General features: G+C 67.6%; 55 protein-coding genes (2 of these 55 cut by a window edge). 36 read left to right on the top strand and 19 right to left on the bottom strand.

The genetic code is table 11. The features are described from left to right. Positions 1-326: the 5' portion of a nuclear transport factor 2 family protein gene (locus tag A5760_RS14500; protein WP_064881857.1), read on the bottom strand. The gene continues 244 nt to the left of window position 1, outside the view; the window shows 326 of its 570 coding nt (coding positions 1-326); the start codon lies at positions 324-326; the stop codon falls past the left edge of the window. Further along, entirely contained in the window at positions 316-1,302 is a 987-nt protein-coding gene (locus tag A5760_RS14495) for an SDR family NAD(P)-dependent oxidoreductase (RefSeq protein WP_064882000.1), read from the bottom strand. Before A5760_RS14495 ends, A5760_RS14500 begins: the two co-directional genes overlap by 11 nt. 124 nt (positions 1,303-1,426) lie before the next feature. Between A5760_RS14495 and A5760_RS14490 the strand changes: the two genes are divergently transcribed. The 7 genes from A5760_RS14490 to A5760_RS14460 all read left to right on the top strand — a co-directional run bounded on the left by A5760_RS14490 (position 1,427) and on the right by A5760_RS14460 (position 10,261). Continuing rightward, positions 1,427-3,118 (top strand): nitric oxide reductase activation protein NorD, encoded by a 1,692-nt coding sequence (locus A5760_RS14490; RefSeq protein WP_419538248.1) that lies wholly within the window; start codon positions 1,427-1,429, stop codon positions 3,116-3,118. Positions 3,119-3,216: 98 nt separating this feature from the next. Then, on the top strand, positions 3,217-4,083 hold the full coding sequence (locus tag A5760_RS14485) for a CbbQ/NirQ/NorQ/GpvN family protein (protein ID WP_064881855.1): 867 nt from the start codon (positions 3,217-3,219) through the stop codon (positions 4,081-4,083). An 85-nt stretch (positions 4,084-4,168) separates the two neighbouring features. Further along, entirely contained in the window at positions 4,169-5,287 is a 1,119-nt protein-coding gene (locus A5760_RS14480) for an ABC transporter substrate-binding protein (RefSeq protein ID WP_064881854.1), read from the top strand. Continuing rightward, entirely contained in the window at positions 5,287-6,429 is a 1,143-nt protein-coding gene (locus A5760_RS14475) for a spirocyclase AveC family protein (protein ID WP_064881853.1), read from the top strand. Before A5760_RS14480 ends, A5760_RS14475 begins: the two co-directional genes overlap by 1 nt. Then, positions 6,422-7,438 carry an SDR family oxidoreductase gene (locus A5760_RS14470; RefSeq protein WP_064881852.1) on the top strand — a complete coding sequence of 339 codons (1,017 nt, stop codon included), beginning with the start codon at positions 6,422-6,424 and terminating at the stop codon, positions 7,436-7,438. The genes A5760_RS14475 and A5760_RS14470 overlap by 8 nt, the downstream gene beginning before the upstream one ends. Before the next feature lie 10 nt (positions 7,439-7,448). Next, complete coding sequence (locus A5760_RS14465; protein ID WP_064881851.1) at positions 7,449-8,663, top strand: cytochrome P450; 1,215 nt, start codon at positions 7,449-7,451, stop codon at positions 8,661-8,663. Between the two features lie 113 nt (positions 8,664-8,776). Beyond that, positions 8,777-10,261, top strand: coding sequence for an aldehyde dehydrogenase family protein (locus tag A5760_RS14460; RefSeq protein WP_064881850.1), 1,485 nt, complete (start codon positions 8,777-8,779; stop codon positions 10,259-10,261). Between the two features lie 3 nt (positions 10,262-10,264). Here the strand turns inward: A5760_RS14460 and A5760_RS14455 are convergent, their stop codons facing one another. Then, positions 10,265-10,627 carry a hypothetical protein gene (locus A5760_RS14455; RefSeq protein ID WP_064881848.1) on the bottom strand — a complete coding sequence of 121 codons (363 nt, stop codon included), beginning with the start codon at positions 10,625-10,627 and terminating at the stop codon, positions 10,265-10,267. Positions 10,628-10,878: 251 nt separating this feature from the next. On the opposite strand from A5760_RS14455, the gene A5760_RS14450 reads away from it, so the two are divergent. Together A5760_RS14450 and A5760_RS14445 are read left to right on the top strand one after the other, a co-directional pair. After that, positions 10,879-12,147 carry a cytochrome P450 gene (locus A5760_RS14450; RefSeq protein WP_064881846.1) on the top strand — a complete coding sequence of 423 codons (1,269 nt, stop codon included), beginning with the start codon at positions 10,879-10,881 and terminating at the stop codon, positions 12,145-12,147. Next, positions 12,144-12,935: a lysophospholipid acyltransferase family protein gene (locus A5760_RS14445; protein ID WP_082279474.1), complete on the top strand. Its 792-nt coding sequence runs from the start codon at positions 12,144-12,146 to the stop codon at positions 12,933-12,935. Before A5760_RS14450 ends, A5760_RS14445 begins: the two co-directional genes overlap by 4 nt. 11 nt (positions 12,936-12,946) lie before the next feature. Here the strand turns inward: A5760_RS14445 and A5760_RS14440 are convergent, their stop codons facing one another. Then, complete coding sequence (locus tag A5760_RS14440) at positions 12,947-14,371, bottom strand: WS/DGAT/MGAT family O-acyltransferase (RefSeq protein WP_064881998.1); 1,425 nt, start codon at positions 14,369-14,371, stop codon at positions 12,947-12,949. Positions 14,372-14,640: 269 nt separating this feature from the next. Here A5760_RS14440 and A5760_RS14435 point away from each other — a divergent pair, with 269 nt between their 5' ends. Both A5760_RS14435 and A5760_RS14430 read left to right on the top strand, forming a co-directional pair. Beyond that, on the top strand, positions 14,641-15,798 hold the full coding sequence (locus A5760_RS14435) for a thiolase family protein (RefSeq protein WP_064881844.1): 1,158 nt from the start codon (positions 14,641-14,643) through the stop codon (positions 15,796-15,798). After that, positions 15,795-16,586, top strand: a complete 792-nt coding sequence (locus A5760_RS14430; protein WP_064881843.1) for a crotonase/enoyl-CoA hydratase family protein — start codon at positions 15,795-15,797, stop codon at positions 16,584-16,586. Before A5760_RS14435 ends, A5760_RS14430 begins: the two co-directional genes overlap by 4 nt. 15 nt (positions 16,587-16,601) lie before the next feature. Here the strand turns inward: A5760_RS14430 and A5760_RS14425 are convergent, their stop codons facing one another. From A5760_RS14425 to A5760_RS14415, 3 genes are read right to left on the bottom strand one after another with little or no spacing between them, the layout of a single operon-like run. Then, complete coding sequence (locus A5760_RS14425) at positions 16,602-17,618, bottom strand: NAD(P)/FAD-dependent oxidoreductase (RefSeq protein WP_064881840.1); 1,017 nt, start codon at positions 17,616-17,618, stop codon at positions 16,602-16,604. After that, positions 17,615-18,115, bottom strand: coding sequence for an isoprenylcysteine carboxyl methyltransferase family protein (locus tag A5760_RS14420; protein WP_064881838.1), 501 nt, complete (start codon positions 18,113-18,115; stop codon positions 17,615-17,617). Before A5760_RS14420 ends, A5760_RS14425 begins: the two co-directional genes overlap by 4 nt. A gap of 20 nt (positions 18,116-18,135) precedes the next feature. Further along, positions 18,136-19,230: a type III polyketide synthase gene (locus A5760_RS14415; protein WP_064881836.1), complete on the bottom strand. Its 1,095-nt coding sequence runs from the start codon at positions 19,228-19,230 to the stop codon at positions 18,136-18,138. 131 nt (positions 19,231-19,361) lie between these two features. On the opposite strand from A5760_RS14415, the gene A5760_RS14410 reads away from it, so the two are divergent. Both A5760_RS14410 and A5760_RS14405 read left to right on the top strand, forming a co-directional pair. Next, complete coding sequence (locus tag A5760_RS14410; RefSeq protein ID WP_064881826.1) at positions 19,362-20,510, top strand: NAD(P)H-binding protein; 1,149 nt, start codon at positions 19,362-19,364, stop codon at positions 20,508-20,510. Continuing rightward, positions 20,507-21,229 carry a CPBP family intramembrane glutamic endopeptidase gene (locus A5760_RS14405; RefSeq protein ID WP_064881825.1) on the top strand — a complete coding sequence of 241 codons (723 nt, stop codon included), beginning with the start codon at positions 20,507-20,509 and terminating at the stop codon, positions 21,227-21,229. The genes A5760_RS14410 and A5760_RS14405 overlap by 4 nt, the downstream gene beginning before the upstream one ends. Before the next feature lie 6 nt (positions 21,230-21,235). Here A5760_RS14405 and A5760_RS14400 read toward each other — a convergent pair whose 3' ends face one another. Both A5760_RS14400 and A5760_RS14395 read right to left on the bottom strand, forming a co-directional pair. Continuing rightward, a complete protein-coding gene (locus A5760_RS14400; RefSeq protein ID WP_064881824.1) occupies positions 21,236-22,576 on the bottom strand; it encodes a DUF2867 domain-containing protein in 1,341 nt (446 codons plus the stop codon). Between the two features lie 95 nt (positions 22,577-22,671). Continuing rightward, positions 22,672-23,484 carry an enoyl-CoA hydratase gene (locus tag A5760_RS14395; RefSeq protein WP_064881822.1) on the bottom strand — a complete coding sequence of 271 codons (813 nt, stop codon included), beginning with the start codon at positions 23,482-23,484 and terminating at the stop codon, positions 22,672-22,674. A gap of 120 nt (positions 23,485-23,604) precedes the next feature. Here A5760_RS14395 and A5760_RS14390 point away from each other — a divergent pair, with 120 nt between their 5' ends. After that, complete coding sequence (locus tag A5760_RS14390; protein ID WP_064881996.1) at positions 23,605-24,687, top strand: CaiB/BaiF CoA transferase family protein; 1,083 nt, start codon at positions 23,605-23,607, stop codon at positions 24,685-24,687. 48 nt (positions 24,688-24,735) lie between these two features. Further along, positions 24,736-25,488, top strand: a complete 753-nt coding sequence (locus A5760_RS14385; RefSeq protein WP_064881820.1) for a 3-hydroxyacyl-CoA dehydrogenase — start codon at positions 24,736-24,738, stop codon at positions 25,486-25,488. A 142-nt stretch (positions 25,489-25,630) separates the two neighbouring features. Here the strand turns inward: A5760_RS14385 and A5760_RS27590 are convergent, their stop codons facing one another. Continuing rightward, on the bottom strand, positions 25,631-25,753 hold the full coding sequence (locus A5760_RS27590) for a hypothetical protein (protein WP_003878506.1): 123 nt from the start codon (positions 25,751-25,753) through the stop codon (positions 25,631-25,633). Positions 25,754-26,064: 311 nt separating this feature from the next. Between A5760_RS27590 and A5760_RS14380 the strand changes: the two genes are divergently transcribed. Together A5760_RS14380 and A5760_RS14375 are read left to right on the top strand one after the other, a co-directional pair. Next, positions 26,065-28,401, top strand: coding sequence for an MMPL family transporter (locus A5760_RS14380; protein ID WP_064881993.1), 2,337 nt, complete (start codon positions 26,065-26,067; stop codon positions 28,399-28,401). A gap of 64 nt (positions 28,402-28,465) precedes the next feature. Beyond that, the gene (locus A5760_RS14375) at positions 28,466-29,095 is read left to right on the top strand and encodes a class I SAM-dependent methyltransferase (RefSeq protein WP_064881818.1); all 630 of its coding nucleotides are present in this window, start codon (positions 28,466-28,468) and stop codon (positions 29,093-29,095) included. Between the two features lie 12 nt (positions 29,096-29,107). Here A5760_RS14375 and A5760_RS14370 read toward each other — a convergent pair whose 3' ends face one another. Continuing rightward, positions 29,108-29,821, bottom strand: coding sequence for an NAD-dependent deacylase (locus A5760_RS14370; RefSeq protein WP_064881816.1), 714 nt, complete (start codon positions 29,819-29,821; stop codon positions 29,108-29,110). A 37-nt stretch (positions 29,822-29,858) separates the two neighbouring features. Here A5760_RS14370 and A5760_RS14365 point away from each other — a divergent pair, with 37 nt between their 5' ends. Beyond that, a complete protein-coding gene (locus A5760_RS14365; protein WP_007776412.1) occupies positions 29,859-30,224 on the top strand; it encodes a GntR family transcriptional regulator in 366 nt (121 codons plus the stop codon). 57 nt (positions 30,225-30,281) lie between these two features. Here A5760_RS14365 and A5760_RS14360 read toward each other — a convergent pair whose 3' ends face one another. Further along, on the bottom strand, positions 30,282-30,803 hold the full coding sequence (locus tag A5760_RS14360) for a DUF1697 domain-containing protein (RefSeq protein ID WP_064881814.1): 522 nt from the start codon (positions 30,801-30,803) through the stop codon (positions 30,282-30,284). Between the two features lie 75 nt (positions 30,804-30,878). Between A5760_RS14360 and A5760_RS14355 the strand changes: the two genes are divergently transcribed. Together A5760_RS14355 and A5760_RS14350 are read left to right on the top strand one after the other, a co-directional pair. Then, the gene (locus A5760_RS14355; RefSeq protein ID WP_064881812.1) at positions 30,879-31,322 is read left to right on the top strand and encodes a PPOX class F420-dependent oxidoreductase; all 444 of its coding nucleotides are present in this window, start codon (positions 30,879-30,881) and stop codon (positions 31,320-31,322) included. A gap of 50 nt (positions 31,323-31,372) precedes the next feature. After that, positions 31,373-31,597 (top strand): DUF5302 domain-containing protein, encoded by a 225-nt coding sequence (locus tag A5760_RS14350; RefSeq protein ID WP_064881810.1) that lies wholly within the window; start codon positions 31,373-31,375, stop codon positions 31,595-31,597. A 45-nt stretch (positions 31,598-31,642) separates the two neighbouring features. On the opposite strand, the gene A5760_RS14345 is transcribed toward A5760_RS14350, so the two are convergent. Beyond that, on the bottom strand, positions 31,643-32,176 hold the full coding sequence (locus A5760_RS14345; protein WP_064881809.1) for a nuclear transport factor 2 family protein: 534 nt from the start codon (positions 32,174-32,176) through the stop codon (positions 31,643-31,645). A 90-nt stretch (positions 32,177-32,266) separates the two neighbouring features. On the opposite strand from A5760_RS14345, the gene A5760_RS14340 reads away from it, so the two are divergent. Then, a complete protein-coding gene (locus A5760_RS14340) occupies positions 32,267-32,839 on the top strand; it encodes an HhH-GPD-type base excision DNA repair protein (protein WP_064881807.1) in 573 nt (190 codons plus the stop codon). 28 nt (positions 32,840-32,867) lie between these two features. Continuing rightward, entirely contained in the window at positions 32,868-33,014 is a 147-nt protein-coding gene (locus A5760_RS14335; protein ID WP_007169078.1) for a hypothetical protein, read from the top strand. An 80-nt stretch (positions 33,015-33,094) separates the two neighbouring features. Here the strand turns inward: A5760_RS14335 and A5760_RS14330 are convergent, their stop codons facing one another. Beyond that, positions 33,095-34,240, bottom strand: coding sequence for a hypothetical protein (locus A5760_RS14330; protein WP_064881805.1), 1,146 nt, complete (start codon positions 34,238-34,240; stop codon positions 33,095-33,097). A 50-nt stretch (positions 34,241-34,290) separates the two neighbouring features. Continuing rightward, entirely contained in the window at positions 34,291-35,049 is a 759-nt protein-coding gene (locus A5760_RS14325) for a hypothetical protein (protein ID WP_064881803.1), read from the bottom strand. Positions 35,050-35,162: 113 nt separating this feature from the next. Between A5760_RS14325 and A5760_RS14320 the strand changes: the two genes are divergently transcribed. Beyond that, complete coding sequence (locus tag A5760_RS14320) at positions 35,163-36,485, top strand: mannosyltransferase (RefSeq protein ID WP_231122636.1); 1,323 nt, start codon at positions 35,163-35,165, stop codon at positions 36,483-36,485. On the opposite strand, the gene A5760_RS14315 is transcribed toward A5760_RS14320, so the two are convergent. Beyond that, positions 36,482-36,766 carry a 4a-hydroxytetrahydrobiopterin dehydratase gene (locus A5760_RS14315; RefSeq protein WP_064881801.1) on the bottom strand — a complete coding sequence of 95 codons (285 nt, stop codon included), beginning with the start codon at positions 36,764-36,766 and terminating at the stop codon, positions 36,482-36,484. The two genes, A5760_RS14320 and A5760_RS14315, sit on opposite strands and share 4 nt — an antisense overlap. 71 nt (positions 36,767-36,837) lie before the next feature. Then, positions 36,838-37,611, bottom strand: a complete 774-nt coding sequence (locus A5760_RS14310) for a cell division protein DivIVA (RefSeq protein ID WP_064881799.1) — start codon at positions 37,609-37,611, stop codon at positions 36,838-36,840. Between the two features lie 215 nt (positions 37,612-37,826). On the opposite strand from A5760_RS14310, the gene A5760_RS14305 reads away from it, so the two are divergent. From A5760_RS14305 to A5760_RS14275, 7 genes are all read left to right on the top strand, one after another. Further along, on the top strand, positions 37,827-38,219 hold the full coding sequence (locus tag A5760_RS14305) for a (deoxy)nucleoside triphosphate pyrophosphohydrolase (protein ID WP_064881988.1): 393 nt from the start codon (positions 37,827-37,829) through the stop codon (positions 38,217-38,219). Positions 38,220-38,679: 460 nt separating this feature from the next. Continuing rightward, positions 38,680-42,387 carry a nitrate reductase subunit alpha gene (locus A5760_RS14300; RefSeq protein WP_064881986.1) on the top strand — a complete coding sequence of 1,236 codons (3,708 nt, stop codon included), beginning with the start codon at positions 38,680-38,682 and terminating at the stop codon, positions 42,385-42,387. 34 nt (positions 42,388-42,421) lie between these two features. Next, entirely contained in the window at positions 42,422-44,035 is a 1,614-nt protein-coding gene (narH, locus tag A5760_RS14295) for a nitrate reductase subunit beta (protein ID WP_064881797.1), read from the top strand. Continuing rightward, positions 44,032-44,700, top strand: coding sequence for a nitrate reductase molybdenum cofactor assembly chaperone (narJ, locus tag A5760_RS14290; protein WP_064881795.1), 669 nt, complete (start codon positions 44,032-44,034; stop codon positions 44,698-44,700). The genes narH and narJ overlap by 4 nt, the downstream gene beginning before the upstream one ends. Next, on the top strand, positions 44,693-45,424 hold the full coding sequence (gene narI / locus A5760_RS14285) for a respiratory nitrate reductase subunit gamma (RefSeq protein ID WP_064881793.1): 732 nt from the start codon (positions 44,693-44,695) through the stop codon (positions 45,422-45,424). The genes narJ and narI overlap by 8 nt, the downstream gene beginning before the upstream one ends. 70 nt (positions 45,425-45,494) lie before the next feature. Beyond that, on the top strand, positions 45,495-47,384 hold the full coding sequence (gene typA / locus A5760_RS14280; RefSeq protein WP_064881791.1) for a translational GTPase TypA: 1,890 nt from the start codon (positions 45,495-45,497) through the stop codon (positions 47,382-47,384). A 45-nt stretch (positions 47,385-47,429) separates the two neighbouring features. Continuing rightward, the gene (locus A5760_RS14275) at positions 47,430-49,325 is read left to right on the top strand and encodes an ABC transporter family substrate-binding protein (protein WP_196772095.1); all 1,896 of its coding nucleotides are present in this window, start codon (positions 47,430-47,432) and stop codon (positions 49,323-49,325) included. A gap of 9 nt (positions 49,326-49,334) precedes the next feature. Here the strand turns inward: A5760_RS14275 and A5760_RS14270 are convergent, their stop codons facing one another. After that, entirely contained in the window at positions 49,335-49,946 is a 612-nt protein-coding gene (locus tag A5760_RS14270) for a TetR/AcrR family transcriptional regulator (protein WP_064881787.1), read from the bottom strand. Between the two features lie 96 nt (positions 49,947-50,042). On the opposite strand from A5760_RS14270, the gene mshB reads away from it, so the two are divergent. The 4 genes from mshB to A5760_RS14250 all read left to right on the top strand — a co-directional run bounded on the left by mshB (position 50,043) and on the right by A5760_RS14250 (position 55,048). After that, the gene (mshB, locus tag A5760_RS14265) at positions 50,043-50,954 is read left to right on the top strand and encodes an N-acetyl-1-D-myo-inositol-2-amino-2-deoxy-alpha-D-glucopyranoside deacetylase (protein ID WP_064881785.1); all 912 of its coding nucleotides are present in this window, start codon (positions 50,043-50,045) and stop codon (positions 50,952-50,954) included. A 92-nt stretch (positions 50,955-51,046) separates the two neighbouring features. After that, entirely contained in the window at positions 51,047-51,508 is a 462-nt protein-coding gene (locus A5760_RS14260; RefSeq protein ID WP_064881783.1) for a hypothetical protein, read from the top strand. Between the two features lie 96 nt (positions 51,509-51,604). Beyond that, complete coding sequence (locus tag A5760_RS14255) at positions 51,605-54,244, top strand: bifunctional FO biosynthesis protein CofGH (protein WP_082279478.1); 2,640 nt, start codon at positions 51,605-51,607, stop codon at positions 54,242-54,244. A 39-nt stretch (positions 54,245-54,283) separates the two neighbouring features. Beyond that, on the top strand, positions 54,284-55,048 hold the full coding sequence (locus A5760_RS14250; RefSeq protein ID WP_064881779.1) for a maleylpyruvate isomerase N-terminal domain-containing protein: 765 nt from the start codon (positions 54,284-54,286) through the stop codon (positions 55,046-55,048). Positions 55,049-55,072: 24 nt separating this feature from the next. Here A5760_RS14250 and A5760_RS14245 read toward each other — a convergent pair whose 3' ends face one another. Then, positions 55,073-55,405, bottom strand: coding sequence for a hemophore-related protein (locus A5760_RS14245; protein ID WP_007773659.1), 333 nt, complete (start codon positions 55,403-55,405; stop codon positions 55,073-55,075). Positions 55,406-55,791: 386 nt separating this feature from the next. On the opposite strand from A5760_RS14245, the gene fdxA reads away from it, so the two are divergent. After that, a complete protein-coding gene (gene fdxA, locus A5760_RS14240; protein WP_007773662.1) occupies positions 55,792-56,118 on the top strand; it encodes a ferredoxin in 327 nt (108 codons plus the stop codon). Positions 56,119-56,126: 8 nt separating this feature from the next. Continuing rightward, positions 56,127-56,732, top strand: partial view of a succinyldiaminopimelate transaminase gene (dapC, locus tag A5760_RS14235; RefSeq protein WP_064881778.1) — the 5' portion only. It continues 513 nt past the right edge of the window; 606 of the gene's 1,119 nt are visible here — the first part of the coding sequence; it begins with the start codon at positions 56,127-56,129; the stop codon falls past the right edge of the window.

Genomic DNA, 56,732 nt, shown 5'->3' with positions numbered 1-56,732 from the left:
GTCATGTGGTTCGCCGGCTCACGGTCGGTGCCGACGAACAGGTAGTAGGTCTCCGCGTGGGCCTGGTCGCCGTCGATGTCGGCGGTGTGGTTCAGCAGATAGTGCTGGTATCGCGTCTGGCTGCCGTGATACGCGAGCGCCCAGTCGATGAAATCGTCCACCTCGCCGACGAATCCGACGTGGTCGTCGACGGCGCCGTCGTGGTAGGCAGACCGCAGCAATGCCCGATCCTGCCGGTCGATTCCGCGCGCGTAGCGCTGCATGCAGTCGTAGATCTCCGCACGGTCGGTGAGATGCCTGACCTGGTCGCGCAATTCACCGTCCACGTTCAGCTCCCTCGGGTTCGGGGAATGCGACCTCAACATTGCCCGGCATCGGGCTGACGCCGCGTCGCTCACACACTTCCAGCACCTCATCGACGATCGACGCCGGCACGATGAACTTCTCCGTCGAGGACATCTGCTCGAGATGCGCCTCGATGTCCTCCGCCGTGGGCCGGCTCTCGGCGTCGGCGAGCCAGCCTTCGGTGAGGCCGACGAAAACGCGCGCATAGCGGCCGGCGGACGCGGAATAGTTGCGGTGAGTGAACGTGCAGGCGGTGCTGGCCAGAAACGTCACCAGCGGCACGACGAGCTCGGGCCGGATGGCTTGCATGAAGCCCGATTCGGCGAGGAACTTCTCGTCGCCGACCGTCTCGGTGACCATCCGCGAGAACCCGGTGGGCATAACGGAATTGGCGAGTATCCCGTGCGCTTCGCCTTCGATGGCGATGACGTTCGTCAACCCGACCAGCCCGGCCTTGGCCGCCGCGTAGTGGGCCTCCATCGGCTGGCCGAAGATCCCGGCGGAGGACGAGATGAACACGAATCGTCCGCCGTCGTTGTTCTTCATCACGCGATACGCGGGCTGGGACAGGTGAAAGCCGCCGTCGAGATGCACGCGCAGCATCCGCGTCCAGTCGTCGTGCGAGAGGTCTTCGAAGGGCACGCTGCCTAAGATGCCGGCGTTGCTGACGACGGCGTCGAGGCGCCCGAACGCGTCCACGGCCGCATCGATGATTGCCTGGCCGCCGGCCGGGTTGTCCACGGAATCGTATGAGGCGATCGCCCGGCCGCCGGCCTGCTTGATCTCGTCGACCACCTCGTCGGCGACACCTTTGTCGGAACCGTCCCCGCGCATCGAGCCACCGAGATCGTTGACAACCACGGCGGCGCCGCGGTGGGCCAGATCCAGCGCGTACAGCCGACCGAGTCCCCGACCGGCACCGGTCACCACCGCCACCTGGCCGGTGAAGTCAATCATCGTGTGCTCCTGATTCATTGACTGCTGTGCAGCCGGACTTTACGGTGGAACAGATATTTGGTCAACAATCTGGAGGTTGAGCGTGGGGGACGGCGACGGTGCCGACCGACTGCAGACCCTGGGCATGCTCGCCTCCGCGCTCGCGGGCCGGGCCGTCGCGGTCGCCGGGCTGCCACCGGGTGAACCGGCATGGACCGACGGCCAGACGATTCACGTCGATGCCGCCGGGGCGCCCCGCGCGCAACTGAAAGCCGTAGCCGTGCAGGCGTCGATGATCGCCGCCGGCAGCCTGGAGCCCGATGTGGTGGGCGCATTGGTTCGCCGTCGCAAGTTGGCCAAGCGTTACCTCTCGGTCGAAGGCCACCGCGCGCTGGTCGCCAACGCCCCTTTGCTACCAAGTGTTTTGGCGTCGCTGGGTGACCGCGACATCGCGGGGCGTAGCGATTCACCCAACGCGTCGCTCGACATTGCCGCCGCAAGGGTGGCGCTGGAAGACCCTGCGCCGGAGTTCGGCGTGATCCGCGCGGCAAAAGTGATGTCCGCGTGCGCCCGGGCGGTCAAACAAGACGAAGAGGCGAAGGCCGGCCATGTGCCGCGGCGTAATGGCACAACGGAACTCGAGGAGCTCGACGACGGTGAGGTCGACGACTCCGATGACCCCGACCTGTTCACCAGCCCGGTAGGCGGGGGCGGATTCATCGGCAAGTGGTTGAAGAAGATGCTCTCGTCGGCGCGCAAGACCGGAAGTGGGGGCGGGCCGCCGGGCGCGGACAACCCGACCCATCGCACCAATTCGGGCAAGCGCGGCGCGTACGCCGTCACGTCGCTGGCCTCGACCTCTAACGGCGACGACGGGGACGCCGATCACGAGGGCCAAACCACCGCGGACGGCGTGCGATATCCGGAATGGGACGTCGCGCGCAAGAGCTACCGGCCGGCGTGGTGCACGGTGCGCGAGGTCGAGCCGCAGATCAAGGCCACCCCTTTGGGGGCGACCTGGCCACTCGACGACGCCATCGGCGTGCGGCGGGCGCTGTCGCGGCTCGGCATGGGCCTGCACCGTCGGCACCGGCAGTCGCAGGGCGACGACATCGACATCGACGCGGCCGTTGAGGCTCGGGTCGAGGTGCGGGCGGGATCGGTGCCCGACGAGGCCGTGTACCTCGACAGCCTGCGGCGCCGTCGCGAGCTGTCGGTGCTGCTGCTGCTCGACGTGTCGGGCTCGTCGGGCGAACCCGGAACGGTCGGGCGCACGGTGCACGAACAACAGCGTGCGGCGGTCGCCAACCTGACCGTGGCCCTGCACGATCTCGGTGACCGCGTCGCGCTGTACGCGTATTACTCGCAGGGCCGTCGCGCGGTGAGCATGGTGCCGGTGAAGCGGTTCGACGACCACCTGAACGCCCAGGTGATCCGGCGGCTCAACAGCCTGGAACCCGGCGCGTATTCACGCCTGGGCGCGGCGATCCGGCACGGTTCGGCGACCCTGGAGGCGCGCGGCGGTACGTCACGGCGGCTGTTGGTGGTGCTCTCCGATGGACTGGCCTACGACCATGGATACGAGCGGGCATACGGTGCCGCGGACGCGCGCCGTGCGCTGACCGAGGCCCGCCGCCGGGGGACCGGCTGCGTATGCCTGACGATCGGCGCGGGAACCGATGCGTCGTCGCTGCGCCGGGTGTTCGGCAGCACCGCGCACGCCGCCATCGCGCGCCCCGATCAGCTCGCCGGTGTGATCGGACCGCTGTTCCGGTCCGCCCTGCGTTCGGCGGAGGTTCGTCGCAGGATATCGGTGATGCCAAGTCCCAGAACATAGTTGGCGCCCGAGAAGGTCAACACCGCCCGTCCGGGCACTTGAAAACAAACATCTGTTCCGGTTAGGCTCCAATCGCCGGAAGTAGCAGAAGGGAAGCTATGGCCAACGAGTCCGGGCTTGCATACTTCAACGGCGGTCCGTCCGAGGCGGACGGAAAGGAAGAAGTGCGGCCCTACTACCAAGCGGTCGGCGGCGAAGAGGCCGTTTTCAAGGCGGCCTACCGCCAGGGCCTGGCGCTGGTCCTGAAGGGCCCGACCGGTTGCGGAAAAACCCGATTCGTCGAGGCGATGGCCCACGAGCTGGGCCGTCCCCTGATCACCGTCGCCTGCCATGACGACCTCACCACGGCGGACCTGGTCGGACGTTACCTGCTGCGCGGCGACGAGACGGTGTGGGTGGACGGCCCGCTGACCCGGGCGGTGCGCGAAGGCTCGATCTGCTACCTCGACGAGGTGGTGGAAGCCAGGCAGGACACCACCGTGGTGCTGCATCCGCTGGCCGACCACCGGCGACAGCTGCCCATCGAGCGACTCGGCGTCACGCTGGACGCGGCGCCGGGATTCGGCCTGGTGGTGTCCTACAACCCCGGCTATCAGAGCGTGCTGAAGGATCTCAAGGATTCGACACGGCAGCGCATGGTGGCCATCGAATTCGATTTCCCCACAGCCGATATCGAAGAGGGCATCGTCGCGCACGAGGCGGGTGTCGACGGCGCCACCGCGGCCGAGCTGGTCCGGTTCGGTCAGGCCATCCGCCGGCTCGAAACGGGCGGGCTGCGCGAGGTTGCGTCGACGCGGGTGCTGATCGCCGCGGGCAGGCTGGTCGCCGAGGGCCTGAGCATGCAGGAGGCGGCCCGGGCCGCCATCGCGGGCCCGCTGACCGACGACGTCGCGGTGGGCAAGGCGCTGGGCGAAATGATCCAGATCTACCTCGGTCCGGACGGGTCCGGCGGGCCCGATGATTGACGCTGCATACCGCCCCCGCTAGGGTCTGAACAAATATTAGGTTTTTTCGGATCGGCGCGCGCGATTCAGTCACCTGGGAGGTCGGATGTCCTACGAGAGCAGCGCAGAGCCGATCAAGGTCGGCTATTTGATGGACTTCACCCTCCCGCCGGGGTTCCCCGAAGACCTGTTCGCCGCATTCACCCAGACTTTCGACCTCATCTTCGAAGAGGCCGTCGCCCAGGGCCTGATGGACCGTCCCGTGCAGATGATCTATCGCGAGGTGGAGGGGCTGCCCAAGGGTTCGGTCAAGGCGGTGATCGATGCGTATGGCGAACTGGTCGACGAGGGCTGCCTGGTGGTCTTCGGTCCGAACATCACCGATAACTGCGTGCCGTTGCGAGAAGCGATCGAGGAACGGTTCAAGGTACCCGCGATCAGCGTGACCGGCACCGACGACTGGCTCGGCGAGTGGACATTCTCCTTCCCCCAGGGGTCGATGACCGATGAACCGATCTTCCTGGCCGACCTCATCGCCAAACGCGGGCTGGCCGAAATCGGTGTCCTGGTCGAACAGAGCCTCATCGGTGAGAGCTACCTGAAGAACCTGCGAAGCGCCTGCCGGCGCAAGGGCATTCGGATCGTCGCGGAAGTCGCCATCGCGCAGACGGCCCAGGACATCAACGCAGCGGTGCAGACGCTGCACGAGGCCAAGGCCGAGGCGATCGTGCACCTGGGCTTCGGCTTCGGAATCGTCTTCATCAACCCGGCGCTCGAGTCCCTCGGCTGGGACCCGCCCCGCTTCACCACGACGGCGTGGCAGAACGCCTGGGTCAACCCGATCATGTGGAACGCGTTCATGGGCTGGACCGGTGTCGACCAGTACGACGAGGCGAACCGGATCGGCCAGGACTTCCTCGACAGCTACGCGAAGAAGTACAACGGCAGTCGCCCCGAGTTCTGCGTGACCGTGGTCAACCGCGACGTCGCCGCCACGCTCGTGCGCGCGTTCACCGACGCACATCCGTTGAGCCCCCGGGGCGTCAAAGAGGCTTTGGAGCGAGTCAAGATGATGCCCGCCGCGTCTGGCGCGCCCGGTACCCGCGTGTCGTTCGGCAAATGGACACGCCGGGCCTGGATGGGTGCCGGATACCTGGTGGCGCGCACCCTCGACGCCGATGGCATCAACTCGCACCTGGTGGATCGCTTCGGAGAGGAAGACTGATGTCCACGGAACAAACCACGCCGCCTGCCGAGCGGGAGGAACCGGCAGCCCAAAAGCGAAAAGCCAAGCGCGGCTGGGGTGGTTGGATCGCCGGAGCGGCGCTGGCCGCCTTCGCGCTGTTCTTCATCGCGAATTGCCGTGTGGCGCTTGACCCTCGCGTCGCGAACCCGAACGTGCAGGGCCGGCCGCGCCCGGTGAAGTTCACGTTCGGTCTGGACTACATCGGGTTCCTGGACTGGGCCACCGTCGGGGCGCTGATCCTGCTGTTGATCGTCTTCATCAGGGGCTGGCGCCGCAATCCCGGTAGCCCGGTGATGTTGATGTTCCTGTGCACCACGCTGATCGTGTGGCAGGACCCGATCATGAACTGGTCACCGTTCGCGGTCTACAACCCCGATCTCGTTCACTGGCCGGAATCCTGGCCACTGGTGTCGTTGTCGCCGACGGTCGAACCGTTCGTGGTCTTCGGTTACGTGATGTTCTACTTCGGCCCCTACTTCCCGGCGGTCTGGCTGCTGCGCAGACTGCAGGCAAAGTACGGGCCCACCAGCTATGTGTCGCGGCATCCCCTGGTCAGCCTGGGTTTGATCACGCTGGTGATCGGGTTCATTTTCGATGCCTTCCTGGAGAACATCCTCATCCACTGGGGCATGTACATCTACTCGCAGGTGATCCCGTGGGGATCGGTGTTCACCGGCACCACCTTTCAGTTCCCGCTGATCTGGGAGTCGTTCTCGGTGTGCTTCGTGATGGTGCCCGCGGCTATCCTCTGCTACCGCGACGACACCGGTAAGTCCGTGGCGGAAAAGCTTGCCGCAAAAGCGAAGTTGTTCCCGACGCGCCCGGTGCTGGGCACGTTCCTGGTGATGTTCGTCATCATCAACGTGTCGTACTTCGCCTACGGCGGCTGGTTCTGGGTCATCAAGGTCAGCCACGCCGCCACCTCGGTGGCCTGCCCGTGGCCGTATCCGGAAGCCAAAGTGTATGACCCGCAAGGGTATTACGAGAAGGCGGGCGCCCAGGGCCCCTACTCGGTCGGCATCTGGTCGACATGGGCGAGCGGGGAGCCCAACGGGCGACCCCACGTCATTCCCCCGCCGCCCGGTGAGGGCGCGTGTGCGACGGCGGGCCAGCATGGCTGAGCCGCGCACGGTCGTCATCACCGGCGCGTCCCGCGGACTGGGCTTCGCCTCGGCGGTGCGGATGTACCGGGAGGGGTGGCGCGTGGTCGCGGCCATGCGCACTCCCGACCAGGCAATGCCGCGGCTGCGCGAGGCTATTCAGAGTCAGGGGCTGCCGCCCCCTGACGACGAACGGTTGATCGGCGTCCAGCTCGACCTGACCGACAGCGCGTCGATCGCCGCGGCGGCCAAGACAATCGAAGAAGCCGTGGGCGCCCCGTACGCACTGGTGCACAACGCGGGTATCTCCGCCGCAGGAATGGTGGAGGAGACCGACATGGCGTTGTGGCAGCGCATGCTCGCCACCAGCGTCCTGGGCCCCGTCACACTCACCCAGGCCCTGCTGCCGTCGATGCGGGCGGCGGGCCAGGGGCGAATCGTCCTGGTGTCCAGCGCGGCCGGGGTACGGGGCCAGCCCGCCACCGCGCCGTACTCCGCGGCCAAGGGAGCGCTGGAGCGGTGGGGGGAATCGATGGCGTGCGAGATCGCGCCGTTCGGTCTCGGTGTCACCGTTCTGGTGGCCGGCACGTATGACACCGACATCATCACCGACGCGGGCACCACCGATGACCGAAACTTCAGCGGCCCGTATGCCCGGCTGCACAACACCATGAACAGCCGCGGGCGCTTCGCGATGAAAATGGCGCGGCCACCGGAGCGGTTCACCGACGGCCTGCTCAAGGCGATCGACGATCGCGGAGCGTTCCGCCGCCGGGGCATCGGGCCGGACGCCTCGATGCTGTTGGTAGCCAACAGGATCCTGCCGGCATCGGGCATGCACCACGTGTCGCGGATCGTGCTGGGAATACCCAAACAGGGGTCGATGCGCGATGGGGCCTGGCCGCTGACGACCAGTCAAAAGGCGATGGTGTTCGTCGCACGTGTTCTTCCACAGCCGGTACTGCAGCGCTTGGCCGCAATGGCGGGGCGGTTCTCGTCGCAAAAAAATGCGGCACCGCAAGGGGATTGAAGGGGCAATCATGGAACAACTTTTCGACGATCTAGAAGACTTCGGCGCGTTCGACGATGCGGTCTCCGGGGACGTGCGCGACCCGTACACCGAATTGGCCCGGCTGCGTCGCGAGGAACCGATTCAGCGCCTGGACACCTCCGGCATGCCCCATGAGGAATCCAAGCCCGTCTTCATCGTCTACCGGTACGAAGAAGCGCAGCAGATGCTGCGCGACAACGAGACCTTCTCCTCGGCGGCCGTGATCGCGGCGTTCGGCCCCGTCCTGGGGGAGCGCGTCATGCTCGGCATGGACGAGCCGGTACACGGCCGGCTGCGGTCACTGGTGTCAAAGGCGTTCTCGCAGAAGGCCTTGGCGCGCTGGGAGGACGAGTTGGTCGGACGCGTGGCCAATGGCCTGATCGACAAGTTCGCCGCCAACGGCAAGGCCGACCTGGTCAAAGAATTCACCTTCGACTATCCCAGTCAGATCATCGCCGGCCTGCTGGGATTGCCCGAGAAGGACTACCCACAGTTTCAGCGCTGGTCCATCTCGCTGCTGAGCTGGATCCTGAATCCGGAACGCGGACTTGCCGCCTCGGCGGCGCTGTGCGACTACTTCGCGCCGATCCTGGCGGCCCGCCGCGCCGAGCCCAAGGACGATCTGATCAGCGCGCTGGCCCAGGCGGAGATCGACGGCGAGAAGCTCGAAGACGAGGAGATCTATTCGTTCCTGCGCCTGCTGCTGCCCGCCGGGGTGGAGACCACCTACCGCGCGCTGGGCAACCTGCTGCTCGCGCTGCTGTCCGATCCCAAGCAGCTGGACGCCATCCGCGCGGACCGCTCGCTGCTGCCGCAGGCCATCGAGGAGGGCGTGCGGTGGGAACCGCCGCTGTTGACCATCACCCGGGTCGCCACCCGCGACACCGAACTCGGCGGGGTGCCGATCCCGGCCGGGTCAAGCGTGATGCCGATGCTGGGCGCCGCCAACCGGCAGGAAGACCGTTACCCCGAACCGGACTCGTTCGACATCTTCCGCTCGCCCAAGGGCCACCTGGGCTGGGGGCACGGCGTGCACGTCTGCCTCGGCATGCACCTGGCGCGGCTCGAGATGCGCACCGCCATCAACCTTCTGCTCGACCGGTTGCCGAACCTGCGGCTGGACCCCGAGGGGGCCGACCCGCACATTCGCGGCCAGGTCTTCCGGTCACCGACGTCGGTCCCGGTGCTCTTCGACCCCCAATAACCGGCCCCGCCCGAGGCTCCACTTGCCAATCGGCTAGTTTCCAGTAAGGCTCCCCGTAGGGCAACCAGCGCTCTGCGGGACGCCCCTCTAACGAGTCAGAGAGAGTGACAGATATGACTGAGGCTGTAAAGGTCCGCTTCGAGCCGAAGATGATGATCGACGGCAAGCTCGTCGACGGGCAGGCCGGCACCTTCACGAACATCAACCCGGCGACCGAAGAGTCGCTCGGCGAGGTCGCCGATGCCTCGAAGGAGGACATGCACCGGGCCATCGATGCCGCCCGGCGCGCCTTCGACGAGACCGACTGGTCGACCAACAAGGAGCTGCGCAAGCGCTGCCTACTGCAGCTGCACGAGGCGATCGAATCCGAGATCGACGAGCTGCGCGAGGAACTGATCCTCGAGGTCGGCTCGCCGCGGGCCATCACGTTCGGACCCCAGCTGGACGCCCCGCTGGAAGACGGGCTGAAATACCCCGCACGCCTGATCGACGAGTACGCGTGGGAAACCGACCTGGGCGACAAGATGATCAGCCTGACCGGCACGCTGACCACCCGCAAGGTCTGGCGGGAACCGGTGGGCGTGGTCGGTGCGATCGTGCCGTGGAACTTCCCGTTCGAGGTCACCCTCAACAAGCTTGGCCAGGCGCTGGGCACCGGCAACACCGTGGTGCTCAAGCCGGCACCCAACACCCCGTTCAACGCGAACCGGCTCGGCCGCCTGATCGCCGAGAAGACCGACATCCCCGCCGGCGTCGTCAACGTCGTCACCGCGTCGGACCACTTCGTGGGCGAGGAGCTCACGCTGTCGCCCAAGGTCGACCTGATCTCGTTCACCGGCTCGACGGTGGTCGGCAAGCGGATCATGGAGAAGGGCGCCGCGACCATGAAGCGGCTGTTCCTCGAACTCGGTGGCAAGTCGGCCACCATCGTGCTGGAGGACGCCGACTTCGGGACGGCGTGCATGGTCGGCATCGCGCCGTGCATGCACGCCGGTCAGGGCTGCGCCAACCCGACCCGGCTGCTGCTGCCGCGGTCCCGCTATGACGAGGGCGTCGAGATCCTCAAGAACATCTACGAGAACGTCACGTGCGGCGACCCGCAGGACCCCGGAACGCTGTGTGGGCCGGTGATCTCGCAACGACAGTTCGACCGCGTGACGGACTACATCAAGAAGGGTGTCGAAGAGGGCGCCACGGCGCTGGTCGGCGGACCCGGCGCGGAAACCGGTTTCGACAAGGGATATTTCATCAGGCCAACGCTTTTCACGAACGTCGACAACAAGATGACCATCGCGCAGGAGGAGATCTTCGGCCCGGTGCTGTCGGTCATCCCGTTCGACGACGAGGAGGACGCGATCCGGATCGCCAACGACAGCGTGTACGGGTTGGCCGGCAATGTGTTTGCGGGTTCGCTCGAGCGTGCGTTGTCGGTGACCCGCCGGATCAAGGCCGGCTTCATGGGCGTCAACGGCGGCGCCCCGTACGGTGCCGACACACCGTTCGGCGGCTACAAGGAGAGCGGCGTGGGACGCCAGAACGGTATCGCCGGGTTCGACCAGTACACCGAGATCAAGTCGGTCGCCTACCCCGCCGGCTAGGAATCACCCTTCGACGAGATTGCCGTCAGGGTCGCGATTTTCGGGCTTGATCGCGAGCGTGGCGGCAATCTCGGTTCGGCCCGGCGGCAGCGGCCGTTTGAGTGTGCAGACGATGCTCCACTCGAAATAGTGGTCACCGCCCCTGTCGTATTCCTTGAATCGGTGGGCAACTTGGGTGCGTTGCACCGAGGATCCCACGATTTCCCAGCCCTGCTCGCCGTAGGTCGTCGTCATGCGGTTCGCCTCGTCCAAGACCGCTTCCAACAACTCATGGGTGTGCGAGATGAAGGTGCTCTCCCATCGCTGGGGATACCACTTGCCGTCTGACGCCAGCCACCAACCGGGCCCGGGTGCAGGAGTGCTCACATCCGGGGACCATATGCGCCGTCGGCCCAGGAGAAATGAACTGCAGGTGACCGTCGCTGTACACAACGCCGAAGAACTGACGTCAACAGCGCTGACGGTGGGGTAGGCCCCGCGCGCAGCGGGCGATCACGCGGCCGCAACCCGGGCTGCCAGCTTGACCTAATATTTGTTCAGCTCTAGATTGGCAAGAGAGGTTACGTCGCCCGGGTTGACGTTGGTGGGGGCGGTTACGTGGATGCCTAGGAGTTCTGTTGAGCGAATTCGAATCGGTTGATTTCTTCACTGACGTGTCCCTGATTCCGGACCCGTACCCATACTTCGATCATCTGCGGGCGCGCTGCCCGGTGCTGCCGCGACCCGATCAGGGCGTGCTGGCGGTGACAGGACACTCCGAGGCGCTCGCCGTCTACAAAGATCCGGCGTTCTCGTCGTGTGTCTCGGTCGCCGGGCCGTTTTCGGGGTTGCCATTCGAGCCCGAGGGCGACGACATCGGCAGCCTGATCGAACAACATCGCTCGCAGATCCCGATGAGCGAACACATCGTGACTCAAGATCCACCGGAGCATGCCCGCACGCGGGGTCTGCTCAGTCGCCTGCTGACGCCCAAGCGGCTCAAGGAAAATGAAGACTTCATGTGGCGGCTCGCCGATCAGCAGCTCGACGAGTTCCTGTCCCGCGGCAGTTGTGAATTCCTCGACGATTATGCGCGACCGTTCTCCGGGTTGGTGATCGCCGACCTCCTGGGTGTTCCCATCGAGGATCATGAGGAGTTTCGGAACGTGTTCTCGGGCAAGTTCTCCGGTGGTGTCGAGGACGACTCGATGACGCGCGCGCACAATCCGCTGGAATACCTCGACGAGAAGTTCACCACCCACATCACCGAACGCCGCCGACAGCCACGCGAAGACGTGCTGACCGAGCTGGCGCAGGCGAAGTACCCCGACGAGTCGACTCCCGAAGTCATCGACGTGGTCCGGCTGGCGACATTCCTGTTCGCGGCCGGTCAGGAGACCACCACCAAGCTGCTCAGCTTCGGGGTCCGCACGCTCGCCGAGAACCCGGAGTTGCAGAAACTGCTCCGCGAAGACCGCAGTCGGATACCGAATTTCGTCGAAGAGACACTGCGCATGGAGAGTCCGGTCAAGTGCCACTTCCGGATGGCCCGCACCACGACCTCGATCGGTGACACCGACATCCCGGCGGGCAGCACGGTGATGCTGCTGCCCGGCGCGAGCAACCGGGATGCACGAAAGTTCGAGCAGCCCGATGAGTTCCGCATCGACCGGCCGAACGTGCGCGAGCATGTGGCCTTCGGCCGCGGCAACCACTCCTGCCCTGGCGCACCGTTGGCCCGCGCGGAGGGACGAATCTCGCTGAACCGCATACTCGACCGGATGGCGGACATCACCATCACCGAGGCAAAGCACGGGCCGCCGGACGCCCGCAGCTACACCTACGACCCGACCTGGCAGATGCGGGGTCTGTCCGAGTTGCACCTCGAATTCACCCCGATTTCGTGAGCGACCGCGAAATCGGCGAGTGGGATCCCGGCTTCACCGAACGCTTCGTCGCCGCGGCAGAACCTTTGGCACGGGCATGGTTTCGCTTCGAAGTGCGTGGGCTGGAATCGTTGCCGCCCGATGGCGGTGCCCTGGTCATCGGCAACCACTCGGGCGGCATGCTCACGCCCGACGTGCTGATCTTCGCCGCGGCGTTCTACCGCAGGTTCGGCTACGAGCGTCCGCTGTACACGCTCGGCCACGACGGGATGTTCGTCGGGCCCATGTCTGGATGGTTGGGCCGCCTCGGGGTCATTCGCGCCACCGCGAAAAACACCGCGAAGGCGCTGCGATCCGGCGGTGTGGTGCTGGTGTTTCCGGGCGGGATCTACGACGCCTACCGACCGACGCTCGCGGAGAACGTCATTGACTTCAACGGCCGCACCGGATATATCAGGTCGGCGATCGACGCGCGCGTGCCGATCGTGCCGCTGGTCTCCATCGGCGGCCAGGAGAGCCAGCTCTTCCTGACCCGTGGCACGTGGCTGGCGAAGCGGTTGGGCCTGTCGCGGTGGCGGTCCGACATTCTCCCCATCACCTGGGGCTTTCCCTTCGGGCTCAGCATGATCTTGCCGCCCAATCTGCCGTTGCCGACCAAGATCGTCAGCGAAGTCCTGGAGCCGATCGACGTCGCCGCCCAATTCGGCGACGCACCAGAGGCCGGCGACGTTGACGCACACGTCCGTTCGGCCATGCAGGACGCCCTGGACGGCCTGGCTCGCGAGCGACGCTTTCCCGTCCTCGGATAGCGCGTTGGCGCTCAGGGTTTGAGCGTGACCGGGGGCATCGCCCTGTCGACCATCGCCGGCTCGCCGGAAAGCCCCGCCGCGGTGCTGATCTCGGAAAACGCATGGACCATGGCGGCGGTGACCTCGTGCGGATCCTCGACGGTGCGGTCGTCGGCAATGACCGAGATGTTGAGTTGGTCGACGTAGCTCCACACGGTGATGTTGACGCCGCATGCGGCGATCAACGGGCCGGCCGAGTAAATCTCGCTGACCGGAGCCCCCGACAGGTGGCCTGGCCGGCGGGGCCCCGCCACGTTGGAAACCGGGAGGTTGAACAACCTGTTGTTCGCGTCGCGCCGGGCCAGCCACTTGAACGCGGCGGGAGCGGCGGTCGACGGCAGGTAGCTGATCAGCTTGCCGTACAGCTCGGGACCGAACAGCTCGTTGTTTTCCTTGGCGATCGTGGTGGCCACCGACGTCAGTCGCACCCGCTCCAGCGGATCGCCGATATGCGTGGGCAGCGAGACCGCCATTCCGCCGAGTTCGTTGCCGCTGATCCGGTCTGACGAGCGGTCCGTGCTCGCCGGAACGGAAGCGACGATCGGCCGGTCCGCGCCACCGTCGTAGCGCAGCAACAACTCTCGTAATGCGCCGGCGGTCATCGCCATCACCACGTCATTGATGGTGATCCGCAAGCTCTTGCCAACCTGTTTCACCTGCGGCAGCGAGAGCGTCGCGGTCGCAAACGTTCTGCCCGGCGAGACGACGTGGTTCATGAATGTCGGCGGCGCGTGCAGCAGCCGGGCAAGGTCTGGATGCTTGCCCCGCTGGCGGGCGCGGCGACGCAGCCGGCGAGCGCCGGACAGCGCTTCGGTGATCACCCCGGGCAGCGCGACGGCCTGCTGGAGATGGTCACGCCCCGCGGCCCGCAGCAGCTCCGCTGTCGACGGCGGCACGCAGCCGATGTCGTTGTCGCGTTCGTCCTGCGCCGTGCCGTCGGCATCCATGAGGCGGGCCAGCAGGTTCGCCGATGCGACACCGTCGGCCAGCGCGTGGTGGATCTTGCCGATGATGGCCAGCCGGTGATCGGCCATCCCCTCGGCGATGTGGAACTCCCACAGTGGGCGGCTGCGATCCAGCGGCGTGCCGGCGATGTTTCCGATCACCAGATCGAGCTCGCGGCGGCCACCGGGGGAGGGCACCTCGACCCGGCGCAGATGGTAGTCGAGGTCGACGTCGCAGTTCTGCAACCACATCGGATGATGCAGTCGCCATGGAATGTCAACGAGCTTGTAGCGCAACGGGTCCAGCAGATGCAGCCGGCGCAGCAGGGTGCGGCGAAAGACTTCGAAGGTGAAGTCGGGATCGTCGACGATCGCGATCTTCAGGGTGTGCGTGTGCAGGTTCGGCGTCTCGCTGTACAGCAGCATCGCGTCCATGCCGTTGAGCCGCTTCATCGTCTGCCTCATCTGTCCGAGGAGCCGCGACGCTCCCGGCGCTGCCAACTGAGGTGACGTATGGATGACGCGGTCTCCGACACCATTATGGTGACATCCGCGCGAGATGAACGAACAAATTTCTGGTTCGGCCCGCGGTCCCTCGGCGTCCGTCGAGGGGGCCGCGCAGGCCCCACGACACCCCGCGCTTCGCCCGCCCAACCCCTTGGTTGACAATCAACGCAAGACTCCACTCTTTTCGAAGTCCACGTGTCAAAGGAGACAAGACCATGCCTGAAGCCGTAATCGTCGAGGCAGTGCGTTCACCGATCGGCAAGCGCAACGGCGGATTGTCCGGGGTGCACCCGGCGGATCTGTCCGCACAGGTGCTCAACGGCCTGGTCGACAAGGCCGGCGTCGACCCGGGCCTGGTCGACGACGTCATCTGGGGCTGCGTCATGCAGGCGGGGGAGCAGGCCCTCGACATCGGCCGCACCGCGCTGCTGACCGCCGGCTGGCCCGAGACCGTCCCGGGCGTGACCGTGGACCGCCAATGCGGATCCAGCCAGCAGTCCATCCACTTCGCCGCCGCCGGCGTCATCGCCGGGCACTACGACGTCGTGGTCGCCGGCGGTGTCGAGTCGATGTCGCGGACCCCGATGGGCGCATCGCTGGCCAACGGCGGACGGCCGTACCCGCAGGCCTTCCTGGACCGCTACGAAGGCCAGATCCCCAACCAGGGCATCGGCGCGGAGATGATCGCCGAGCAGTGGGGGTTCGACCGCACCGCGCTCGACCAGTTCTCCCTCGACTCGCACGAAAAGGCCGCTGCCGCACAGGATGCCGGCGCCTTCGATGACCAGATCGTGGGCATCAATGTGGCCGACGGCCACGAAAAAACAACAGTGCTCAAGGACGAAGGCATCCGCCGCGGCACGCCGATGGAGAAGATGGCCTCGCTGAAGCCGGCGTTCAAGGAAGACGGCGTGATTCACGCCGGCAACTCGTCGCAGATCTCCGACGGCTCGGCCGCGATCCTGTTCATGTCCGCCGAGAAGGCCAAGGAACTCGGGCTCAAGCCGATCGCCAAGGTGCACACCGCGACCCTGGCCGGCGCGGACCCGGTGATCATGCTGACCGCGCCCATCCCGGCGACCCAGAAGGTGCTGAAGCGCTCCGGGCTGTCCATCGGCGACATCGGCACCTACGAGGTCAACGAGGCGTTCGCGCCGGTTCCGCTGGCCTGGCTCAAGGACATCGGCGCCGACGAGAACAAGCTCAACCCCAACGGCGGCGCCATCGCGCTGGGCCACCCGCTGGGCGGATCCGGTGCCCGGATCATGACCACCCTGCTATACCACATGCGGGACAAGGGAATTCAGTACGGCCTGCAGACCATGTGCGAGGGCGGCGGCCAGGCCAACGCCACCATCGTGGAACTGTTGTGACCCAGGAGCCGGGGGCCCTGGCCGAACGCCGGGGCAACGTGATGGTGATAACCATCAACCGGCCCGAAGCCCGCAACGCGGTGAACGCCGCCGTCAGCATCGGCCTCGGGGATGCGCTCGAAGATGCGCAGCACGACCCCGAGGTGCGGGCGGTGGTGGTCACCGGCGCGGGCGACAAGTCGTTCTGCGCCGGCGCCGACCTCAAGGCAATTGCCCGGCGGGAGAATATCTATCACCCCGACCATCCCGAGTGGGGATTCGCCGGATACGTCCACCACTTCATCGACAAGCCCACGATCGCGGCGGTGAACGGGACCGCCCTGGGTGGTGGCACCGAGCTGGCGCTGGCCAGCGACCTGGTGGTGGCCGACGAACGGGCGCAGTTCGGCCTGCCCGAGGTCAAGCGCGGGCTGATCGCCGCCGCCGGTGGGGTGTTCCGCATCGCCGAGCAGCTGCCCCGCAAGGTGGGTATGCGGCTGCTGTTGACCGGCGAGCCGCTCACCGCGGCCGCCGCCTGCGAGTGGGGCCTGATCAACGACGTCGTCCCCCAGGGCTCGGTGCTGGACGCCGCGCTGTCGCTGGCCGCGCGGATCACCGTCAACGCGCCGCTCTCGGTGCAGGCCAGCAAGCGGATCGCCTATGGCGTCGACGACGGCGTCGTCGTCGGTGACGAACCGGGTTGGGAGCGCACCATGCGCGAGATGAAGGCGCTGCTCAGATCCGAGGACGCCAAGGAAGGACCGCTGGCGTTCGCCGAGAAGCGGGAGCCGGTCTGGAAGGCGCGCTAGCCGGGTGACGGGGCGCTAGCCGGCCAAGATGTTGACGCCGCGGGCGAACACCGGTGGTAGCAGCGTGCACGTCGGGACGACGGCGCGCCGCACCGCTCGCGGCGTGCTGGCCAGTACCAGCGCGCGGGTGAGCAGCCGGTAATCGCGGGTGATCCGGTGCCAGGCCTGCTCGTATGACGCCGGCGTCTCGTTGACGATGGCGTCGACGGCCGCGGAGGACTGTTTGAGCGCCAAGCTGATGCCCTCGCCGGTGAGCGCGTCCTCGTAGCCGGCCGCGTCGCCGACCAGCAGCACGCGCCCCGCGACCCGGCTCGAGACCACCTGCCGCAGCGGGCCGCAACCGCGGTGCTGCCCCTGGCCGGCCCCGTGCAGCTGGCGGGCCAGCCGCGGGAACCAGGCCAGGTCGGGCCGGCCACGCGACAGGATCGCCACACCGACCAGATCCGGCTCCACCGGCGTCACGTAAGCCTCGCCCCAGCGAGACCAGTACACCTCGACGAATTCCGACCATGCCGGCACCCGGTAGTGCCACCGCACGCCGTAGCGCCGCGGTGTCCCGGCCGTCGCCGTGATTCCGACCGCGCGCCGGACCTGGGAATGCAATCCGTCCGCCGCCACCAACCACCTCGCGCGCACACCGGCGGCCGAGACGCCGTGGGCATCTTGCGCGACGCTGGTCACCCGCGTGCGGATCCAGTCGGTGTCTTGCTCTTTGGCCCGCGCGGCCAGCGCTGCGTGCAACGTGGTGCGGCGCACGCCGCGTCCCGGCCCGCTGCGAAAGCGCGCCTGGGCCCGCCGTCGTTCACTCACGTAGGCGATCCCGTGGAAAGGCATGCCGACGGGATCCACGCCCAGCGACGTCAGTTCGGCCAGCCCGCTGGGCATCAACCCCTCGCCGCAGGCCTTGTCGATGGGGCCGTCGCGCGGCTCGGCCACGATCACCGAAAGTCCAAGGCGTCGAGCATGCAACGCCGTGGCCAGCCCGCCCGGTCCGCCACCGACGATCAACAGGTCCGCGTCGTAGTCGCTCACGTGTAACCCAACGCGGAGTTCTCCACCCGCAGGCGCACCCAGAGCAGCGCGGCGTTGGCCAGCGTGAAAACGGCGGCGGTCAGCCATGCAGTATGCACCAGCGGCAACGCCACTCCCTCAGCCACCACTGCAACATAATTCGGATGGTGCAGCCAGCGGTAGGGACCCTGACGCACCAACGGCGCCTGCGGCAGAACGATCACCCGGGTGTTCCATCGCCGCCCCAGCGTCGCGATGCACCACCAGCGCAATGCCTGGCTGGCCACCACCACCGCCAGCATCGGCCAGCCCAGCCATGCGATGAAGGGCCGGTGCAGCGTCCACGGTTCGACGAGGCAGCCGACCAGCAGCCCGGTGTGAATGATCACCATCACCGGATAGTGCGATCGGCCAAACTCCGTGGCGCCCTTGGTAAACGACCAACGTGCGTTGCGGGTGGACACCACCAGCTCCGCGACGCGCTCGAGTCCGACCGCCAGCACCAGCAGGTAATACATGGCTACAGTCTTTACCAGCTCTACCAGGCCAGCAGTACCAGCTCGGAACGGAACGCCGGACCCATCGCGATCATCAGGCCGATCGACCCCGGCGCCGGCGGATCGGCCATGTTCGCCGCGAGCACGTCGAGCACCGAGACCGACGACAGATTGCCGTTCTCCCGCAATGAGGTTCGGGTGTGGTCGAGAGCGTCCTCGGGGAGGTCCAGGACGCTCTCGACGGTCTCGATCACCCGCGGTCCGCCCGGATGGCACACCCAGGTCTGCACGTCGCGGGGGGTCAGCCCGTGGTCGGCGAGGAATTCGCGGACGTCGTCGCCGAGGTATTTATCGGCGATGGTGGCCACGTCGGCGGACAGCACGATCCGGAAGCCGTCACCGCCGATCTTCCAGCCCATCACCTCTTCGGTGTCGGGATAGATGCGGCTGCGCGTCGCCACCACGCGTGGGCCGGTGTGCTCCCGGCCCGCCCGGTGGGCGCCCTCGGTGATCACCGCGGCCGCGCCGTCGCCGAACAGGCTGGTGGCGACGAGATTGGCGACCGACTTGTCTTGGCGCTGAACGGTCAGCGAGCATAGTTCCACCGCGAGCAGCGCGGCCGTCTGGACCGGGAACGCGCGCAGGTAGTCGTGCATGCGCGCCACGCCGGCCGCGCCGGCCACACAGCCCAGCCCGAACAGCGGGACGCGTTTGACGTCCGGGCGCAGCCCGACCCGCGTCGCGAGCCGCGCCTCCAGCGTCGGCACCGCCAGCCCGGTGACCGTCGTCGAAAACACGATGTCGAGCTCCGACGGCTTGACCTTGGCCTGGTCCAGGGCGGCCAGCAGCGCCTGCTCGCCCAGGTCGAGCGCGACCTCGAGATAGGCGTCGTTGGCCCCGGTCAATCCGCTCAGCTCGCGGTAGCGGGGCAGCCGCAACGCGGTGTTGCGGAACGCGACCCCGCTGCTGCGCGCGAAACGCTGAAAGTCCGGACCGGCGAGGTCGGTCAGCGCCTGGATGGCTTCGCTTTGGGTATAGCGAGTGGGTGGAAACTTCACCGCCACCCCGGCGATGGTCGGATCTTTCAGCGCAATGCCCGTCGAGCCGGCGAAATCAGGGCTTCCCCGATGGTCCACGTAGGGATGACGGTGCCGCCGCGCCGCCGGTTCAAACGCCCACCGCGCGGTCGGGCCGCTCGGCGCAATTGTTGTCCGACTCCTCCGCACGCCGCGCGCGGCGTGCAGCGTCGTCCGGCTAGGGTCGGGGTATGCGGGCTCTGGTAACCGGTGCCACCGGTTATGTCGGATCACGGCTGGTAACCGCGCTGCTGGCTGATCGGCACCAGGTGGCGGCGGCGACGCGAAACCCGGCGCGCCTCAAGCGTTTCGGTTGGTTCGACGACGTCACACCGGTGAAATTGGATGCCGCCGAGCCCGCATCGTTGGCCTCCGCGTTCGCCAGCTGCGGGCCCCTTGACGTGGTGTATTACCTGGTGCACGCGATCGGCCAGCCCGGTTTTCGCGACGCCGATAAGACCGCGGCGGCAAACTTCGCGGCCGCGGCCCGCGACGCCGGGGTGCAACGCATCGTCTACCTGGGCGGCTTCGTGCCCGCCGATGAAGACTTATCCGAGCACTTGACCAGCCGGGCCGAGGTGGCCGAGGCGCTCAGCATCCCGGACGGCCCCGAGCTGGTGTGGCTGGGCGCGGCGATCATCATCGGCGCCGGCTCGACGTCGTTCGAGATGATGCGCTACGTCGGTGACCGCTTCCCGCTGATCCCGATCCCGAGCTGGATGGACAACCCGATCGACCCGATCTCCATCCGCGACGTACTGCACTATCTCGTCGCGGCGACCGACCGCGACCTGGTGCCCGCCGGGGCCTACGACATCGCCGGCCCGGACACCACCTCCTACCGGGGCCTGCTCAGGGCGTATGCGCGCGTCTCCGGCCGCTGGCACACCGGACTGCCGGTCGGCAGGGTCGACACCTCGCTGGCGTCGCTGATCACCGGCGTCGCGCTGCCGGTGCCCCAAGGGCTGGCAGGCGATCTGGTCGAATCGCTGGACCACCCGATGGTGGCCTCCACCAGCGGCCTGCGCGAGCGCGTTCCCGACCCGCCCGGCGGCTTGCTCGGCGTCGACGAGTCCATAGCCCTGGCCGTGGCCGGCCAGTCGACGCACCGGCCGCGACCCGTCAACGCCCTGACCGATCCGCACCACCTCGCTGATACCGATCCCACCTGGGCCGGCGGCGACGCGCTGCGCATCCGCCGACTCGCCCGGCGAGTCACCCCCTCCATCGTGCGGCCGACCCTGGGGCTGGTGAACCGGGTCCCCGGTCCGGTGGCCGGAGCGGTGCGCACGGGCCTCGACATCCTGATCGCCCTGACCCCGAAGGTGCGTACCACATGACCCAGTCGACGAGTCCGTACCGCACCGGTGTCTTCACGGAGTTGCGCCGTGCGGTCACCAATGTTGCTGTGCCCCATAATGAATCGCCGGCCATCGTGCGGCGCCGGCGCATCGTCGTCGCGATCACGCTGGTGATCGGTGCGGCCGTGCTGGGGTATTCGCTGCGGCGCCATCCGGGGGAGTCCAGCTTCTACTGGTTGATGCTGGTGCTGGCGGGAGTGTGGACCGCCGGAGCGCTGACCTCCGGGCCGCTGCACCTGGGCGGCATATGTTGGCGGGGTCGCAACCAGCGGCCGGTCATCACCGGCACCAGCGTCGGCCTGCTGGTCGGTGGGGCGTTCGTCGTCGGCGGACTGATCGCCCGCGAAATCCCGGCCGTCGCAACCTTGATCACCCGGGTGCTGATGTACGCGCATCAAGGATCTTTTCTGCTGGTCGTCTTGATCACCGTCATCAACGGCGTCGCCGAGGAGCTGTTTTTTCGCGGCGCGCTCTACACGGCGCTGGGCCGCCATCACCCGGTGCTGATCTCGACCGTCCTGTACACCGCGGCGACCATGGCCAGCGGCAACCCCATGCTGGGCTTCGCCGCGATCATCCTCGGAACGGTGTGCGCGCTGGAGCGTCGCGCCAGCGGCGGCGTGCTGGCCCCGGTGCTGACGCATTCCGTGTGGGGACTGATCATGGTGCTGGTGCTGCCGCCGATGTTCGGGGTCTAATGCCGGCTATCGGGCCGAACCAACGACCTCACGCGCGAGCGCACGCATCGCGGCGGTGCGGACTGGCCGAACGAAGAACCAGTACACCCGCCCCGGAATGCCCCTCGGCAGAAAGACCGACCGCTGCGTATACCGGCTCCCGCGATCGCCTTGCCGCGTGACGGCAATCTCGAGCCACTCCCGTCCCGGGGCCCGCTTGGTGGAGCGCAGCCGCAACAGGGTTCCCGCTGTGCGCTCCTCGACCTTCCAGTTGGCTGCCCGTGAGTTTACGACGTCCTCCGCCGCCTTCCAGACGTTCGCGGGTTCGGCGTTGGTCGTGGCGGTGCGCACATCGGTGTAGACGATCTCGCCCGCCCAGGCCGGGTCTGTGGGCAGCGCCGCGGCCGGTTCGGACCGCAACGACGACCAAGTGGGTTCGGGGACGCCACGCGCGGCGCGGGCAAGCGCGAGTTCCACGGCCCGCCGGTAGCCGATCAGGCCGCCCGACGGCGGCCCGATGATGCCGTCGATGTCCGAATTGCGCATCACCGCATCGCATTCCAGCGATTCGACCAGCGGCCGCGCCAACCCGGGCGGAATCGGGGTCACGGTGCCCACCCAGAGGCTGGCGATGGCCGGGGTGAGAAACGGCAGCACGAACAGGTAGCGATTGCCCAACCCCGCGACTTGGGCGTAGACGCGCATCATGTCGCCGTACTCCAGCACGTCGGGCCCGCCGATATCCCAGGTGCGCGACTTCGGGACCGGGGCCGTCGCCGCCGCGGCCAGGTAGTGCAGCACGTCGCGCACCGCGATCGGCTGGATCTTGTTGTGCACCCACTTCGGCGTGGTCATCACCGGTAACCGGTCGGTGAGGTGCCGGATCATTTCGAACGACGCCGACCCCGAGCCGATGACCACCCCGGCCTGCAAGACGACCGTGTCGACACCTGAGCCGATCAGCGCGTCCCCGACGGCCTTGCGCGACGCGAGATGCGGTGAGAGATCGCTGTTTTCGGGATGCAGCCCACTCAGATACACCAGCCGCCGCACCCCGGCGCGCCGCGCGGCCGTCACGACGTTGCGCGCGGCGCGGGTTTCCTCGGCGGCGAAATCCTTTGAGGTGCCCATCGAGTGGACGAGGTAGTACACCACGTCGATGCCGTCGAACGCGGCGATCAGTGAATCGACATCACCGAGGTCACCGCGTGCCACCTCCGCCTGTTGCCGCCAGGGCACCTGCGCCAGCTTGTCGGGGTTGCGCGCCAAGGCCCGAACGTGATGGCCCTCATCCAGGAGGCGGGGCACCAGGCGCCCGCCTATGTAGCCGGTCGCTCCGGTCACCAGGCACCGCACCTGTTCGGGCATCGATCCTCCGTCGTTTGTCAGCTATTGGGAGTCTGACGAGGAGGATTACCGCATCGAGAGGTGATTAAGCGTTGCGGCCGATGACCGCTATGCGCTCAGCGGTCGGTGAAGTTGGCGGTGCGCCGCTGCTGGAAGGCCGTTGCGCCTTCGACGAAGTCGGGGGATTTCAGCAGCACCGACTGTCCGTCGAACTCACGCCGCAGGGCCGGGTCCAACTCGGTGAGGGTGGCCGCGTTGATCGCCAGCTTGGTCTTGGCGAAGGCGACCGCCGGGCCGCCCAGCAACCGTGCGATCACCTTGTCCACCTCGGCCTGGAATTCGCCGGCCGGGTAGACCGCGGTGACCAGGCCCCACGACAGCGCCTCGGCGGCGGTCAGCCGTTCGGGAAGTAGTGCCATCTGCATGGCCCGGATCCGGCCGACCGCGGCCGCCACCAACGCCGACGCGCCGCCGTCCGGCATCAACCCGATCTTGGTGAAGGCGAGCATGAAAAATGCGCTCTCCGAAGCCAATACGACGTCACAGGCCAGGGCGATGGAGACACCGACGCCGGCGGCGGGGCCCTGAACCACGGCGACCACCGGGTGCGGCAGCGCGGCGATCGCGCGCACCAGCCGGTTGATCTCGAGGATGATCTCGTCGGGTGGGACGCCGCCGCCGTCGGATACGTCGTCGGCGCTGATGCCCGCACCGGAGCTGAAGCCGCGTCCGGCGCCGCCGAGCCGCACCACCTTGACCTCGGGGTCGGTCGCCGCGTACTCCATCGCGTCCGCGATGCCCGTGATCACCGGAATGGTCAGCGAATTCAGGCTGTCGGGCCGGTCGATGGTCACTGACAACACGCCGTCGGACAGCGTGACGTCCAGGCCTGCGACTGGGGCGAGGGTGGCGATCGCGGAGGTAGGCATGGGCTCACCATAAGTGACCGGGCTGCGCGGCCTTCCGGCACGGCTGCGAAGATGTCGAACGACCGGTTGTTCGGTTGCGAACGGTCAACGGCGTCAGAGCAGACGAAAGGTCGGTGGATCGTGGCTGGACCGTTGAAGGGACTGCGTGTTGTCGAGCTGGCCGGCATCGGCCCCGGCCCGCATGCGGCGATGATCCTGGGGGATCTGGGAGCCGACGTGGTGCGCATCGATCGTCCGTCGTCGGGTCCCGGCGGCGTCGCCAAGGACGCCATGATGCGCAACCGGCGGGTGGTGACCGCCGACCTGAAGTCCGACGAGGGCCGCGGCCTCGTCCTCAAACTGATCGCGAAGGCCGACGTGCTGATCGAGGGCTACCGTCCCGGCGTCACCGAGCGACTCGGCCTGGGTCCCGAGGACTGCGCCAAGGTCAACGACCGGCTGGTCTACGCCCGGATGACCGGCTGGGGCCAGACCGGTCCGCGCAGCCAGCAGGCGGGTCACGACATCAACTACATCTCGCTGAACGGCATCCTGCACTCCATCGGCCGGGCGAACGAGCGGCCGGTCCCGCCGCTGAACCTGGTCGGTGACTTCGGCGGCGGCTCGATGTTCCTGCTGCTCGGCATCCTGTCCGCGCTGTGGGAGCGGCAGACCTCCGGCAAGGGGCAGGTCGTCGACGCCGCGATGGTGGACGGCTCCAGCGTGCTGATCCAGATGATGTGGCAGATGCGTTCGTCGGGCATGTGGACCGACGCCCGCGGCACCAACCTGCTCGACGGTGGCGCCCCCTACTACGACACCTACGAATGCGCCGACGGCCGCTATGTCGCGGTCGGCGCGATCGAGCCACAGTTCTACGCCGCCATGCTGACCGGGCTCGGCCTGGACGGCGCCGACCTGCCCGGCCAGAACGACGTCAGCCGTTGGCCCGAACTGCGGGCGGTGCTGACCGAGAAGTTCGGCAGCCAGGACCGCGACCACTGGGCCAAGGTATTCGCCGACTCCGACGCGTGCGTGACGCCGATCCTGGCGTTCGGCGAGGTACAGACCGAGCCGCACATCACCGAGCGGAACACCTTCTACGAGGTCGACGGCGGACTGCAACCGCTGCCGGCGCCGCGGTTCTCCCGCACCGCGCCGGAGACACCGCGTCCCGCGGCGCCGGTGGCCGACGCCGAAGCGGTACTCAAGGACTGGGTATAGTCCCAACCAACCAGTTGGCTGGACTCGAGCGAATCAGGAAGGACTCGGATGGAGATCAAAGACGCCGTTGCCGTCGTCACCGGGGGAGCGTCGGGCCTGGGCCTGGCCACCACCAGGCGACTGCTCGACCGCGGTGCCCAGGTCGTGGTCATCGACCTGCGCGGCGAAGAAGCGGTCCGCGAGCTGGGCGATCGCGCCCGCTTCGTCGAGGCCGACGTCACCGATGAGGCCGCCGTCGGCAAGGCGCTGGACGCCGCGGAGTCGATGGGCACGCTGCGCATCAACGTCAACTGCGCCGGTATCGGCAACGCCATCAAGACGCTGTCCAAGGACGGCCCCTTCCCGCTGGACGGCTTCAAGAAGGTCATCGGGGTCAACCTGATCGGCACCTTCAACGTGCTGCGACTGGCCGCAGAGCGCATCGCCAAGACCGAGCCGGTCGGCGAGGAGCGCGGCGTCATCATCAACACCGCCTCGGTCGCCGCGTTCGAGGGCCAGATCGGCCAGGCGGCCTACTCGGCGTCGAAAGGCGGCGTCGTCGGCATGACCCTGCCGATCGCGCGCGACTTGTCGCGCGAGCTCATCCGCGTAGTGACCATTGCGCCGGGCCTGTTCAAGACGCCGCTGCTGGGTTCGCTGCCCGAGGAGGCGCAGGCCTCGCTGGGCAAGCAGGTGCCGCACCCGGCCCGGCTGGGTGACCCCGACGAGTACGGCGCCCTGGCCGTCCACATCGTCGAGAACCCGATGCTCAACGGCGAGGTCATCCGTCTCGATGGCGCCATCCGGATGGCTCCTCGCTGAGCCGAACCACGTCGGAGACACGAAAGCCCCCCGCATCCGCGGGGGGCTTTCGTGAAAACCGGGACCAATGGTTACTTGCGGAACCACCGGCTGACGTTGGGTTCGGCCATCAACAGCCGTGCGAGCATGCTCATGGTCTGCCTCAGCTCGCCGCTTGCAGTTCGTCGAACTGCTCCGAGGTCTCGCCTTCCACCAGCACGTCGCCGTGGTAGAGGGCTTCGAAGTCAACTTTGATGACGTCGGCACTTGTGTCGTCGATCCACATGACACTGAGCGTATGGGCCACCATTAAGGAATCTTTGAGTCACGATTCGGAAAACCTTGGCAATTTACCGGCAAGTAGGTTGACCGGCGCCCGCGCGGCGAATTATGCCGTGAGCTGCTTAGTTACCGCACATTTTTCTGGCCGGACTCTTACAGTCGGCGCGGTTTAAAACGCGGCGTTGAACGTTCCGGGCACCCGATTGCGTGCTTAAAGAGAACACTGTTGGACGCGTGGAAATTAGCGTTTGTTAGGTTGTCGCGGATAAGCCAGCGGCCAGCGCAATGGGGCACCGGCAGGCGGAAGGGCACGACATGCTGCAAAGAATCGCCCGAGCCGCCATCAGGGCGCCGCGCCGCATCATCGCGACCGGAGTGCTGGTTTTCATCGCCGCCGCCATCTTCGGTGTCCCCGTCGCCAAGAGCCTGTCGCCGGGCGGCTTCCAAGACCCGGACTCCGAGTCGGCGTACGCCATCAGCGTGCTGAGCGACAAGTTCGGGCAGAGCGGCCAGCAGGTGCTCATCCTGGTGACCGCCCCCGGGGGCACCAACAGCGAACAGGCGCGCAAGGTGGGCACCGACCTCGTCGACCAGCTGCAGAAGTCCCCGCTGGTCTACAACGTCTCCTCGCCTTGGAGCGCACCTCCCCAGGCCTCGGCTGACCTGGTGAGCCGCGACGGCAAGTCCGGGCTCGTCGTGGTCAACCTCAAGGGCGGCGAGAACTACGCCCAGAGCAACGCGCAGACATTGGCGGACCAATTCATCCACGACCGTGACGGCGTCACCGTCCGCGCGGGCGGCGCGGCGATGCAGTACGCGCAGATCAACACGCAGAACCAGGCCGACCTGCTGGTCATGGAGATGATCGCGCTGCCGCTGAGCTTCCTGGTGCTGATCTGGGTGTTCGGCGGGCTGCTGGCCGCGGCGCTGCCGATGGCGCTGGGCGCGCTGGCCGTCGTCGGGTCGATGACGGTGTTGCGCCTCATCACCTTCACCACCGAAGTCTCGATCTTCGCCCTCAACCTGAGCACCGCCCTGGGCCTGGCCCTGGCCATCGACTACACCCTGCTGATCGTCAGCCGCTACCGCGACGAGTTGGCCGAGGGCCACGACCGCGACGAAGCGCTCATCCGGACCATGGCCACCTCCGGGCGAACCGTACTGTTCTCCGCGATCACCGTGGCGTTGTCGATGTCGGCGACGGTGGCCTTCCCGATGTACTTCCTCAAGTCGTTCGCCTACGCCGGCGTCGCGACCGTCGCCTTCGTCGCGGTCGCTTCGATCGTGATAACCCCGGCCGCGATCGTGCTGTTGGGCCCAAGGCTGGACACACTGGACGTACGCCGGCTGGTGCGTCGGGCGCTGCACCGCCCCGAACCGGTGCACAAACCCGTCGAGCAGCTGTTCTGGTATCGGTCGACCAAGTTCGTGATGCGCCGCTGGGCGCCGATCGGCCTGACCGTCGTCGCACTGCTGTTGCTGCTCGGGTCCCCGTTCCTCGGCGTGACGTGGGGCTTCCCCGACGACCGGGTGCTGCCGCGCTCGGCGTCGGCGCATCAGGTGGGTGATCAGCTGCGCAGCAATTTCGCGCACGACTCGGCGACGTCGGTGCCCGTCGTCATCCCCGATGCCACGGGCCTGAACCCGGGGGACTTCAACAACTACGCCGCCGATTTGTCGCGGGTTGCCGACGTGTCCGCGGTGGCAGCACCCGGGGGCACCTTCGCGGCCGGCAACCGGGTGGGGCCACCGGCCGGGGCCACCGGGCTGGCCGACGGCAGCGCCTTTCTGACCGTCACCAGCACGGCCCCGCTGTTTTCGACAGCGAACGACACCCAGCTCAAGCGGTTGCATGCGGTGCCCGGACCCGCGGGCCGATCCGTCGAGATGGGCGGATTGGCCCAGGTCAACCGCGACAGCGTCGACGCCGTGACCGACCGGCTGCCGCTGGTCCTCGGGTTGATGGCGGCGATCACTTTCGTGTTGCTGTTTCTGCTCACCGGCAGCGTGCTGCTGCCGGCCAAGGCGCTCGCCTGCAACTTCCTGTCGTTGACCGCGGCGTTCGGCGCGCTGGTGTGGATCTTCCAGGACAGCCATCTGGGTGCGCTCGGAACGACGCCGAGCGGGACGCTGGTGGCCAACATGCCGGTGCTGCTGTTCTGCATCGCCTTCGGGTTGTCCATGGACTATGAGGTCTTCCTGCTCTCCCGGATCCGCGAGTACTGGCTGGCGTCCGGCGCCGCCCGGCCGGCGAGGCCGACCGCGAAGCAGGCCCACGTCGCCAACGACGAAAGCGTGGCGCTCGGCGTCGCCCGCACCGGTCGGGTGATCACCGCGGCCGCGTTGGTGATGTCGATGTCGTTCGCCGCGCTGATCGCCGCCCACGTCTCGTTCATGCGGATGTTCGGCCTCGGCCTGACGCTGGCCGTGATCGCCGACGCCACGCTGGTGCGGATGGTGGTCGTGCCGGCCTTCATGCATGTGATGGGCCGGTGGAATTGGTGGGCGCCAAGACCGCTGGCGTGGCTGCACGACCGGTTCGGCATCAGCGAGGGAGCGGCCGAAGAGACCGTCGGATGCCTCGAGCCGACTGTGGAACCCGTCGAGCTCCCCCGGCGGGTGGTCGCCGAGCCGGTGCCCAATATCGGTTAACGCCGACCGACCCGTCGCGGAGAACCTATTGTGAGGCTCATCCGATCGGAAGGTTCACATACATATGACAACGGTGGTCGACAACCCCTTCTTCGCGCGCGTCTGGCCGGTCGTCGCCACCCATGAAGCCGAGGCGATCCGGGCGCTGCGCCGGGAGAATCTGGCCGGCCTGTCCGGCCGGGTGCTGGAAGTCGGCGCGGGAATCGGCACGAACTTTCCCCACTACCCGGACTCGGTCGACGAAGTGGTTGCGGTGGAACCCGAACCGCGGCTGGCGGCCCAGGCCCGGGCCGCGGCGGAGGCGGTACCCACGTGCGTCGTGGTGACCGGCGAGACGGCCGAAGCGTTCAGCGGCGGCGAGCCGTTCGACGCGGTGGTGTGCTCGCTCGTGCTGTGCTCGGTGCGCGATCCCGGCGGCGTGCTGCGGCGCCTGTATTCGCTGCTGCGGCCGGGCGGGCAGCTGCGCTATCTCGAGCACATCGCCAGTGCCGGTGCGCGGGGCCACTTCCAGCGTTTCGCCGATGCGACGCTGTGGCCGCGGCTGTTCGGCAATTGCCACACGCACCGTGACACCGAGCGCTCGATCGTCGAGGCGGGGTTCGAGATCGACACGTCGCGGCGCGAATTCACGCTGCCGGCCTGGGCGCCGATGCCCGTCTCCGAGCTGCTGCTCGGCCGCGCGCGCCGGCCCTGACCGGCCGGCCCGTCAGTTCAGCAGCGCCGGTAGCCGCTGCAGCAGACCGGGCAGAGCCTGGCTGGCCGTCTCACGCATGCTGATCGTCACGCTGCCCGACAGCGGCGTGACCTCGGGATTGACCTCGATGACCGCGGCGCCGCGGGACAGCGCCAGCTCGGCCAGCCCGGCCGCCGGATAGACGATCGCCGAGGTTCCCACCACCACCATGACGTCGGCGGCCTCGGTCGCCTCGACGGCACGCTGCCACGGCTCGTCGGGCAGCTGCTCACCGAACCACACGATGTCGGGCCGGATCAGCCCGCCGCAGTGGCAGACCGGGGGCTCCACCTCCAGTGCCGGTTCGGGCATCGCGGGCAGCTCCCCGGAATAGGCCATACCGCAACGCGCACAACGGAATTCGAACAGGCTGCCGTGCAGGTGGTGAACCGAACGGCTGCCCGCGCGCTCGTGCAGGTCGTCGACGTTCTGGGTGATGACGCTGACCTGGGCGTCGTCTTGCCAGGCGGCGATGGCGCGGTGACCCGCATTCGGTTGGACATCGGCGACCAGATAGTGGCGCCACAGATACCAGCCCCAGACCCGCTGCGGGTTGTCGCGCCAGCCCTGGGTGCTGGACAGCTCGTAAGGGTCGAAGCGGGCCCACAATCCGTTCTTGTCGTCGCGGAATGTTGGCACACCGCTTTCGGCGGAGATGCCCGCGCCGCTGAGCACCGCTATTCGCATCTCACCAAGATAGTCGGGGGTGGGGGATACTGGACGGGTGGAGCTGGGTGACTGGTTGAAGGTCGACATGAAGGCGGGAAAGCCGTTGTTCGACCAGCTCAGGACGCAGGTCATCGACGGAGTCCGGGAGGGCGCGCTGCCGCCCGGCACCCGCCTGCCGACCGTGCGGGACCTGGCCGGCCAGCTCGGCGTCGCCGTCAACACCGTGGCGCGCGCGTACCGCGAGCTGGAAAGCTCCGCCATCATCGAAACCCGCGGGCGCTTCGGCACTTTCATCGCCCGCTACGACCCGACCGACGCCGCGATGGCGGCCGCGGCCCGCGAGTACGTCCGGGTCGCGCGCGGACTGGGGTTGGACAAGGCCGACGCGGTGCGCTACATCGAAGCGGTGCCCGACGAGTGACGGGTGTTCGGCGGGTGTCGAAACTCCCTGGCGCACAGCTGTTTTGCTAGCGCGGCCTCAGCGCAACACTTTGTCCAGCGTGCGCAGGTTTCGCGTCGTGGTCGACGACTTGTACCGCGGCTTACCCATCGTCTTGCCGATGCTGCTGTCCAGCGTGCCGCCCTTGGGGACCTGCCAATAGATCACGCCATCACCGCGGCGGATCTTCTCGTCGGGACCGGCCTTCTTGCCCAGCGCGGCGAGCTCGTCCAGCACGGCGGCGTCGGCGACGAACGTGACGTAGGACTGATAGCCGTCGACCTCGCGATCGAACGGGTAGGCATCGACCACGGCACGCACCGTGTCGATGTCGTAGGCCAGCACCCACGCGTCGTAGCCGAACCGATCGCGCAACGTGGCTTCGGCTTTCTTGCGCACCGACGCCACGCCGGCGGTCGACTCCAGCAGCACATTGCCGGTGGCCAGGATGGTCCGGACCTCGGTGAATCCTGCCTCGGTCAGCGCGGTCGCCACCTCGGCCATCTTGAGGTTGACACCCCCGACGTTGACGCCACGCAGAAACGCCGCGTACTTGGTCATGTCCCGATTCCACCAGGTCCGCCGCGCACAAAACACCCCGGGCCGTCCCGGCCGTCCGCCACGTAGGCTTTCGTCATGGGACGCCAAGTCTTCGACGACAAATTGCTGGCCTTGATCAGCGGACACTCCCTCGGGGTGCTGGCCACCATCAAGCGCGACGGGCGGCCGCAGCTCTCGAACGTGAGCTATCACTTCGACCCGCGCAGCGTGGCGATCCAGGTGTCGATCACCGAGCCGCGCGCCAAGACCCGCAACCTGCGACGGGACCCTCGGGCCTCGATCCTGGTCGACGCCGACGACGGTTGGTCGTACGCCGTCGCCGAGGGCACCGCCGAGCTGACGCCTCCGGCGGCCGCGGCGGACGACGACACCGTAGAGGCGCTGATTGCGTTGTACCGCAACATCGCCGGTGAACACCCCGACTGGGACGAATACCGGCAGGCCATGGTCACCGACCGGCGGGTGCTGCTGACGCTGCCGATCTCGCACCTGTACGGCATGCCGCCGGGCATGCGGTAGCCGCGGCGCCTACCGAACCGTTTCGGCAAACCCGGGCTAGGCTGCCCCCTATGGCTGAATCGAATGCCCGGCAGGGTTCCAATTCGTCGGAGTCTTCGGGGGCCGCTGGATCGCCCGGGTCGGACGACGACACCAAGCGCAAATTCCGCGAAGCCCTGGACCGCAAGATGGCGAAATCCTCCGGCGGGTCCGACCACAAGAACGGCGCCGGCAAGCAATCGCGGGCGCATGGCGCGGTGGGAAACCGCCGGGAGTTCCGCCGCAAGAGCGGCTGACCTTCGCTGGCGAAACATGCTGTACGCCAGAATGTTTCGCGGTCCTCAGCCTTCCGGCGCGGTGAACAGGCCGATCGAAGGGTCGGCTTGGCCGGGTTGGCCGCGCAGGCTGCCCCGGGTGCTGGGGTGTTCGAAGTCCACTCGGGACGGGTCGTTCTGGTATGCCCAGTCCGCCACGATGGTGCGTTGACTGAATTTCCAGCGGCCGTCGTGTTTGGTGTACGTGTCCAGGTATCGCCCGCCGATGACGACGTCGACGTCGTGCTCGGGGCCGGCGAAGGTGTGAAACACCAGGCAGTAGATCTCACCGCGTGCCGCGTCGCCGTCGACGACGAAGTTCGTCGTGGTGATGTTGTGTTGGGAGACACGCACATACGGTTCGGCCGCTCGTAGTTGCGCGATGAACTGTTCGACGCCGCCGGTCGAAAACGAGCCGTGCGAATCGGTCGCCTCGTGGTGGTACAGGCTGCGCAGCGTGTCGTAGTCGGCGCGGTCCACGGCCCGGCAGTAGGCGCTGACGAGCTGATGCAGCTCGTCGCGCGCCAGCATCAGCGCCAGCTTGTCCTCATCCACCACCACGCCACGATAACGCGGTCATTGCTGGTGAGTAGTCTTGCGACCTATGGGTCCCCGGTCCCAGGATGTTCAGCGGAAGGAAGATCGTTGACCGTGAAAATTTGCCTCGCGCAAGATCCTGAGGCCGACAGGCTGCTGGACGAGAGTCCCTTGGCGCTGCTCATCGGGATGGTTCTGGATCAGCAGGTTCCCTTCGAGACGGCGTTCGCCGGGCCGAAGAGGATCGCGGACCGGATGGGCAGCCTGGATGCCGCCGAAATCGCGGACTACGACCCCGACAAGTTCGCCGCGTTGTGCTCGCAAAGGCCTGCGATACACCGCTTTCCGGGGTCGATGGCCAAGCGCATCCAAACGCTGGCGCAGATCATCGTGGACCGCTACGACGGCGACGCGGCCGGATTGTGGACTGCCGGCGACCCTGACGGAGTCGAGCTGCTGCGGCGGATCAAGGGTCTGCCCGGATTCGGCGACGTCAAGGCGCAGATCTTCTTGGCACTGCTGGGCAAGCAGTACGGCGTCACGCCGAAAGGCTGGCGCGCGGCGGCGGGGGACTTCGGCAAGGCCGGTTCGCACATATCCGTCGCCGACATCGTCGACGCCCAGTCGATGGGGAAAGTGCGCGCCTACAAAAAGCAGATGAAAGCGGCAGCCAAAGCGGCGAAGTAGAAGGTCCACAGAAGGGAAGGGCGACAACGTGAAGACACACCTGACGTGTCCGTGCGGCGAAGCCATCGTCGGCAAGGACGAGGACGAACTGGTGGAGCTGACCCAGGCTCACCTCGCCAGCGTTCATCCTGGCCTCGAGTACGACCGCGACGCCATCTTGTTCATGGCGTACTAGCGTCCGCCTAACGCGAATGCGCGTGCCCCCGGTGGGGACACGCGCATTCAAGGTGACGAGACGGTGGCGGTGCCGATCCGTTACGGCACCACCGTCGAGCCGATGGTGGGCAAGAACTGGCACTGCTTTTCCTTGGTGGTGACCTGCCCGAAGATCGTCGACATGATGCTGCCCGAGCCGGTGTCGACGATCGCGCTCAAGGTCGTCGGACCCTCCGGGTTGATGTCCGGACGCGGCTGGAGGGCGACGGTTCCCGACTTGCCGGTGGTCAGGTTCACCCAGGTGACGTTCAGCGGCAGCTTCTGCACCTCGGCGGGTCCGGGTGTGCCGACCGCGGTGAACACGTACGCGGTCTGGCCGGGCCCCGGGCCGGGGGCCGGAATCTTGGCCGGCCCCGCCACCGACAACGCGGTGGCGATGGCGCTGGTGCCGTCCGCCAGGCAGTTGGAGCCGATCGACGGGTACATGAAGTCCTGCGTGGGCGGCGTGTCAGGACCGAACCCCGGAGCCGCCGCCGCGGGAGCGGCGTCGGGCGCGGGTGCGGGTGCCGGTGCGGGAGCCGCGGCGGCCTCCGGTGCGGGCGGGGCCGCCGGTGGTGCCGGGACCGGCGCCGCGACCGGCACGTTGGCCGGTTGGGCGGGACCCGGTGCTGCGGGCGCCGCGGCGGGCGCGGGCCCGGCCGCGTGCGCCGGGTCGATTCCGGCCGGCAGGTGCGCCTCGGGCGCGGGTGCGGGTGCCGCAGCGGGCGCGGCAGCAGGTGCCGGAGCGGGTGCGGGTGCGGCAGCAGGTGCCGGTGCGGGTGCCGCCTCGGGGGCCGGGCCGGCGGCGTGGGCCGGGTTGATGCCGGCCGGCAGGTGGGCCTGCAAACCGGGCTCCACCCCCTCCGCGGGCACGTGTTGCGCCGGGGCGACGGGCTCGGCGACGAATTGATTGACTGCGGCCGCAACGTTTTTCGACTCGTTGGGCGTGGTCGGGTTGTGCGCGAAGGCTTGCGCTGCGGCCATCAGCAGCTGTGTCGCTTGCTGCGGGTCGGTCGCCGCTTGCTGGATGAGCGGGCTCAGCTGCGACAGGGCAGGCAGACCCGGTAGTCCTTGCTCCGCATTCGGTTGCGGTGTCGGCTGCGGCGCCGCCGGATCGGCTGCCGCGCTCGGGCAGAGCCCGAACGCGACAGCCGATGCCGTGACGACAGCGGCCAAACCTTTGGACAGATTCCAAGTGGTTGCCACGGTGTGTGTCCTCCGGTTGTCGGTAGTGGTTTAGCCGTTTACGAAACTGATCAGGGCAAGGCGGCCAGCAGCGGCGATACCGGCCCGGCAGGGCTGGCCGCCGGCGCGGGTGCGGCCGGTGCCGCGGGTGCGGCCGGAGCCTGACCCGAAGCGAGGGCCGGCAGATCCTGCGGGAGCGTGACTTTCGGAGGCACACTGACCGGCAGGCCGGCCGGCATCGCCGGCATGTTGACCTGCGCCTGCGGGATCGGCGGAGCCGGCGGGGTAGCCGGTGCCGCCGGCGAAGACAGCCCCGGGATCGCGGGCAGGCCCGGGATCGACGGAGCGGACGGAGCGGCGGGACCCGCAGCCGCCGGCTGCGCACCCGTCAGGCCCTGGATCATCCCGGGAATACCGCCGGTCGCCGTCGATGGCGCGGCGGGGGTCGCCGACTGCGCCAGCCCCGGAAGGAAGGGGTTGGCCGCCGCAGAGGGCACCTGGGCGGCGGGGCTTGTCGGCGCGGTCAGTCCGGGAATCGACGGAAGACCCGCCGCCGGAGCCGCCGCGGTCGCCGGAGAGGTGGCCGCCGGAACACCGGGGAAGCTGATGCCCGGAGTGGCCGGAGCCGCCGGCGGCGTGGCGCCGAGTGCGGTCGCGAGGTTTTGCAGGATTTGCGGTGCATTGGCCGCCGAACTGATCAGCTGCTGCGGAATGTTCGGCATGGCCGGGGCCGGCACGGGGTCGGCGTGGGCGATTCCGCCCGTCAATAGCGCTGCGGACGAACCGACCACGACGGCGGCTGCACGCATGTAAGTCCAGATGGTTGGCATGACTCTCCCTGATTGATCGATTACAGGTCCGGCGCTGAAGTTACTTTGATGCAGATGGGACTCAAGTGACACGTGTGGCATTTATGAACTCGTTACTGATACGAGTGAGAAGGGTGACCGAATGGGCGAAAAGAGCCCTCCACGAAGCTGAGTGGGGCGGCGCCGCGGCGCGTACACCGCTCGCTAAAGTCGGGCGGATAGACACCACCTCGTCCGCTCCGGCGGCACCCAAGCCCCAGCGGTTGGCGAGTCTCCTTCGGGCGGCCGCGCCGATGCTGCTCATCACGAGCGTCGCCACGCGGCTGGCGTGGACGTATCTGGCTCCCAACGGCGCGAACTTCGTCGACCTGCACGTGTACCTCGGCGGGGCAGCCGCGATCGACCACCCCGGCAGCTTGTACAGCTACGTCTACGCCGACCAGACGCCGGACTTCCCGCTGCCGTTCACCTACCCGCCGTTCGCGGCGGTCGTCTTCTACCCGCTGCACCTGTTGCCGTTCGGCCTCGTCGCCTTTCTCTGGCAGATCGCCACCATGGCCGCGCTGTACGGCGCGGTCCGGCTCAGCCAGCGCCTGATGGGCGTGGCCGACGGCACCGCGGGCCGGCGTGTCGCGATGTCATGGACGGCGGTCGCCATCTGGATCGAGCCGCTGCGGAGCACATTCGACTACGGACAAGTCAACGTGTTGCTGATGACCGCGGTGCTGTGGGCGGTCTACACCACCCGGTGGTGGCTGTCGGGGCTGCTGGTGGGCGTGGCGGCCGGCGTCAAGTTGACCCCCGCGATCTCCGGTGTCTATCTGGTCGGCGCCCGCCGGTGGGGCGCCGCGGTGTTCTCGGCGGTCGTTTTCGTTGCCACCATTGGGATTTCGGTCTTGGTCGTCGGCGATCAGACGCGCTACTACTTCACCGACCTGCTGGGCGATGCCCATCGGGTGGGTCCCATCGCCACGTCGTTCAATCAGTCCTGGCGCGGCGGCATTTCGCGGATCCTGGGCCACGACGTGGGATTCGGCCCGCTGCTGCTGGCCGCCATCGCCGTCACCGCGGTGCTGACCGTGCTGGCCTGGCGTGCCGTGGACTCCGCCGATCGGTTGGGCAGGCTCCTGGTGGTGGAGCTGTTCGGGCTGCTGCTCTCACCGATTTCGTGGACGCACCACTGGGTGTGGCTGGTGCCGCTGATGATCTGGGCGATCCACGGCCCGGTGCGCGGGCTGCGCGGAGCGCGCATCGTGGGCTGGGGCTGGCTGGCACTCACCGTGATCGGCGTGCCGTGGTTGCTGAGCTTCGCCCAACCGACCATCTGGCAGATAAGCCGGCCGTGGTACCTGGCGTGGGCCGGGCTGGTCTACATCGTGGCGGCGGTGGCGACGTTGATCTGGATCGCCGCTAGCGGCCACCGGGAGACCGAGGAGATGGGCCCGGCCGCCGTCTAGTTGTCGACGATGCCGTTGATATCGCGGGCCATGTCGATGTCGTTTTTGGTGATGCCGCCCTCGGAGTGCGTGACGAGGGCGAAAGTCACTGTCCGCCAACGAATATCGATGTCCGGGTGATGGTCCTTGCTCTCCGCGTGCTCGCCCACCCGGCGTACGGCATCGATGCCGGCGAGAAAACTCGGAAATTTGATCGAGCGGCGCAGGGCGCCGTCGGCGCGCTCCCATCCGTTGAGATCGGGCAGTGCGGCGTCTACTTGCTCATCCGTTAACACAGCCATCCCCCGACGGTATACCGTCACCGGCCATGCCGCGGTAGAGGAATATGCGACCCTCCCGACGGGGTGGTCATTTACGAGGCAACAGCGGGACCCGGTGTCTGACTTTTCTGATCCAGCTGCACCACCACGCTTTCCTCCGGCGGGTTGTTTCGCTCTTGGTAGGCCGTCTCGAGGATCGCCGGAACCCTTTGAAGGTCGTGGGCCACGCCCATCAGTTCTTCCAGGATCATGATTCGTCGCTGATTCGCCTCACCCAGCGCCCTGCGGGCCTGCTCATCGGAACGGCGTGCTCTCTGTTTCGCGTCGGCGAGGAGTTGGTCGCGCTCACGCTGGGCTTCCTGCCACGCCTCATCGATCGACGATTGGGCTTCGACACGCATCCTGGCGAGTTCGGCGTCGAACTGTTTCCTGGTTGCCGCACACTCCGACTCCAGCGCTTTCCGTTGCTCGGCGATGTCCGCCAGCAACTCCTGGTGCTCTCGTTGGGCGGCCTCGGTCTCGGCCTCAGCCTGGGCGATCAGCGCTTCTACCTCGGCGCGCGATTCGCCCTGCATCTGGGAAATCTCATCGAGCGCACGCCGCAGCAACTTCGCCATCCGATGTTGCATCGCGTAGGGCGACGGCGAGGTGTCCGAGAGCACGGCCACCTCGTCCTTGAGGCAGGCGACTTCGATCCGCAGCGCGACCGCTTCATCGCCGGCTTCGTTTCGCTGGGCCCTGAGGTTGTGGACTTCGTCGATCAGGAGCTTCTGCTTGGCGAGCAACACCTGGATGTAGGCGTCGACCGCAGCCGTGTCATAGCCCCTGAACGTGCGGGAGAACGTCGTTGCGGCTTCGGTGGTCATTGCCAACCCCCATTCCTGGAAGTGCCTATTACAGATAGTGACCGGCTAGAGCCGAGTATCCCACGCTGGCGCCCAAAGCGGAACAGAATTGTTGTGGCACAAGGGGATTCGATCACGCATCGCGCGGGTTCGGCGTCATTCCGATGAATTTGATCTTTCGCCGGCCAAGGGCGTCGCGCCCGGACGAAAGCTCCGAGGGTATACCGTCACTGGCCATGTCGACCCAGATCGTCGTCGCGGGCGCGGTGATCTGCGACTCCAAGGTCTTGGTGGCCCAACGCGTCCGTCCGCCGGAGTTGGCCGGCCTGTGGGAGCTGCCCGGTGGCAAGGTCGCGCCCGGTGAAACCGAGCGCGACGCGCTGGCCCGCGAGTTGGCCGAGGAGCTGGGCCTGGCGGTCGGTGACGTCGTGGTGGGCGACCGGCTGGGTGCCGACGTCGCGGTGGACGGCCGGTTCACGTTGCGGGCCTACCGCGTGCGCCTGATCCGCGGCGAGCCCGACGCCCGCGATCACCGCGCGTTGCGCTGGATCACGGCGGCTGAGCTGCACGATCTCGACTGGGTGCCGGCCGATCGTGGCTGGTTAGGGGACCTGACCCGGGCCCTTTGACGGGTGCCTCATAAGAAGTCCACAGACTTCCGGCAGCTGATGTACAGCCGCGTTGCAGGTCTTCGCGGTGAACTGAAGAGAACAATATGACGTGTAATAACGACGCCACAAAAATCTGCCCTGGATGTGCGTGCCGATAGCGAGTCGAATGCTTGTTCAGACCTTGCCGTCGCGGCCTCGGTGCCGGGCCGGGACGTTGCCGGGCGCGCAAAAACCCATGCTCATGATGACTTTTTCCGTAGATTGCCCACCCGCCGTGGGCCTGATTTCGCCGTCGGCGCAGACCTATGCTGGTGCTGTATCGCCCCCCGGCCCGCGGGCCTGAAATGCCGAGCATCGAGCCGATCCGAGCTGGTGCGGGCGGGCGGATCACTGGGCTGATCGCCGAACACAACGCACACGGGGCCGAACGGACGGCCCGGCGACGAGGCGCGACGCTACCGAATTGGAGGAGTACTTCTTGACTGTCACACCTCACATTGGCGGAGTGCTCGAGGAGCTCTTGGAGCGCAGCGGGCGGTTTTTCACGCCGGGCGTGATCTCGGCCGACCTGCGCACGGTGACGCGGGAGGGCGGCCGCGAAGCCGACGTGTTCTACCGCGACCGCTGGAGCCACGACAAGGTGGTTCGCTCCACGCACGGGGTGAACTGCACCGGATCGTGCTCGTGGAAGATCTACGTCAAAGACGGGATCATCACCTGGGAGACCCAGCAGACCGACTACCCGTCGGTGGGACCGGACCGGCCCGAGTACGAGCCACGCGGCTGCCCCCGAGGTGCGTCGTTCTCGTGGTACAGCTACTCACCGACCCGCGTGCGCTACCCGTACGCCCGCGGCGTGCTGGTCGAGATGTACCGGGAGGCCAAGGCGCGCCTCGGCGACCCGGTGCTGGCCTGGGCGGATATCCAGTCCGATCCGGAGCGTCGCCGCCGCTACCAGCAGGCGCGTGGGAAGGGCGGACTGGTCCGGGTCACCTGGGCCGAGGCCACCGAGCTGATCGCCGCCGCCCACGTGCACACCATCAAGACCTACGGACCGGACCGCGTCGCCGGGTTCTCGCCGATCCCCGCGATGTCGATGGTGTCCTACACCGCGGGCTCGCGGTTCTTCGAGCTGATCGGCGCCCCGATGACGTCGTTTTACGACTGGTACGCCGACCTGCCGGTCGCCTCGCCGCAGGTCTTCGGCGACCAGACCGATGTGCCCGAATCCGGGGACTGGTGGGACGCAGCGTATTTGATGATGTGGGGCTCCAACGTCCCGATCACCCGCACGCCCGACGCGCACTGGATGGCCGAGGCGCGCTACCGCGGCACCAAGGTGGTGACCGTCAGCCCTGATTACGCCGACAACACCAAGTTCGCCGACGAGTGGATGCCCTGTGCGGCCGGCACCGACGGGGCGCTGGCCATGGCGATGGGCCACGTCATCCTCTCGGAATGCTATGTGCGCAAGCAGGTTCCGTTCTTCATCGACTATTCCCGCCGTTACACCGACCTGCCGTTCCTGATCAAGCTCGAAGAACGCGGCGACATGCTGGTGCCGGGAAAGAACCTCACGGCAGCGGATCTGGGGGAGGCCTTTAAAAGCTCAGAGAACGCGGCGCTCAAGCCCGCCGTGTTGGACGAGCTGACCGATTCGGTTGTGGTGCCGCACGGTTCGCTGGGATTCCGGTACGGCGAGTCGGGCGTCGGGAAATGGAATCTCGATCTCGGCGACCTGACGCCGGCACTCAGCGTGCGCGACGCCCACCGCCGCAACGGGGATGACACCAGCGCGCTGGTCCACCTGCCCAGCTTCGACACCGTCGACGGCGAGGGCACCACCGTGGCGCGCGGTGTCCCGGTACGCCGCATCGGTAAGCACCTGGTGTGCACCGTCTTCGACCTGATGCTCGCCCAATACGGTGTGGCGCGGCCCGGCCTGCCCGGCGAATGGCCCACCGGCTACGATGACGCCACTCAGCAGAACACCCCGGCGTGGCAGGAAGCGATCACCGGCGTGTCGGCCGCCCAGGCCATCAGGGTGGCAAAGGAATTCGCGCACAGCGCCGAGGAATCCGGCGGCCGCTCCATGATCATCATGGGTGGCGGCATCTGTCACTGGTTCCACAGCGACGCGATCTACCGTGCGGTGCTCGCGCTGCTGATGCTGACCGGATCGATGGGCCGCAACGGCGGTGGCTGGGCCCACTACGTCGGCCAGGAAAAGGTGCGCCCGCTCACGGGATTCCAGACGATGGCGATGGCAACCGACTGGGTGCGTCCGCCGCGGCAGGTGCCCGGCGCCTCGTACTGGTACGCGCACACCGACCAATGGCGCTACGACGGGTACGGCGCGGACAAACTGGCCAGCCCGGTGGGCCGGGGCAGGTTCGCGGGCAAGCACACCATGGACCTGCTGGCGTCCTCGGTGGCCATGGGGTGGAGCCCGTATTACCCCCAGTTCGACCGGTCCAGCCTGGACGTCGCCGACGAGGCGCGCGCCGCCGATCGCGACGTCGCCGACTACGTCGCCGAACAGCTCGGCCAGCGCAAGCTGAAGCTCGCCGTGACCGATCCCGACAATCCCGTGAATTGGCCACGCGTGCTTACCGTTTGGCGCGCCAACCTGATCGGGTCGTCGGGCAAGGGCGGCGAGTACTTCCTGCGCCATCTGCTGGGGACGGATTCCAACGCGTCGGCGGTGCCGCCGGAGGACGGGGTGCGGCCGGTCGACGTGACGTGCGAGGGGGACATTCCCGAGGGCAAGCTCGACCTGATGATGTCGATCGATTTCCGGATGACGTCGACGACGCTGGTGTCCGATGTCGTGCTGCCGGCGGCGACCTGGTATGAAAAGGCCGACATCTCCAGCACCGACATGCACCCGTACGTGCACGCGTTCAGCGCCGCGACCGACCCACCCTGGGAAACCCGTTCGGACTTCGACGCTTTCGGCGCCGTCGCCCGCGCCTTCAGCGCGATGGCCAAGGACCACCTGGGCACCCGCACCGATGTGGTGCTCACCGCGCTGCAGCACGACACCCCGGACGCGATGGCCTATCCCGATGGCACCGAACAAGATTGGTTGCACTCCGGCGCGACACCGGTACCGGGGCGGACGATGGGCAAGCTCACCGTGGTGGAGCGCGACTACACCGCCATCTACGACAAGTGGCTGACCCTGGGCCCGCTGGTCGACAAATTCGGCCTGACCACCAAGGGCGTCACGGTGCACCCCTTCCGGGAGGTCGAGGAGCTCGCCGCCAAGTTCGGTGTGCTCAAATCCGGTGTGGCCGCGGGCCGTCCGGCGATCACCACCGCCTCGCGGATGGCCGATGTGCTGCTGCTGCTGTCCGGAACCACCAACGGCCGGCTGGCGGTCGAGGGCTTCCACGAACTGGAGAAGCGCACCGGTCAGCGGCTGGTCCATCTGGCCGAAGGCAGCGAGGACAAGCGCATCAGCTACGCCGACACCCAGGCGCGGCCCGTCCCCGTGGTCACCAGCCCGGAGTGGTCGGGCAGCGAAACGGGTGGCCGTCGCTACGCGCCCTTCACCATCAACATCGAGAACCTCAAGCCGTTCCACACCCTCACCGGGCGAATGCATTTCTACCTCGCGCACGATTGGGTCGAGGAGCTCGGCGAGCACCTGCCGGTGTTTCGGCCGCCGCTGGACATGGCACGCCTGTTCGGCCAGCCCACGCTCGGCCCCACCGAGGACGGCATCGGGCTCACCGTCCGCTACCTGACGCCGCACTCGAAGTGGTCGTTCCACTCCACCTACCAGGACAACCTGTACATGCTCTCGTTGTCCCGCGGTGGCCCGACGATGTGGATGAGCCCGGGTGATGCGGCGAAAATCCAAGTGCGTGACAATGATTGGGTCGAGGCGGTGAACGTCAACGGCATCTACGTGTGCCGGGCGATCGTCTCGCACCGGATGCCCGACGGCGTGGTCTTCGTCTACCACGTCCAGGAGCGCACCGTGGACACGCCGCGCTCCGAAACCAACAACAAGCGCGGCGGCAACCACAACGCGCTGACCCGGGTGCGCATCAAGCCCAGCCACCTGGCCGGCGGCTACGGCCAACACGCGTTCGCGTTCAACTACCTGGGGCCGACCGGTAACCAGCGTGACGAGGTGACCGTCGTGCGTCGTCGCAGCCAGGAGGTGCAGTACTGATGCGCACCGGCACGGCGCGAAAGGGGGGACGGCGATGAAGGTCATGGCGCAGTTGGCGATGGTGATGAACCTCGACAAATGCATCGGTTGTCACACCTGTTCGGTCACCTGCAAGCAGGCGTGGACCAACCGGCCCGGTACCGAATACGTCTGGTTCAACAACGTCGAAACCCGTCCCGGACAAGGCTATCCGCGCACCTACGAGGACCAGGAGCGGTGGCGCGGCGGCTGGATCCGCGACAAGAAGGGCCGGCTGCGGCTGCGAGACGGCGGCCGCCTGCACAAACTGCTGCGGATATTCGCCAATCCGAAGTTGCCCCTCATCGGCGACTACTACGAGCCCTGGACCTACGACTACGAAAACCTGACCACGGCACCCGCGGGCGACACCTTCCCGACGGCCGCACCCAAGAGCCTGATAACCGGTGAGCCCATGAAGATTTCGTGGGGGCCGAACTGGGATGACAACCTGGCCGGGTCGCCGGAGATCCTGTCCGAGGACCCGATCCTGAAGAAGGTCAGCGAAGAGGTCAAACTCTCTCTCGAAGAAACCTTCATGTTCTACCTGCCCCGCATCTGCGAGCACTGCCTCAACCCGTCCTGCGTGGCATCGTGCCCGTCGGGCGCGATGTACAAGCGCAGCGAGGACGGCATCGTGCTGGTCGACCAGGACCGCTGCCGCGGCTGGCGGATGTGTGTGTCCGGATGTCCTTACAAGAAGGTCTATTTCAACCACAAGACGGGCAAGGCCGAGAAGTGCACGCTGTGCTATCCGCGGATGGAGGTCGGCCTGCCGACCATCTGCTCGGAGACCTGCGTGGGGCGGCTGCGCTACCTGGGCGTGGTGCTCTACGACGTCGACCGGGTGCTTCAGGCGGCGTCGGTGGAGAAGGAGACCGATCTCTATCCGGCGCAGTGCGAGATCCTGCTGGATCCCAACGATCCGGAGGTCATCGCCGGCGCGCGGGCGGAGGGAATCCCGGATGAGTGGATCGAGGCCGCACAGCGTTCCCCGGTGTATGCGCTGATCCACACCTACAAGGTGGCGCTGCCGTTGCACCCGGAATACCGGACCATGCCGATGGTTTGGTACATCCCGCCGCTCTCGCCGGTGGTCGACGCGGTCAGCCGCGACGGGCACGACGGAGAAGACCTCGGCAACCTGTTCGGCGCGCTGGACGCGTTGCGCATCCCGATGCAGTATCTGGCCGAACTGTTCACCGCCGGTGACACCGCGGTGGTCGAGGGCGTGCTGCGGCGGCTGGCGGCGATGCGCTCCTACATGCGCGACATCAACCTCGGCCGCGAGACCCAGCCGCACATCCCGCATTCGGTCGGCCTGACCGAAGAAGAGATCTACGAGATGTACCGGCTGCTCGCCATCGCGAAATACGAAGAGCGATATGTCATTCCGACCGCCTTCGCGCCGCAGGCCCGCGACCTCGAGGAGATGGGGTGCTCGCTGACGGGTGACGGCGGGCCCGGCATGTACGAGTCGGATCCGGTGGTGTCGGTGGAGACCTTTCATACCCTCCAGCAGCGCGGTGACGATCCCGGCAACCTGCGGCCGTCCGGCCGGGTGAACCTGCTCAACTGGGAGGGCGGCCAGGTGCCCGCCGGAATGTTTCCCGGAGAGCAGCAGCGATGAAACTGCTTTCGGCGCTGCGGGACCGCTCCACCAACCGGACGATGCAGGATCGCCTGGTGTGGCAGGCGGCGTCGCTGCTGCTGGCCTACCCCGACGACGGGTTGGCCGGGCGGCTGGACGTTGTCGACGAGTTGCTCGCCCACATCAGCGGCCCGCCGGCGGCGCTGCTCGGGCAGACGGTTGCGGCGTTGCGCGCCCGCGAGCCGATGGCCGCCGCGATGGATTATGTCGCCACCTTTGACATGCGCCGGCGCTGCACGATGTACCTGACCTACTGGACCGCGGGGGACACCCGCAATCGCGGCCGGGAGATGTTGGCGTTCGCTACCGCGTACCGGGAGGCGGGTGTGACGCCGCCCGGCGGCGAGGCGCCCGACCATCTGACGGTGGTGCTCGAATTCGCCGCCACCGTCGATCCCGAGGTCGGGCGGCGTCTGCTGGATCAGCACCGCGTGCCGATCGACGTGCTGCGCGGCGCCCTGGCCGACGCCGAGTCGCCGTACGAGCCGACGGTCGCGGCGGTCTGCGAGACCCTGTCCGCCGCAACCGATCAGGAAGTTCGCCGCGCCGAGCGGCTGGCGAAAGCCGGACCACCGGCGGAAGCCGTTGGGCTGCAACCGTTTACCCTGACCGTGCCACCCCGCAAAGGAACGCCAAGTGTTTAGCAACGTCCTGTTCTGGGACATCGCGCCCTACGTCACGCTGTCGGTGCTGATCGTGGGCACCTGGTGGCGCTACCGCTACGACAAATTCGGCTGGACCTCACGCTCGTCGCAGATCTACGAGTCGCGGCTGCTGAGCATCGCCAGCCCCATCTTCCATTTCGGCATCCTGGCGGTGTTCGCCGGACATGTGATGGGGCTGTTCGTCCCGCCGAAGGTCACCCAGATGCTGAAGATGAGCGACCACTTCTACCACCTGCAGGCGGTCATCGCCGGGTCGATGGCCGGCTTCGCGACGCTGATCGGCATCGGGTTGCTGATCTACCGCCGGTTCACCCGCCCGGCGGTGACCATGGCCACCAGCCGCAGCGACAAGGTGATGTACGTGGTGCTGCTGCTGGCGATCGTGGTGGGCCTGTACTGCGACCTGATCGGCACCGGCCCGCACGGCGGCGAGTTCCACTATCGCTACACGGTCGGCTTGTGGTTCCGCCGGATCTGGATATTTCAGCCGCACGGTGAGGTGATGATCAACGCGCCGCTGGACTACCAGCTGCACGCCCTGATCGGCATGGTGCTGTTCACGCTGTGGCCCTTCACCCGACTGGTGCACGTGTTCAGCGCCCCGGTCGTCTACCTGTTCCGGCCCTACATCGTCTACCGCAGCCGCGAGGCCGCGGACAAGGGCGAACTGGTCGGTACCGCACCGCGCCGGCGAGGCTGGTAGCGGACCTGCGAGTCGCGCCCGGTTACCAGCCGGTTCGCTATCCGGGGCCCCCGCTGCCACAATCACCGACGTGCTATTTCGCAACGTCGCCATCGTCGCCCACGTCGACCACGGAAAGACCACCCTGGTTGACGCGATGCTGCGGCAGTCGGGCGCGCTGCACCACCGGGGTGACGACGCGATCGAGCGCCTGATGGACTCCGGGGACCTGGAGAAAGAAAAAGGCATCACGATCCTGGCCAAGAACACGGCCGTGCATCGCAAGCATGCGGACGGAACGACGACCGTCATCAATGTCATCGACACCCCGGGCCACGCCGACTTCGGTGGTGAGGTGGAGCGCGGACTCTCCATGGTCGACGGGGTGCTGCTGCTGGTCGACGCGTCCGAGGGCCCGCTGCCCCAGACCCGTTTCGTGCTGCGCAAGGCCCTGGCCGCCCACCTTCCGGTGATCCTGGTCGTCAACAAGACCGACCGGCCGGACGCCCGGATCTCCGAGGTCGTCTCGGAGAGCCACGACCTGCTGCTCGACGTCGCATCGGACCTCGACGAGGAAGCCCAGAAGGCCGCCGAGCACGCCCTCGACCTGCCGACCCTGTACGCCTCGGGGCGGGCAGGCATCGCCAGCACGACGGAACCCGCCAATGGCGAGAATCCTCAGGGTGACAACCTCGACCCGCTGTTCGACGTTCTGCTCGAGCACATCCCGCCGCCGCAGGGCGACCCCGAGGCGCCGCTGCAGGCGCTGGTCACCAACCTCGACGCGTCCGCTTTCCTCGGACGCCTCGCGCTGATCCGCATCTACAAGGGCCGGATCCGCAAGGGCCAGCAGGTGGCCTGGATGCGCGAGGTGGACGGGCATCCCGTCATCACGAACGCGAAGATCACCGAACTGCTGGTGACCGAGGGCGTGGAACGAACGCCCACCGACGAAGCCATCGCCGGGGACATCGTCGCCGTCGCGGGCATTCCGGAGATCATGATCGGCGACACGCTGGCCGATCCGGACCACGCGCACGCTCTGCCGCGCATCACCGTCGACGAGCCCGCCATCTCGGTGACCATCGGCACCAACACCTCGCCGCTGGCGGGCAAGGTGAAGGGTCACAAGCTGACCGCTCGCATGGTGAAGTCGCGGCTGGACGCCGAACTCGTCGGCAACGTCTCCATCAAGGTCGTCGACATCGACCGCCCCGACGCCTGGGAGGTGCAGGGCCGCGGCGAGCTCGCGCTGGCGGTGCTCGTCGAGCAGATGCGCCGCGAGGGTTTCGAGCTCACGGTCGGCAAGCCGCAGGTCGTCACGCAGACGATCGACGGCAAGCTGCACGAGCCGTTCGAGGCGATGACCATCGACTGCCCCGACGAGTTCGTCGGCGCGATCACCCAGCTGATGGCCGCCCGAAAGGGCCGCATGGAAGAGATGACCAACCACGCGGCGGGCTGGGTCCGGATGGACTTCATCGTGCCCAGCCGCGGCCTGATCGGCTTCCGCACCGACTTCCTCACCCTGACCCGCGGCACCGGCATCGCCAATGCGGTGTTCGACGGCTACCGGCCGTGGGCGGGGGAGATCCGGGCCCGCCACACCGGGTCGCTGGTTTCCGACCGCGCCGGCACCATCACGCCGTTCGCCATGATCCAGCTCGCCGACCGGGGCCAGTTCTTCGTCGAGCCCGGCCAGGACACCTACGAGGGCATGGTCGTCGGAATCAACCCGCGCGCAGAGGATCTCGACATCAACGTCACCCGCGAGAAGAAGCTGACCAACATGCGGTCGTCGACCGCCGACGTCATCGAAACGTTGGCCCGGCCGCTCGAACTCGATCTCGAGCAGGCAATGGAGTTCTGCGCGCAAGACGAATGCGTCGAGGTGACCCCGGAGATCGTGCGGGTGCGCAAGGTCGAGCTGGACGCCACCTCCCGAGCCCGCAGCCGGTCGCGCGCCAAGGCCCGGGGTTAACACCGGGTGGTGGGACGGGCTGCTGTGCGGCTGCTCGATACCCTGATCAGCGTGCCGAGACGCGTCCGCCGCTTGTTCATGGTGCTCGGCGGCCTGGTCTCGTTGGTCGGACTCGTCCTGTCGGCCTGCACGGTCAACCCGCCGCCTGCGCCGCAGAGCACCGATACGCCGCACAATTCGGTCCCGCCGCCGCCCCGGGTCAGCGAGATCATCATGGGCATCGACTCGATCGGGGCCGGCTTCAATCCGCACCTGCTGTCCGACCTGTCCCCGGTGAACGCCGCGATCAGTGCGTTGGTGTTGCCCAGCGCCTTCCGGCCCGTCCCCGACCCCAACACGCCGACCGGCTCACGCTGGGAGATGGACCCCACCCTGCTGGTGTCGGCGGAGGTGACCAACCAGAACCCGTTCACGGTGACCTACAAGATCCGGCCCGAGGCGCAGTGGACCGACAATGCGCCGATCGCCGCCGACGACTTCTGGTACCTGTGGCACCAGATGGTCAGCCAGCCCGGTGTCGTCGACCCGGCCGGGTACGACCTCATCACCGGCGTGCAGTCCCTGGAGGGGGGCAAGCAGGCGGTGGTCACCTTCGCCGAGCCGTACCCGTCGTGGAAAGAGTTGTTCAGCAACATCCTTCCGGCGCACATCGTCAAGGACGTGCCCGGAGGCTTCGCGGCCGGCCTGGCCCGGGCGCTTCCGGTCACCGGCGGGCAGTTCCGCGTGGAGAGCATCGACCCGCAGCGTGACGAGATCCTGGTGGCACGCAACGACCGCTATTGGGGGCCGCCTGCCAAACCCGCGCTCATTCTCTTCCGACGCGCCGGTGCGCCGGCCGCGCTGGCCGATTCCGTACGCAACGGCGACACCCAGGTGGCGCAGGTGCATGGCGGCTCGGCGGCCTTCGCGCAGCTGTCCGCCATCCCCGACGTCCGGACCGCCCGGATCGTGACGCCGCGGGTCATGCAGCTCACGCTGCGGGCGACCGCGGCCAAACTGGCTGACACGCAAGTGCGTAAGGCGATCCTGGGGCTGCTCGACGTCGACCTGCTCGCCGCGGTGGGTGCGGGCAGCGACAACACCGTCACCCTGGCCCAGGCCCAGATCCGCGCGCCGAGCGACCCCGGATACGAGCCGACCGCGCCCCCGGCGATGACGACGCCGGCCGCGCTGGCGTTGCTGGAGGGCGCCGGATACAAGGTCGACCCCAACTCCTCGGCATCACCCGCGCCGACCCCGCCGAACACCGGGCCTCCCGAGGTCATCCGCGGCCGGATCAGCAAGGACGGCCAACAGCTTTCACTGGTCATCGGGGTCGCGGCGAACGACCCGACTGCGGTCGCGGTGGCCAATACCGCCGCCGACCGGTTGCGCAACGTCGGCATCGCCGCGACCGTGCTGGCGCTGGACCCGGTCACCCTGTATCACGACGCGCTGAACGACAACCGGGTGGACGCGATCGTCGGGTGGCATCAGGCGGGCGGAAACCTGGCGACCCGGCTCGCCTCCCGATACGGCTGTCGCGCACTGGAATCGACCCAGGTACCGATTTCTAACGGGCCGGCGCCCACGCCCGTGACCTCCATCGGTCCGACGCCGTCCACCGGCCCGGCCGCCCCGTCGACGACTCCGACGACGACGCCGCCACCCAGCCGCCCCGCCGATCCCAACGCACTGGTGCAGGCGCCATCGAACCTGACCGGGATCTGCGATCGCAGCATCCAGTCGAACATCGATGCCGCCCTCAATGGCACCAAGAACATCAACGACGTGATCACCGCGGTGGAACCGCGGTTGTGGAACATGTCCACCGTGCTGCCGATCCTGCAGGACACCACGATCGTCGCGGCCGGCCCCAGCGTGCAGAACGTCAGCTTGTCCGGTGCGGTTCCGGTCGGCATCGTCGGCGACGCCGGCCAGTGGATCAAGACCGGGCCGTAGCCCGCGTCGTCAGTCGGCGGCCTGCGTCGCCCGCGGCGGGATCACGGTGTCGACGATCAGCGCCAGCTCGCGCCGGTTCGGCGGCGACCCGTTCAGCAGGAAGTGCTGGTTGATCAGGGCCGACCCGATGCGGGCGGTGAGTGGCGTGACGATCTGCGGGTCCAGATCGCCGTCCGCGATGGCGGCCTGCAGGATCGATTCCACGATCTGCAGCCGCGGCCGCACCACCGCATCGGCGAAGATGGCCCGCATCTCGGGTTCGTGCAACAGCTGATGGATGACGTCCAGACTGGGGAAGCCGGTCTTTCCGGCCAGCAGGTCACGCTGGGCGGTGAACATGGCCAGCAGGTTCTCTCTGGCCGAACGGCCGGAACGCAGCTCGGGCAGCGGCGGCAGCGCGAAAACCAAAGCGGCGTGCACCAGCTCGCACTTGGTGTCCCAGCGCCGGTAGAGCGCGGCTTTGCCGGTGTGGGCCCGCGCCGCGATTCCCTCCATGGTCAGGCCGCCGTAACCGACTTCGGTCAGCTCGGCCAGTGTCGCCTCGTAGAGGGCGCGTTCGAGGACCTCACCTCGCCGACGGCTTCGGCTGCCGGTGTGGTCTGCGTCCGTTAGCTGAGGCACTCCTTGATAGTAGCCGTGCGCGTTCCTATCTGCCGCTTACCGGTGGGTAGCCGCCGGGCTGCCGGAATCGGTGCCGCTGACGGTAGGGTGCCGTCCATGCCTGAGACGCCGCGGCTGCTGTTCGTCCACGCGCATCCCGACGACGAAAGCCTCGGCACCGGCGCCACCATCGCCCACTACGCCGCCCGCGGGGCCGACGTCCGGGTCGTCACCTGCACGCTGGGCGAAGAGGGCGAGGTGATCGGCGACCGCTGGGCCGAACTCGCCGTCGATCGCGCGGACCAGCTCGGCGGCTACCGCATCGGCGAATTGACCGCCGCGCTGCGGGCGCTGGGCATCGGCGAACCCCACTATCTCGGCGGCGCCGGCCGGTGGCGCGATTCGGGCATGCGCGGCACTCCCCGGCGGCACCGGCAACGATTCATCGACGCCGACGAGCGCGAGACAGTCGGCGCGCTGGTGGCCGTCATTCGCGGGCAGCGGCCGCACGTCGTCGTGACGTACGACCCGGGCGGCGGCTACGGCCATCCCGATCACGTGCACGCGCACCGGGTGACGGTGGCCGCCGTGGCGGCGGCCGGACCGGGAGCCGACGCCGACTTCCCCGGCGAGCCCTGGGCGGTACCGAAGTTGTACTGGTCGGTCTTCGCGACGCGCACGTTCGAGGCGGCCATGGACGCCCTGACGCCCGAGGATCTGCGGCCCGAATGGTTGATCCCGCCCAAAGAAGAGTTCACCTTCGGCTACGCCGACGCCGACATCGACGCCGTCGTCGAGACCGCCCCGGCGGCCCGGGACGCCAAGCGGGCGGCGCTTGCCGCGCACGCCACTCAGGTGGTGGTCGGACCGACCGGCCGGGCCTGCGCGCTGTCCAACAACGCGGCGCTGCCGATAGTGGGCGACGAGCATTACGTCCTGGCCGCCGGGGACGCGGGGGAGCGCGACGGGCGCGGCTGGGAAACGGACCTGCTCGCAGGGCTTGGTTTCCCCGCGGTCCCGGCACGGTAGGCTGCCAATCAGGCAGCCACGGAAGGAATTCGCATGGACCCCGACCTGGACCCTAATCAGCAGCACTGGCAGGACCGGCTGGATAGCCTGCAGTGGGTTATCGGCTCCATCATGTCCAACATCGACAGCGTCCCGACCTGACCGAAACCAAGGCACGCGTCGCGTCCGTCGACGACAGCGGCGCAACCGACCCCGCGATCCGTTTCGTCGTGTTGGCCCTCTTGGCGGTCGACGGGGCGCTCTCCGCGCTTGCCGGAGCTCTGCTGCTGCCTCTCTATATCGGGACGGTCCCGTTTCCCATCAGTGGACTGATTTCTGGACTGGTCAACGCGGCACTGGTGTGGGCCGCCGGTCGCTGGACCCGCTCGCCGCGGCTCGCGGCGTTGCCGTTGTGGACCTGGCTGCTGACGGTGGCGGTGATCAGCATGGGCGGCCCGGCCGACGACGTCATCCTGGGGGGCCGCGGCCTGATGGCCTACGGGGCCTTATTGTTGCTGGTCCTGGGGGTCGTACCGCCCGTGTGGGTGCTGTGGCGGCGCAGTCGGGGCGTCTGACGTTCGGCCGGGATGTCGCCCGCTTGCCCGCGCGGGTGTGCCGCTACTGTTGACTGTTGCCCAGACGGGACCCGCCAACGGGTGCCACGATTTCACATGTTGGGACGCACGGATGAAATTCGATCGTCGGGGAGTTACACCAAAGTGCTGTTGACTCCGGGCGAGGAGCCTACCGCTTTGCCTAACCCTGTGGTTCCGGCCAAGGCCTCCACCGAGGTCAGTGCCTCCGCGCTGCGACGGGTATTGCGACGGGCTCGAGATGGTGTGGCGCTGAACATCGACGAGGCCGCGGTCGCGATGACCGCGCGCGGCGCGGATCTCGCGGATCTGTGCGCCAGCGCGGCGCGGGTGCGCGACGCCGGTCTGGAGTCGGCCGGACGCCGCGGCCCGGGCGGCGGGCTGCCGATCACCTACTCACGCAAGGTTTTTATCCCGGTCACCCACCTGTGCCGGGACAGCTGCCATTACTGCACCTTCGTCACCGTCCCGGGCAAGCTGCGCGCCCAGGGCGCCGGCATGTATCTGGAGCCCGACGAGATCCTCGACATCGCCCGCCGTGGCGCCGAATTAGGTTGCAAGGAAGCGCTATTCACGCTCGGTGATCGACCCGAGGATCGCTGGCCGGAGGCGCGCGAGTGGCTGGAGGCGCGTGGCTACGACTCCACGCTGTCCTACGTGCGGGCGATGGCGATCCGGGTGCTGGAGGAAACCGGCCTGCTGCCGCACTTGAACCCCGGCGTGATGAGCTGGTCGGAGATGGCACGGCTCAAGCCGGTGGCGCCGTCGATGGGCATGATGCTCGAGACGACGTCGCGGCGGCTGTTCGAGACGAAAGGGCTTGCGCACTATGGCAGCCCGGACAAGGATCCGGCCGTTCGCCTGCGCGCTCTGACCGACGCGGGCCGGTTGTCGATTCCGTTCACCACCGGCCTGCTGGTCGGCATCGGCGAGACCCTCGCCGAACGTGCCGACACCTTGCACGCGATTCGCAAGTCGCACAAGGAGTTCGGGCACGTGCAGGAAGTGATCGTGCAGAATTTCCGGGCCAAGGAACACACCGCGATGGCCACCGTCCCCGACGCAGGCATCGAGGACTACCTGGCGACGGTGGCGGTGGCGCGGTTGGTGCTCGGCCCCGGGATGCGCATTCAGGCGCCCCCCAACCTGGTGTCTCGCGACGAGTGCCTGGCGCTGATCGGCGCCGGAGTCGACGACTGGGGCGGAGTTTCACCGCTCACACCCGACCACGTCAACCCGGAGCGGCCGTGGCCGGCCCTGGACGAACTGGCCGCCGTCACCGCCGAGGCCGGCTATGAGCTGGTTCAGCGGCTGACCGCACAGCCCAAATACGTGCAAGCGGGCTCGGCCTGGATCGACCCGCGCGTGCAGGGACACGTGAGCGCGCTGGCCGATCCGGCGACCGGTCTGGCTCGCGACGTCAACCCGGTGGGGATGCCCTGGCAGGAGCCCGACGACGTCGGCTCCGCGGGCCGGGTCGACCTCAACGCGGCGATCGACAGCGAGGGCCGCAACACCGAAACCCGCAGCGACATCGACAGCGCCTTCGGCGACTGGGAATCGATCCGTGCCCACGTCCACGAACTGGCCGCCCAAGGCGCCAATGCGCCCGAACGCCTAGACACCGACGTGCTGGCGGCGCTGCGCTCCGCCGAACGCGACCCCGCCGGATGCTCCGACAGCGAATACCTGTCGCTGGCGACCGCCGACGGTCCGGCGCTGGATGCCGTTGCCGCCCTTGCGGATACGTTGCGCCGCGAGACCGTCGGTGATGACGTGACCTTCGTGGTGAACCGCAACATCAACTTCACAAACATCTGCTACACCGGGTGCCGGTTCTGCGCGTTCGCGCAGCGCAAGGGCGACGCCGACGCGTACTCGCTGTCCACCGACGAGGTCGCCGACCGCGCCTGGGAGGCGCACGTCGAAGGCGCCACCGAGGTGTGCATGCAGGGCGGCATCGACCCCGAGCTGCCGGTCACCGGCTACGCCGACCTGGTCCGGGCGGTCAAAGCGCGGGTGCCGTCGATGCACGTGCACGCGTTTTCCCCGATGGAGATCGCCAACGGCGTGACCAAGAGCGGGTTGAGCATTCGTGAGTGGCTGATCAGCCTGCGCGAGGCCGGGCTGGACACCATCCCCGGCACCGCCGCCGAGATCCTGGACGACGAAGTGCGCTGGGTGCTGACCAAGGGCAAGTTGCCGACGTCGCTGTGGATCGAAATCGTCAGCACCGCACACGAGGTGGGGCTGCGGTCGTCGTCGACCATGATGTACGGCCACGTCGACAGCCCGCAGCACTGGGTCGGCCACCTCAACGTGCTGCGCGACATTCAGGACCGCACCGGCGGTTTCACCGAATTCGTGCCGTTGCCGTTCGTGCACCAGAGCTCGCCGCTGTATCTGGCCGGCGCGTCGCGTCCCGGGCCCACCCATCGCGACAACCGGGCGGTGCACGCGCTGGCTCGAATCATGTTGCACGGTCGCATATCTCAGATTCAGACCAGCTGGGTCAAGCTCGGTGTCGAGCGCACGCAGGTGATGCTGAACGGCGGAGCCAACGATCTGGGCGGCACGTTGATGGAGGAGACCATCTCGCGGATGGCCGGCTCGGAATTCGGTTCGGCCAAGACGGTGGCCGAGCTGATCGCGATCGCCGAGGGCATCGGTCGCCCGGGGCGGCAACGAACCACCGACTACACGACCCTGGCCGCGTAGTTCGCTTTCTTGTCACAGGCGGCGGGTATACCCAAAGCCGTGAAGCGACGAATCGACGACGACCGATTTCCGGAGTGGGCGCCATTCGTGGACGCGGTGCGCAGCCACGGACCGGACGCCGGCACCTGGTGTGAAGCCTGGACGGTGCGCGACATCGTCGTCCATCAGGCGGGAAACGCCGAAGAACTCGCCCGGGTGCTCGGCGGCCATCTGGCGGGTGAGCCCGTCGCCACCCGCGGCTTCGAGGAACGCGAGGGCCCGCTGCGCGCACTGAACGACGCGGATCTGTGGGACGCGCTGCTGGACCGGATGGCCACCCTCAACGATGTCGCGGTGGCGGCCGAAGGAGTGCCCGCCGACACCGATGTCGCCTGGACGGGCCGCACCATGAAGGTGCCCTGGTTCGCCGAGCACATGCGCGAGGAGCTCGTCCTGCACGGCTGGGACATCACCGGAGACGAGCCGGCCGCCCAGGCCCGGCTGGCCGAGCCGTGGATGACCACGCACAGCGTCCTCGCGGTCGGCAGGCCGCTGCTGGTGAAGGGGGCCAAGCAGCTGGAGCCGGGTGAGCGCATCCAGGCCCGTCTGCGAGCCGACGGCACCGACGACGTGGTCCTGGCCGCCGATCCGGATCAGATCACCATCGCGTTGGCCGAGCCGGACGGGCCGGCCACCCTGGAAACCGACGCGGCCGCGCGCGTGCTGCTGCTGTGGGGCCGTAGGCCCGCCGATCCATCACGCATTCGCAGCCGCGTCGGGCCGGAAAACCTGGGCCGGGTACGCCGCCTGCTCGGCGGTTACTGAACCGCTTCGTGCGAAGCGATCGGCTCAGTAGTTGTTACAGGTGACCGCGACCTGGTTGATGTCGTCGTAGTACTTCTGCGCCGACGGCATGGCCTGAATCTGCTGGGCCATCTGCTGGCGCTTCGGCGGCGGCGCCGCCAGGAAGTTGCGGATGTAGGACTGCGCGACCGGCGACGAGTTCAGCTGCTGGGCAGCGGCCGGGTCGGTCGCGTTCAGCGCCGCGATGACCTGCCCGTAGTTGCAGGTGGTGTTGATGATCGCGTCCGACGGGTCAGCCGATGCGACCCCGGCCGCGGCCGTCAACGCCACCGCCGCGCTGCCAACCGCAACGCCCAATTTGCTCAACGACAGCCTCATGTGGACACCTTCCCCGAGTTAATGCACCGCTATTACGGCGAGAACGTCTGCCCAGCGGTTGCCGTCTTTCGGTTGAGATTACCAGGCCCCGTGAGCGTGCTCGCAACGCAAGAGCTATCGACCGCCACCACCGGAGCGTTACTCTTCGCAGGTCAGCGGCCTGTCAGCGGTGTTCGCCCTCGGCGAAACGGGACCCGGTCGCGGCCTCCGAGACTGCCGGTCTTAAATCTGTATACCGACAGGGGCGCCAAATGGTTGACCTGTATCTGCAACGTCTAGTATCAGTAACCGAAAGCTTCATCGGAAGCGCTCGAACGCGCCGGTGCGAGCTGAACAGCAGCCACATTTCAGCCCACGAGATGGCCTAGTACATGGAGGAGACGTCTGTGACGTACACGATCGCCGAACCCTGTGTCGACATCAAGGACAAAGCCTGTATCGAGGAGTGCCCGGTCGACTGTATCTATGAAGGCGCTCGGATGCTCTACATCCACCCCGACGAATGCGTCGACTGCGGGGCGTGCGAGCCGGTCTGCCCCGTCGAAGCGATCTACTACGAAGACGACGTGCCGGACCAGTGGAGCCAGTACACGCAGATCAACGCGGACTTTTTCGCCGAGCTGGGATCGCCCGGCGGCGCGGCCAAGGTCGGCATGACCGAGAACGACCCGCAAGTGGTCAAGGATCTGCCACCGCAGGGCGAAGGCGACTGAGCGGCCCGGTGCCACACCAGCTCAAAAAGCGCCGGCCTGCGGTATCGGCGTCCCTGCCGGAGTTCCCCTGGGACACCCTGGCCGACGCGAAAGCACAGGCCGGCGCCCATAGGGACGGGATCGTCGACCTCTCCGTCGGCACCCCGGTCGACCCGGTCGCCCCGGTGATCCAGGAGGCGCTGGCCGCCGCCGCTTCGGCGTCGGGCTATCCCGCCACGATGGGCACCGCCCGGCTGCGCGAATCGGTGGTCGCCGCGCTGGACCGCCGGTTCGGCATCACCGGGCTGACCGAGGCGGCCGTGCTCCCGGTCATCGGCAGCAAGGAGCTCATCGCCTGGCTGCCCACGCTGCTGGGCCTGGGCCCCGCGGACCTGATTGTGGTGCCCGAGCTGGCGTATCCGACCTATGACGTCGGGGTCCGGCTGGCCGGGGCGCGGGTGCTGCGCGCGGATTCGCTGACCCAGCTGGGCCCGCAATCGCCGTCGCTGTACTACCTGAACTCGCCGAGCAATCCGACCGGACGCGTCCTGGGCGCCGATCACTTGCGCAAAGTGGTTGGCTGGGCGCGCGACAGGGGCTGCGTGGTGGCCTCCGACGAGTGCTATCTGGGGCTG

Origin of the sequence: Mycobacterium colombiense (genome assembly GCF_001665835.1) — a bacterium.
Taxonomy (GTDB): Bacteria; Actinomycetota; Actinomycetes; order Mycobacteriales; family Mycobacteriaceae; genus Mycobacterium; species Mycobacterium colombiense_A.
Note: the sequence above shows the minus strand (reverse complement) of the source record. Positions and strands in the feature narration are given on the sequence as shown.

Excerpts from the sequence above, each read along its gene's own strand:
- A5760_RS14315 (WP_064881801.1), bottom strand. The coding sequence starts at position 36,766 with ATGGCTGTGTTAACGGATGAGCAAGTAGACGCCGCACTGCCCGATCTC.
- A5760_RS14255 (WP_082279478.1), top strand. The coding sequence starts at position 51,605 with ATGTTGGGACGCACGGATGAAATTCGATCGTCGGGGAGTTACACCAAA.
- narH (WP_064881797.1), top strand. The coding sequence starts at position 42,422 with ATGAAGGTCATGGCGCAGTTGGCGATGGTGATGAACCTCGACAAATGC.
- A5760_RS14440 (WP_064881998.1), bottom strand. The coding sequence starts at position 14,371 with ATGAAGCGGCTCAACGGCATGGACGCGATGCTGCTGTACAGCGAGACG.
- A5760_RS14385 (WP_064881820.1), top strand. The coding sequence starts at position 24,736 with ATGGAGATCAAAGACGCCGTTGCCGTCGTCACCGGGGGAGCGTCGGGC.
- A5760_RS14490 (WP_419538248.1), top strand. The coding sequence starts at position 1,427 with ATGCTCGCCTCCGCGCTCGCGGGCCGGGCCGTCGCGGTCGCCGGGCTG.
- A5760_RS14395 (WP_064881822.1), bottom strand. The coding sequence starts at position 23,484 with ATGCCTACCTCCGCGATCGCCACCCTCGCCCCAGTCGCAGGCCTGGAC.
- A5760_RS14420 (WP_064881838.1), bottom strand. The coding sequence starts at position 18,115 with ATGTATTACCTGCTGGTGCTGGCGGTCGGACTCGAGCGCGTCGCGGAG.
- A5760_RS14380 (WP_064881993.1), top strand. The coding sequence starts at position 26,065 with ATGCTGCAAAGAATCGCCCGAGCCGCCATCAGGGCGCCGCGCCGCATC.
- A5760_RS14480 (WP_064881854.1), top strand. The coding sequence starts at position 4,169 with ATGTCCTACGAGAGCAGCGCAGAGCCGATCAAGGTCGGCTATTTGATG.
- A5760_RS14245 (WP_007773659.1), bottom strand. The coding sequence starts at position 55,405 with ATGAGGCTGTCGTTGAGCAAATTGGGCGTTGCGGTTGGCAGCGCGGCG.
- A5760_RS14405 (WP_064881825.1), top strand. The coding sequence starts at position 20,507 with ATGACCCAGTCGACGAGTCCGTACCGCACCGGTGTCTTCACGGAGTTG.
- A5760_RS14355 (WP_064881812.1), top strand. The coding sequence starts at position 30,879 with ATGGGACGCCAAGTCTTCGACGACAAATTGCTGGCCTTGATCAGCGGA.
- A5760_RS14305 (WP_064881988.1), top strand. The coding sequence starts at position 37,827 with ATGTCGACCCAGATCGTCGTCGCGGGCGCGGTGATCTGCGACTCCAAG.
- A5760_RS14350 (WP_064881810.1), top strand. The coding sequence starts at position 31,373 with ATGGCTGAATCGAATGCCCGGCAGGGTTCCAATTCGTCGGAGTCTTCG.
- narJ (WP_064881795.1), top strand. The coding sequence starts at position 44,032 with ATGAAACTGCTTTCGGCGCTGCGGGACCGCTCCACCAACCGGACGATG.
- A5760_RS14435 (WP_064881844.1), top strand. The coding sequence starts at position 14,641 with ATGCCTGAAGCCGTAATCGTCGAGGCAGTGCGTTCACCGATCGGCAAG.
- A5760_RS14495 (WP_064882000.1), bottom strand. The coding sequence starts at position 1,302 with ATGATTGACTTCACCGGCCAGGTGGCGGTGGTGACCGGTGCCGGTCGG.
- A5760_RS14410 (WP_064881826.1), top strand. The coding sequence starts at position 19,362 with ATGCGGGCTCTGGTAACCGGTGCCACCGGTTATGTCGGATCACGGCTG.
- A5760_RS14325 (WP_064881803.1), bottom strand. The coding sequence starts at position 35,049 with ATGCCAACCATCTGGACTTACATGCGTGCAGCCGCCGTCGTGGTCGGT.
- A5760_RS14475 (WP_064881853.1), top strand. The coding sequence starts at position 5,287 with ATGTCCACGGAACAAACCACGCCGCCTGCCGAGCGGGAGGAACCGGCA.
- A5760_RS14460 (WP_064881850.1), top strand. The coding sequence starts at position 8,777 with ATGACTGAGGCTGTAAAGGTCCGCTTCGAGCCGAAGATGATGATCGAC.
- A5760_RS14375 (WP_064881818.1), top strand. The coding sequence starts at position 28,466 with ATGACAACGGTGGTCGACAACCCCTTCTTCGCGCGCGTCTGGCCGGTC.
- A5760_RS14465 (WP_064881851.1), top strand. The coding sequence starts at position 7,449 with ATGGAACAACTTTTCGACGATCTAGAAGACTTCGGCGCGTTCGACGAT.
- A5760_RS27590 (WP_003878506.1), bottom strand. The coding sequence starts at position 25,753 with ATGTGGATCGACGACACAAGTGCCGACGTCATCAAAGTTGACTTCGAA.
- A5760_RS14470 (WP_064881852.1), top strand. The coding sequence starts at position 6,422 with ATGGCTGAGCCGCGCACGGTCGTCATCACCGGCGCGTCCCGCGGACTG.
- A5760_RS14360 (WP_064881814.1), bottom strand. The coding sequence starts at position 30,803 with ATGACCAAGTACGCGGCGTTTCTGCGTGGCGTCAACGTCGGGGGTGTC.
- A5760_RS14400 (WP_064881824.1), bottom strand. The coding sequence starts at position 22,576 with ATGCCCGAACAGGTGCGGTGCCTGGTGACCGGAGCGACCGGCTACATA.
- A5760_RS14310 (WP_064881799.1), bottom strand. The coding sequence starts at position 37,611 with ATGACCACCGAAGCCGCAACGACGTTCTCCCGCACGTTCAGGGGCTAT.
- mshB (WP_064881785.1), top strand. The coding sequence starts at position 50,043 with ATGCCTGAGACGCCGCGGCTGCTGTTCGTCCACGCGCATCCCGACGAC.
- A5760_RS14370 (WP_064881816.1), bottom strand. The coding sequence starts at position 29,821 with ATGCGAATAGCGGTGCTCAGCGGCGCGGGCATCTCCGCCGAAAGCGGT.
- A5760_RS14485 (WP_064881855.1), top strand. The coding sequence starts at position 3,217 with ATGGCCAACGAGTCCGGGCTTGCATACTTCAACGGCGGTCCGTCCGAG.